A 57,671-nucleotide genomic window follows, 5' to 3' on the forward strand; every position below is an offset into this window, starting at 1 on the left:
ACTCCTTTTGGATACGGTTATCCAAACATCACCCCAAGCTCTTCTACTGGTGGATCAAAACGATCGTATTATTTATTCAAACAGTAGTGCCAAGCAACTTCTTAACAATGGAAGGCCAATACAAGGACTACTATTACAGAAGCTTTTATCCAAGAGTCCCAAAGAAATTGCCAGCGCCATTAACAGTTGGAAGAATGGACTGTTTAATTATGCCGACATCAATGGTCCCCACTCCATGCATATCGGAAACAGTACTTTTGTTTTAAACACACAAAAACACCGACTAATCGTTTTACGCGAAATGACCCGTGAGCTAACTCGTGCAGAAGTAGAAGTTTGGAAAAAAGTTATCCGTTTGATCAGCCATGAGCTGAATAACTCTCTAGCCCCAATTTCATCACTCGCGCATTCTGGAAAAATGCTGGTAACAAAACCTGGAAAAGAACAGGCCTTGGAGAAGGTTTTCGATATTATTGCAGACCGCTGTAAACACCTGACAGAGTTCACTCAGGGATACGCCTCTTTTGCCAAACTTCCCGCTCCAAGCTGTGAGACTATTAGCTGGCAGGAGCTAGTCAATCGCATAATGCCAATTCAAGCTTTTTCCCTTAAGGGAAGCCTGCCAGATGAACCCGGCTACTTTGACCCCATCCAAATAGAGCAAGCCCTACTAAATCTAATTAAGAATTCACGAGAAGCTGGTAGCGATAGCAAAGATATTGAACTTGAAGTTAGCACCGACAGTTTTGGACAGAAGCTAGTACTTTCCGACCGAGGCTGCGGGATGAGTGAGAAAGTACTTGAGCAGGCACTACTCCCCTTCTTCTCAACAAAAGAGCAAGGCGTAGGCTTGGGATTAGCTCTATGTAGAGAAATCATTGATGCGCATGATGGACATATTCAGCTTTTAAACCGCCCTAATGGAGGCTTACAGATTTGCCTTTGGATGCCCTGGAAAACCAAAACACATAAGTGAGCAACACCTTACATTATCAACCCCCTGTTATTGATAAGCTAATGAGTTTTTACTTTTAAAAAACACTATAAAATCACGTAAAAGTAATACTAAGGTGTAAAATTACTCCGCCCCCCACAAAAATATTGCGGCCAACTCCTACAAAAACGTCATTCCTTTGTAGCTGACAATAAAAAAACCAAGCTACCAAAGTTCGAAATCTGGCTACTATAAAAAATTCTATTTGGGTCAGGTTTCGATACTAGCTTTAATTTATCTTGAAACGCACAAGAAGGGACTATGTTAAAAATAAATAGTTTGCTCTCCGCCAGCACACTTGCACTGAGCCTGATGGCAGCCAATGCCCAGGCGATTAATTCACATCAAAAAGGTGGTGATCAAGTTGACTTGGTCATTGCCAATGAAGCCAAATTAATTGATATGCTCAAGCGCTCTGGGCGCATCAGCCAAGATGCCTCTATTGCAGAAGCTGAACGCACTTTAAGAACTTACTTAAAAGAGCGGGCCACCCATAGCATTAATGGGGCTCAAGATCTTTCCAGCGATACCGTAACGATGATGCGCGATGCCCGTGGAAAACATCACCCCCGGCTTAAAAGGGGCAAAGGTTCCCTTCACCGCAACCATGGCAGCCGCCACCCTAGAAACATTCAACTAGAGAGCTACGACGGTGAAGCCCAAACTGCACAGGTTCTCGCTATTTTGATGGAGTTCCCCGATTTTCCCCATAACAGCATCGAGCCCGGGGAAAGTGATATGTACTACGCGGATTACGCCGCTGAACATTACGCTGACTTACTTTTCTCCCAAAACGGCTTTGAAGGCCCCAGTGGGGAAAACATGCTATCCATGCAACAGTTTTACTGGCAGCAATCCGGTAACAGCTACTCTGTTGAAGGCTCTGTAGCAGGTTGGTATATGGCCAGCCAACCAGCAGCTTTTTACGGCAATAACACTGATGGTGATGCTCGCTCCCTAATTCGTGAGGCCCTGGAAGCTGCAGCTGCCGACCCCACAGTAAACCTGTCAGATTTTGATATTGAAGACCGTTACGACTTGGATGGTGATGGCGATTTTTGGGAAGCAGATGGTTTGGTAGACCACATCATGATCTTCCACTCCTCGGTTGGTGAAGAAGCAGGTGGCGGGCAACTGGGTGAAGACGCCATTTGGTCTCACCGCTGGAACCTTGGCGGAGTCTATTCACTTGAAGGAACTACTGCGGAGGTAGATTACTGGGGCGGCACTATGGCTGCTTATGATTACACCATTCAGCCGGCGGACGCCGCTGCAGGGGTTGTCAGCCATGAATACGGCCATGACCTGGGCTTGCCCGATGAATACGATACCGATGGTAGCGGTCGCGGTGAACCCGTCTCCTCCTGGTCCATTATGTCCAGTGGTAGCTGGGCCGGTATTATTCCGGGTTCAGAGCCCACCGGCTTCTCTGCCTATGCCAAGGAATACCTGCAACACAACCATGGTGGGAACTGGCTTCATGGTGAAACTATTGCACTAGATGAAATTCCTCGCCGCGGTATCGAGTTGCTACTCGATGAAGCGGTTAATAAGGGGACCAATAACGATGCAGTCCGAATTGACCTACCAGCAAAACAAGAAATAGTTACCGAACCCAGCAGTGGAGAATACGCCTACTTCAGCGGTAGCGGCAACAACCTGCAAAACTCTATGACAATATCTGTTGATCTGAGCAATGCAGAAACAGCAAGCCTCTCTTTCAAAGCTTGGTACGACATTGAGCTGGATTGGGATTACGCCGCGATCATGGTAGATTCCGGTGATGGCTTTGTCTCCATTCCTGGTTCAGTAACTACAGATACCAACCCCAACGGCACCAACCCAGGTAATGGTATTACTGGTAGCTCCGAGGGCTGGATTGACGTTGCATTCGATCTAAGCGCTTACGCCGGGCAAGAAATTAGCCTTTCACTTACCTATATTACTGATGGCGCCGTAGCGAATTCAGGTCTTTTTGCCGATGACATCAGCATCGAAATTGATGACACAACATTCCTTTTCGATGATGCTGAAACTGATGGCAACTTTAGCCTTGCAGGCTTTAGCCGAAACCCAGGCTATCTTGAGCACGATCACTACTACTTACTCGAATGGCGTACTCATCGCGGCGTTGATGCCGGATTGGCACATGTGAATGTAGCCGGCGAGATGCTCACTTTCACAGAAGGCCTCTTGGTTTGGTACGTAGATTCCAGCTACGATAATAACTGGGTTGGCGTACACCCAGGAAATGGCTTCCTCGGAGTTGTTGATGCCGACCAAAATGTATTGAGATGGAGTGATGATTCCGTTGCCAGTACCCGCTATCAGGTTCACGATGCCACATTTAACATCGAAAGAGCCGACGACATGGTTCTGGATTTACTCGAGGACTACGGCATACTCTTAAGTGACACTCACAACCGCCGCTACCCACTGTTTAATGACACCCGGAGCTATAGCAGCGAAGAAATACCAGATGCCGGCCGCGCTATCACACCTTACGGCTTAAAGGTTCGGGTCGTATCTCGCAGCGGAGATAAATCTGTAGCTAAAATACGCGTAACCAAGTAAAGAAGTAAAAACAGACGGCGCCTACATGGCGCCGTCTCCAATTTAACAAATAGAATAAGATTACAGCTTAAAACAAAGCCTTTAATTTGAGCAAAACTCCCTTCTCCAGCTAACCTGAATGCCAGAAACTTATTTTCATCATTCAGGCGTTCATTTATGGAAAAGCCTCTAGACAACTCCCGTCGCCACTTTCTTAAGCTTTCAGGAACATCGCTACTTTTAATTCCTGCCACATTTATTTCAACACCCTCAGCTCAGGCCCAAATCAAAGCGCAAAAAGACAAGGTAAATTACCAGGATACTCCCAAGGATGGGAAAAAGTGCGTGGACTGTCAGCTGTTTGAGCCCCCCAATGCCTGCCTGGTTGTGGAGGGCGATATCAGTCCCGAAGGGTGGTGTAGCTTATTTGTTTTGAAGCAGGGCAACCCAGTTTCAAATTAAGCTGGGACCCGCTGTTCACCGCGCAATTTAATCACGTCCGCGCGGGGCGGAAGACCAAACATACGGCTGTATTCACGACTGAAATGAGAGGGGCTCTCATAGCCAACCCGATAGCTGGCGGAAGCCGCTTCCAGTCCCTCAGTCAACATTAGGCGTCGCGCCTCATGTAAACGCAGCTTTTTCTGGAACTGCAACGGGGACATGCGCGTGATCTGCTTAAAGCTGTGATACAGGGATGACTCACTCATATTGGCCTGGTCGGCCAAGTCACTGATACGCAGCGGTTCTGAGAAACGGTCTTTTAGCACCTCAATCACGCGGGATACCCGGTTCGCCTGGCTATCTACCATGGCAAACTTGCGCATCCGCGCGCCAATCTCCCCCATCAGGGCGCGATAGATAATCTCACGCCGGGCTAATGGCGCCAGTATCGGGACATCTTTAGGGCTATCCAGCAAGGAGACCAGCCGGTTTAGCGCATCAAGCATACCGTAATCCATTTTGGTCAGGCACAGGCCGCAGCTGACTTCGGGGCAGTCGTAGCCAGCCTCCACACCCGGCGCCTTATCACCCAGCTCCATAACCAGGTCTGCCACCTCTTGCGGATCGATCGTTATCTTTACGCCGAGAAACGGAGTATCCAGGGAAGCGTCTTCAACACGCCCCAGGATCGGCAAGTGCACTGAGGTTGCCACATAGCTCAGCGGCATATAGGAGATTTCCCGGTCTCCCAGCTCCAAGGTCTTGCGGCCTTGAATAATAAAATTCAGGGACGGTGTATACACCGATGCCGCACAGGCTCCCGGCTCATTGCAGCGAATCAGGGAGAGACCACCCAGTACCGTTTCATTTAATCCCTGTTCCGGTGCCTGACGCATCAGGGAGGCAATCAGCTTCTGCCGTATCGACTCCATATCCATGGCGACAGAGTTAAATTCCGCTCTTTTTTCAATGCTCATATGCTCCCCTTGTGCCCGCTAACAATTCCACGACTCAACACGAAGTGGCACAGAGTATACGGAGTTTTAGGCAATTTCCGTGTAGTTTTGCAGGATTGGGCAATCACTGTGCAGTAATAGGTAACTATAACCGATTAATAGCCCTACAGTCGCTGTAATATCTTAATCACTTTTTGCGATAACTAGTTATATATCCAGTTCTTTACACATCCAATAGAATGTGATCCTTCCAACCCAAAAGCACGTCTTAAGTAGAAATAGGCAATCAATTAACAGTTCCCGGATACCGCAACCAACTTGGCCAGCGCTAGAGTTACGCCCTTACTGGGAGAAGCACCCAATAGCCCTTCCCCCTCCGTAGCAAAGGGAGTACACGCGTAATGGTAAGAAAATTAACGACGGTTTTATTCGGCGTATCTGCACTGGTACTCGCCGGCTGCAACAGTGACGCACCCAGCGGTCAACAACCGCCTCCCCCAGCTGTGGAGGTCGCCCAGGTATCTGCAGGAAATACGACATTGTGGCGCAGCTTTACCGGCCGTGTGGCAGCCCCAGAAACCGTTGAACTGCGCCCGCGGGTTAGCGGTTATATCGACAAGGTTTCATTTGCCGAGGGAACTCTGGTCAAACAGGGCGATGTCCTGTTCACCATTGACCCCCGCCCTTATCAGGCCCGCGAACGCGCCGCCCGCGCAGACCTGGCTCGGGTTCGCAGCGACCTCTCCTATAGCGAGAAGCAAGCCGGCCGGGCAAAACAGCTACTCAACAGCAAAGCCATCTCCCGCGAGGAATACGACCGGCGTATCGCTTCGCGAGATTCGGCCCGAGCGGCTCTCAGCGCCGCCGAAGCAGCACTGGAAAATGCCCAGTTGGACCTTCAATACACTGAAGTTAAAGCACCAATAAGTGGCCGAGTAAGCCGCGCCCTGGTTACTCAAGGCAATCTCGCCAATGCCGACAGCACCCTGCTGACAACGCTGGTCTCTGTCGACCCAATGTACGTGTATTTCGAAAGTGACGAACAGACTTTTGCTAAGGGCCGCGACTTACTTAATAGCGGGCAAAAACCTGCTGTGCGCGTAGGTCTCGCCGGTGAGCAGGGCTATCCACACAGTGGAGAGTTGGACTTTATTGATAACCGCTTGAACAGCCATACCGGCACTATTCAGTTCCGCGCTGTGGTTAACAACAGGGACGGCTTTTTCAGACCGGGGCAATTTGCCCGGGTGGAAATGCCAATTGAAGAGGTTTCACAGGCAGTTTTAATCAATAGCAAAGCGGTTCTTACCGATCAGGACCGCCGCTATGTCTACATCGTCAACGACAGTAATGTCACCGAAAAGCGCCCCGTGGTCGCTGGCCAACGCCAAGGTGACCTTGTGGTTATCCGCAGCGGCCTGGAGCCCGGCGAGAAAATTGTGGTGAATGGCCTGCAAAAGATTTTCTTCCCGGGCATGCCCGTCGCACCGGAAATGGTGGCCATGCAGGAGCAGGTAAAGGCGACCCAAGTCGCTGGCCACTAAACAAAGAGCAAGGGGCTTGCCGAAGTGAGCCCATACATTCAGCTAATCCTATCAATGGAATCCGAGCGGCTGACTGAGTCGCTCTCGGAGTAGCAGTATATGAATTTTTCCCGTTTCTTTGTCGACAGACCGATATTTGCATCCGTGTTGTCGATCATTATTTTCGTCGTCGGCCTGATCAGTATTCCCTCACTGCCGGTCAGCGAATATCCCGAAGTTGTACCCCCCAGCGTGCAAGTGAGTGCTCGCTATCCTGGCGCTAACCCTAAGACGATCTCAGAAACTGTAGCCACGCCGCTGGAAGAAGCGATTAACGGCGTGGAAAATATGATCTACATGAAGTCAGTGGCTGGCAGTGATGGCACCCTGACTTTGAACGTGACCTTTGAGTTGGGCACCGACCCGGACCAAGCCCAGGTACAGGTGCAAAACCGGGTGTCCCAGGCCCTGCCGCGCCTGCCTGAAGATGTCCGCCTGCAAGGTGTTACTACCCAGAAGCAGTCGCCAAACCTGATGATGGCGGTGCACCTGATTTCACCGGACGATAGCCTCGACGCTACCTATATTCGCAACTACGCCGTACTGCATATTCGCGATGAGCTATCGCGCATTCCCGGCGTGGGTCTTGCCGCCGTATTCGGTTCCGGTGACTACGCCATGCGCTTGTGGGTGGACCCGCAGAAAGCCGCCGCCGTAGGCATTACTGCTGCCGATATTGTCAGTGCCGTGCGTGAGCAGAACGTACAGGTTTCCGCCGGCCAGATCGGCGCCTCCCCCATGCCGAACGGCTCCGACTTCCTGATTTCCATTAACGCCAAAGGCCGCCTGGAAAGTGAAGAGGAGTTTGGCGATGTTGTACTCAAGACCGGCAATAATGGTGAGATCACCCGCCTGAGAGATGTGGCCCGTGTAGAGCTGGCCTCTTCCCAGGACTCCCTGCGCGCCCTGCTCAACGGCCGCCAGGCTGTCGCCATCCCTATTTTCCAATCCCCCGGCTCCAACTCACTGGAGGTTTCTGCGGCGGTACGGGAGAAAATGGCTGAACTGGATGATCAGTTCCCGGAAGGCCTCAAGTGGGAAGTCGCTTACGACCCCACGGTTTTTGTTAGCACCTCCATCAGCTCAGTGATCAAGACCCTACTGGAAGCCGTGCTGCTCGTGGTTCTGGTAGTTATCCTGTTCCTGCAAACCTGGCGCGCCTCATTGATCCCACTGTTGGCCGTGCCGGTATCTATTGTCGGCACCTTTGCGGTGCTGTTGATGTTGGGCTTCTCAATCAACACCCTGACCTTGTTCGCTATGGTGCTGGCCATCGGTATTGTGGTGGATGACGCCATTGTGGTGGTGGAAAACGTCGAGCGGAATATCGAGGAGGGACTGACACCTTTAGCCGCTGCCCACCAGGCCATGCGAGAGGTGAGCGGTCCAATTGTCGCGATCAGCCTGGTGCTCTGCGCGGTGTTTGTGCCCATGGCATTCCTGGACGGCATCACCGGCCAGTTCTACCGCCAGTTTGCCACCACTATTGCCATCGCCACCATTATCTCCGCGATCAACTCTCTGACTCTATCTCCGGCTCTGGCGGCAACTCTGTTGAAGCCTCACGGCGCCAAACCGGATATGCCCGCGCGGATTATTGAGCGTTTGTTCGGCTGGATATTCCGCCCGTTCAACCGCTTCTTCCAGCGCAATTCCGAGCGTTACCAGCGGATCGTTGGTGGTAGCCTCAAGCGTCGCGGTATCGTATTTGGTGTTTACCTGATATTGCTCGGCGGTACTTTCGCCCTGTTCCAACAGGTCCCCGGCGGCTTTATTCCGGTTCAGGATAAGACTTACCTGGTGGGTAGTATCCGCCTGCCGGAAGGTGCCTCCCTGGATCGCACCGAGGAAGTTGCTCGCCGCGTGAGTGAATTGGCCCTGGAAACAGAAGGTGTTGCCAACGCCGCGGCCTTTGTCGGCTTCAATGCCCTGCAAGGTACCAACACTCCCAACGTGGGCACGGTATTTATCCTGTTCGACGATTTCGATGAACGTGAGCGCAGTGCCCAGGAAATCGCTGCGGAGCTAAATGGCAAGATCTCACAGATCAAGGAAGGCTTTGCCATGACCTTTATGCCGCCGCCCATCTTCGGACTGGGTGCCGGTTCCGGCTACTCCCTCTATGTTCAGGACCGTCGCGGTGCTGGCTACGGTGAGTTGCAAAACGCCACCAATATGTTGGCTGGCGCCCTGAGCCAAGCCAGCGGCCTCAGCTACCCCTTCAGCTCCTACCAGGCCAATGTGCCGCAGATGGACGCGGAAGTGGATCGACTACAGGCCAAGGCTCAAGGTGTGCGCATGGACGACTTGTTCGGCACCCTGCAGCTCTACTTCGGCTCTATGTATATCAACGACTTCAACCTTTTCGGCCGCACCTACCAGGTCGTTGCCCAGGCTGATGCACCCTTCCGCGATGAAGTGCAGGATCTCGATAATCTCTACACCCGCAATATGAATGGGGAGATGGTGCCCATCAGCACCATGGTGACCCTGCGCCAGAGTTACGGACCAGACCCGGTGATCCGATACAACGGCTATCCGGCAGCCGACCTGATGGGGCAGTCCGATCCCAGCATGTTGTCCTCTTCCGAGGCACTGGCAGCGGTTGAGCAGGTTGCCAGCCAAGCCCTGCCACCGGGCATGCAAATCCAGTGGACCGACCTCAGCTTCCAGCAGGTCAACCAGGGCAATTCCGCCATGGTGGTTTTCCCTCTCGCAGTACTACTGGTATTCCTGGTGTTGGCCGCCCTCTATGAAAGCTGGGTAATGCCACTGGCGGTGATCCTGATCGTGCCCATGTGTCTGCTGGCTGCACTATTCGGTGTCTGGGCTACTGGCGGCGACAACAATGTATTTGTTCAAGTCGGGCTGGTTGTACTGATGGGGCTGGCTTGTAAGAACGCTATTTTAATCGTGGAATTTGCTCGCGAACTGGAAATGGAAGGCAAAGGCACTGTCGAGGCTGCACTGGAAGCCTGCCGCCTGCGTCTGCGCCCGATCATTATGACTTCAGTCGCCTTTATTGCCGGTGTTGTTCCACTGGTATTGGCCGGCGGCGCTGGCGCTGAGGTGCGCAATGCCATGGGCATTACCGTATTTACCGGCATGATCGGTGTAACCCTGTTTGGCCTGTTCCTCACTCCGGTATTTTATGTTGCCCTGCGCAAGATTGCCGGCGGCAAACTATCAGCTGCCCGTCACGCAGATAGTCAAGAAAGCAATTTACCCTTAGAGCACGCGACTAATACTTAACCCCGCTTATCCCGGGCGCACCAACACTATGCGCCCGGGCTTTTTCTACTTGCGCTTCTCCTTTTTCCAGCGGGCTCCAGGAAAAACAATCACATACAAGCGGATCAACAAGCCCATTGGCACACAAATCAAAATCACAATAACTCCTAAAACAGCACGCATATAATCACTGCCTTCTTCGTGTTTCTCAGCGTGATCCCACAGGTAGGATTGGTAACAGTGATCGGGCCCATCAATCGGCTTCAGGGTATAGTTAATTACCCGCTCCAGAAACCTCCAGTAACGCCGAAAACGTGTTTCTGTCACCCTTGAGAAATAGCCACAGCGCGCAGATATAGTTGCATCAGGATTGCCGCCAGCAATGGCATTGCCCAATTGATCCACCGCAACAATAACATTCCAAAGCCAGCTTTTATTGGCACCTTTCATTACCAGCCTATTTATTGACGGATAACCCTCCTCCCTAATACCCCCAGCCCTAGGGTTTGGCATCCACAGTAAAACAATCACCAATGAAAGAATAATCCATAAAAACACGAGCGTGCACACAAACGCTTTTTCGTAAGAAAATCAAGTTCCGCCGAACTTCAGTGGCAAAAGCCGCGTTCGTCTAGACTTTCTCCGAACGGCAATAAATCCATGCCGTTAAAAAATACTTCAGATTATCGAGATCTCTTCCTAAAAGATGTTGCATGTCGCCACGATTGCCACCCACTCGGAAAGGATGCTTCCTGTCCTGCTGGAATCCGCCAACCGCAACGGCGTGTCATTATCTATCCTTGGGCACAATTATCCTTGGAAAGATTTCTCTTCCAAAATAGACATCTTAATGCCTTTCTTTAGATCCCTACCGGAAGAGGATATCGTCTGCTACCTGGATGGTTTCGATTCACTAATACTGCCATCAATCAAACACTTAGAAAAAAAATTTCTCACCTTTGGCAAGGAAATTATTTTTTCCAATGATTACGAACATAGCGGTATACAAGGATTTTTTGAAAGAAAATTTTTCCCCAGCGAGTGTGTTTTTTCTACAGGTGTCTTTATAGGCAAAAATATAGCGCTACAAAACCTTTTCCAGACCGCTCGTAAGATGTACCCCAATTACTCTGATGACCAAAAAATTCTTAGGCACTATTATGCACACCAAAACTGCACACAAATAGGTATCGACGGCGAAAGCCAACTTTTTTTTAACTTTGATGCCGCCAATCCAAGTTTCAATCTACTAAGCCAAGTAAGCAAAATTCACAACGAAGAAATATACCTACACAATGGAGAAACTCCGAGTATTATTTCATTCCCTTGCAGCTGGTTTGCTATTGGCATCAAGAAAAAACTCAATGTGCTTCTGGAAAAACTCGGGTACGAATACAACCCAGGAATTAACATCAAAGGTACTTTCCATGGCCTGAAGTACTATATTGGCACCTCGATTAAAGAGAGTATCAAAACACTATTAAAATAGCCCCAAATCACCCAGCCAATACTCCCTTCAATCGCAGATAACCTTTATATCGATCAATAAAAGCTATAACTTAATTCAAACGGTGAATAAGGCCCTTCACACCAATCACCGGTATCCAATTGATAGCAGTGCACACCCTCGGCAATACAGTTATCGAGACTTCCCATATAGGGATCGCCGGCCAGGCAAAAACGCGGGAATGCAGTAAGTTCATCCGGTGGCACCGGAGTGGTTTTGTAGGTGTAGTAAGTTGCCGTGCCGGTTAAGTCATAACCGAAACCGTCAGCCACGCAGCCCGCCAGGGACTGCGCTACAAGAATAAGAATAAAAACAACGCTAATTTTCATAGGAAATACAACGCCTTCCACCGGAAATGTCAAAACAACGGGCACTGGGTGGGCAAATAGAACCCGGCGCCAGCTCCTCAGAATCCCCCGGGCAGCTTGTTGGAGATGCAGGCGCATCTGGCACATGGGAGGAATGAGAAGAGTGAGAAGAGGGATAACCCCGGTATTCCGCATGGCGGGGAATTGGCGGGCTTACGGGATAAACCACTTGATTGCGCGTATCGGGGGTTCCACAACCCTCAAGGAATACACCCATCGACAATGCAGAAATAAATATCGCAAACTTTTGCATGGTAGCGCTCCGTATCAGCACCGCGCGGACAGAGTCCACGCACTTTTAGATCCGGCTATTTCGCAACAGCTCCACACTGGGCTCGGCTACTATCGTTAGTAAACCCGCAATATAGGGAAAAACCAGGCCATGGAGTCCTGCAAGCTATCTACGCAATCCGCCGCCTCGCATTCGCTTTTGGCGGTAAGGGGTTGTGGGTATTTTGTGTGGTTACTGCCGACTTCCACAAAGCTGGCGCTTTGTCCGGCAGCCTCTGCCTCATAAAAGAAAGGGTCTTCACCCTCCACTTCGTCCGCAGGCAAAAACAAGCAGCCCTGCATCGCAAATACCGCCACAAGCGGCAACGCGAATTTCCTTGTAGGTCCCATAATTCGACACCTCACATTTTCAGTGCTGCGATGATAGTAGCCTCTCTGTGAGTCTAGCTGCCGAGGCATTAGCAGCCAGCAACCCAGAATCGATTTGCGCGTAAATCATCTTATTGTTGTTTTACGCGGCGAATATTTCATTTCCACTTAAAGGCTCCTTAGTCCTGACTATAAAAAAAGCGGCCGATTGGCCGCTTTTTTTACTGGCTTTAACTCGCTGGCAATTACAGCAACAGTCTGCGCACATCCGCCAGCACGCTGACCAAGTAAGTCATAAAGCGTCCGGCATCTCCGCCATTTACCGCGCGGTGATCGTAGGAGAGCGCCAAGGGCAACATCTGCCTAGGCTCAAAGTCCTTACCGTTCCACACCGGCTTCATCGCCAGCTTGGAAACACCGAGGATACCAACTTCCGGAGAATTGACGATCGGGGTGAATCCGGTGCCGCCGATAGCCCCCAAACTGGAAATGGTAAAGCAGGCACCCTGCATCTCGTTGGGCTTCAGCTTGCCATCGCGGGCTTTCAGGGCCATTTCAGTGGCCTCTGCCGCCAGCTCGTACAGGCCTTTCTTATCCACATCGCGGATAACCGGCACCATTAAGCCTTTTGGAGTATCTACTGCCATACCCACATGCACATAGTCCTTGCGCACAATGTGCTCGCCATCGTTGTGCAGGGACACATTAAAGCTCGGCTCTGCACGCAGGGCTGCGGCTACCGCTTTCAGCAGGAAAGGCACTGGGGTGAGCTTCACTCCGCGCTTCTCCGCCTCGGCCTTCATGGACTTGCGGAAGGTTTCCAGCTCTGTGATATCCGCATCGTCAAACTGGGTGACGTGAGGCACGTTGAGCCAGTTGCGCGACATGTTGGCTGCGGTAATCTTGTGGATCTTGCTCATCGGCTCCACATTCACCGGGCCAAACTGGCTGAAGTCGATATCCGGCATCTTGGCGATACCGATTCCACCGCCGACACCAACCGCGCCGCTCTCAGCTTTCTTCACCTGCTCGCGGATGTAATTATGCAGATCGTCCTTGGAGACCCGGTTGCGCGGACCGGTGGGCTTCACCTTATTCAAGGTAACGCCCAACTCGCGGGCCAGTTTGCGCACGGCGGGGCCGGCGTAAACCTGGGCTGCTGCGGTGAGGTTGCGCTCCAACTGATAGTCTTTCTGCGGCACTGCCGGGGGCTCAACAGAAGCAGGTGCCTGCTGCTGCGCGCTCTCGACAGGCGCTGTCGCAGCAGGGACTGCAGCTGGAGTAGCGGGCTCGGCGGCGCCTGCAGCAACCACTTTCAACACGCCCAGGGTGTCACCCGTGGAAACCTTGTCGCCTTCTTTAACGGCGATAGAAACCACGGTACCGGCGCTGGGGGAAGGCACATCCATAGAGGCTTTATCGCCTTCCACTACAATCAGGGAGTCCCCCTCTTCAACCACATCACCGGGCTGTACACTGATCTCGATCACATCAACCGCATCAGCACCGCCCAGATCCGGGATCTGGATCGTTTCCTCTTTCGGCTCGCCGCTCGCCGCTGCCACAGGGGCTTCAGCCACAGGCTCCACGACAGGTGCAGCTTCTTGCTTGGCGGGGGCCGCAGCGGGCTCCTCTGCCGGCGCTTCCGCCACATCGGTTTCGATTTCCCCAATCACGTCGCCTTCAGAGACCTTATCGCCCTCTTTCACGCTAATGCTGAGGATTTTGCCAGCCACTGGGGCTGGCACATCCATGGAGGCTTTATCGCCCTCCACCACAATCAGTGAGTCCTCTTGCGCGACGGTATCGCCGACAGCAACAGAAATTTCAATCACATCCACCTGATCGGCACCACCGAGATCAGGCACTTTAATGACTTGTTTTGCCATAGGAGTTCTGCCTTCTCTTAGCTGATGCGCGGGTTAACTTTTTCGGCGTCGATATTGAGCTTCACGATTGCTTCCGCAACCTCTTTCGCATCAATAACGCCCTGCTTGGCCAAGCCATTCAGTGCGGCAATTACCACGTAGTTGCGATCCACTTCGAAGAAGCGACGCAGCTGCTCGCGGCTGTCACTGCGGCCGAAACCATCGGTACCCAGGGTGGTCAGTTCACCGTCGATAAATTCGCGCAGTGGCTCCACATAGGAACGGATGTAGTCGGTGGAGGCGATAACCGGAGAGGTATTACCTTCGAACTGCTCGGTGATCCAGGCTTTGCGCGGCTCGGCTTCCGGGTGCAGCATATTCCAGCGCGCCACATCCTGGCCTTCACGGGCCGATTCCACAGCGGAGGTGAGGCTCCAGACATCGGAGGTCACACCGAACTGGTCGGCGAGGATATCCGCCGCTGCCAGTACTTCGCGCAAAATAGTACCGCCACCAATCAGCTGTACATGTTTCTTCGCCGCTTTGCCCTTGGCGCCTTTCTTGACGTTGGACTGCAGCTTGTAGATACCACGAATAATGCCCTCTTCCACGCCCTGAGGCATTTCCGGCTGCAGGTAGTTTTCGTTCTCGATAGTGATGTAGTAGAAGAGGTTCTTCTGCTCTTCGTACATCTCTTTCAAGCCGCGCTGCATAACCACCGCCAGCTCATAACCGTAAGCCGGGTCGTAGCTGCGGCAGTTGGGGATAGTGGAGGACAGTACGTGGCTGTGGCCATCCTGGTGCTGCAGACCCTCACCGTTTAAGGTTGTACGGCCAGCAGTGGCACCGATCAGGAAGCCGCGCGCCTGCATATCGCCAGCGGCCCAGGCCAGGTCGCCGATACGCTGGAAGCCGAACATGGAGTAGTAGATATAGAAAGGCACCATCGGCACGCCGTGGTTGCTGTAGGCAGTAGCCAACGCCATCCAGGTGGACATAGCACCGGCTTCGTTGATGCCCTCTTCCAGCACCTGGCCTTTCTTATCTTCCTTGTAATACATGATCTGGCCGTGATCCACCGGGGTGTAGCGCTGCCCCTGGGAGGAATAGATACCCAGCTGGCGGAACAGGCCTTCCATACCAAAGGTACGGGCTTCATCGGGAACGATCGGCGCGATGTTCTTGCCGATATTCTTGTCTTTTACCAAGGCCGCGATAGCGCGGACAAATGCCATGGTGGTGGAGATTTCGCGCTCACCAGAGCCTTTGGTCAGTGCGCTGAAGGCATCGAGGCCAGGGACTTCCAGTTTCGGGCACTCAACTGGGCGACGGGGAACCGGGCCGCCCAGGGCCTTGCGGCGCTCCGCCATATATTTCATTTCCGGGCTGTCCGGAGATGGGCGGTAGTAAGGAACTTCTTCCAGCTCTTTATCGGTGAGCGGAATGGCAAAGCGATCGCGGAAACGCTTGAGGGAATCCAGGTCCAGCTTCTTCACAGAATGGGTATCCATCGCCGCTTCACCAGCGGAGCCCAAGCCGTAACCTTTAACGGTCTGGGCCAGGATCACGGTGGGCTGGCCTTTGTGGGCCATCGCCGCTGCGTAAGCCGCGTATACCTTGTAAGGATCGTGGCCGCCACGATTGAGCTTCATAATCTCATCGTCGGACATATCCTTAACCAGCTCCAGCAACTCCGGGTACTTGCCGAAGAAGTGTTCGCGGGTATAAGCGCCGCCGTTGGCCTTGAAGTTCTGCATCTCGCCATCGACCACTTCGTCCATGACTTTCTGCAACAGGCCTTTGTCATCTTTCTCCAGCAGCGGATCCCATAAGCGACCCCAGAGTACTTTGACAACATTCCAACCGGCACCGCGGAATACGCCTTCCAGCTCCTGCACGATCTTACCATTGCCGCGTACCGGGCCGTCCAGACGCTGCAGGTTACAGTTAACCACGAACACCAGATTTTCCAGTTGCTCGCGGCCGGCCAGGGAAATTGCGCCCAGGGTTTCCGGCTCGTCACATTCACCGTCACCAAGGAAGGCCCACACCTTGCGATCGCCGCGCGGGGACAGGCCGCGGGCAGACAGGTAGCGCATAATGTGCGCTTGGTAAATCGCCTGGATCGGCCCCAATCCCATGGAAACCGTGGGGAACTGCCAGTACTCCGGCATCAGCCAGGGGTGCGGGTAGGAGGACAGGCCATTGCCGTTCACTTCGCGGCGGAAGTTGTCCAGCTGCTCTTCATCGAAGCGCCCTTCCAGGTAGGAACGGGCATAAATACCCGGTGCGCTGTGGCCCTGGAAGAAAATCAGGTCGCCGCGCTCTTCACCTTCATTGCCACGGAAGAAGTAGTTGAAGCCCACATCGTAGAGTGTGGCCGCAGAGGAGAAACTGGAGATATGGCCGCCGAGGCCATCGTCATTCTGGTTGGCACGTACCACCATCGCCAGGGCATTCCAGCGAATCAGGGAGCGAATCCGGCGCTCCATAAATAAGTCGCCAGGCATACGCTTTTCCGCATTGGGCGGAATGGAGTTGCGATAGGGAGTGGTGATTGCCGCAGGCAATTGTACGCCTACATCGGTAGCGCGGTCAGACAGCTGCTTCAGGAGGAAGGCTGCGCGTTCTTTGCCGCTATAGCGGATAACCGCTTGCAGCGCGTCCAGCCACTCCTGCGTTTCGAGGTTATCGGTATCTTCGTGCATCAAGTGCTCCTCGGCGAATTAGGCGACGTCGAGTCGGTCTATTTCTCAAAAATCGGTACGCGGGCAAACTACAGCGCGAGCAAAAAAAAGCTTCCTTTTTTTCTTGGTTCCGCCAATTCACCAACTTTGTTGGCGTAAATGCAAAGTTTGTGAATCTTTACTCGAATATGACGGTGAGGAAAGCGGCGCAATTAATTGCCGCAAGTGCCTAGTTTGACTGTGATTATTTGTTCCGGGGCCCGCGCAGACTGGCGGACAAAACCCCATCCCCGGTTGTTAGCGGAGGGAATTGTAGTATTACTACAAAAAATTTTCCAGATAGGACGGTTAGTAACAAATAAAACAAAAGAGCAAAACAATTATTTGCCGTTTGGCCGTTTCACCGGAACATTTAATGGAATTTTTGAGAAAATGAACTACAAAATCGAGTCTCAAACAAAGACATCAGTCACAGCTGAACCAGCTCCCCACCGGGTTGATATTCAGCGTAGACCAAGTAACGCAGCGGGCCACCAGCCGCCAGGGCATTAAAGGGGTAACAAGTCACCAGCAATAAACCCCGCTCGGCAAAGATCGGCAAACGCTCTCTCTCACTGTCCACAATTCGCATTTCCGCAACCCGATAAGTATGCCAGCGTCCGCGTTTATCCTGCAGGTAAATGGAGGTACCCCGCCTGACACGCTCTAATCCCGCAAAGTGAGTATCCCGGTGTGCGGCAATAACCGTGGTGCGAGGCTCACCAGGGTTGCCGGACCCAGCTAAGAGACCAGGGCCGAAAGCCAACGCCTGGCCACTACCGCCGCTGAGAACAATTAATGGCGACTGCCCTTCCAACTTTAACTTGGCCACAGGCCAGGTGTCCGCCCAGGGCCAGGGCTTTTGCAGAGCCCCGCCCTGTAGCTGTTCTTCCCAAGCACTATTGATCAACACTTGGGCCAATTCTGCCTTGGCCAGGAGCCAGCTGGCTGAACCCAACTGCCACAAGCCCGTTCCCAAGCAAAGCATAAAGAGCAGTGAGCGAGCCACGCTTACACACCTCCCCGTTGCAGAGGATTAGCGCCGCTGGGTTGACGGGGGTCTGGTAAAACCCTGCGCAGGAAGGAGCGCAGGGCTCGGGTCAAGTTGCTGCGCAAGGCCCGACCGCGTTGGAAGATCGCCGCAAACATCAACAGTACCGCCGCTGCCAATAACTGCCCGTAGAGACCTGTAGCAGTTTGCGGATAGGCCTGGCGCTGTAGCACTTGCCCTTTAGCCACCATATTGGTGACCGGGCTGCGAGATAACTTCTCTTCAGCGCTGCGTACAACTTCCTCTTCGACTGCAACAAAACTGGTGTAGGGGCTGGCAAGTTGATGCCTCAGGGCAATCTGTAAAATCTGTTCGCGCAGAGCAAGGCCCGCATCCGACTGCTCTCCAGACTGAAGCTGCCGATCCCGCAGAGAATCTATCTTGCTGCGAGCCCAAACACTGCCGATGCCTGAAGAATCGCTACCACTCTCTACTTTCAGAGCGAGTTTGCGCACAAACTGTTTACCTGCCATTCGGCCACGCAGCTGGATATCTCCCTGCAAGAGATCACCCTGCACCTTGGCCACCAACTGCATAGGCTCACCGTTATAGAGATCCGGGATACGCTTGGGGTAGGCATCCGCGACGACGCCCTGGGGCCAACTGAGTTGCAGGTCTGTAGCCATAGGGTTTTCCAACTTGGCGAACAGAGCCTGCATACGCTCGCGAACTTCGGAAATATCACCGATGGTGACGAAAGTACCGCGCCCAAACTGAGCAGCTTTGCGCATAAAGTGGCTATTGGGAGCCGAACCAATACCCACAGTAAACAGCCGGGCCTTATGCAGGGATTGGCTAATTAACTCGAACAGGGCCCGCTCATTGCCCACCGCACCATCTGTAATAAATACGACTTGCTGAACGGTACTGGTGTCGTCCTGCATTTGCTGACCGAATGCCATTCGCAAGGCCGGCGCCATTTCTGTACCTCCCTCTGCATTCAGGTTTTCGATTTCCTGACGCGCGCGGCGAATATTCTCCGCGCTCGCGGCTATCGGGCGCGGGAAAAATGCACGGGTTGTACTGTTAAATTCAATAACGTTAAAGCGATCATTACTGTGCAGGCGAGACAGTGCCAGGGTAAGGCTCTCCTTCGCCTGGCGAATAGAGTTGCCAGACATGGAACCGGAAGTATCGATCACATAAATCACTTCCCTCGGTAAATGCTGCGCGGAAGTACCGTCGCTGGGAGGCAGTAGCATGACCTGTAGATAAGCACCAGCCTGCTCTTCTGTTCCCTCTTGCGCTGTGATTTTCTCGCTAAACAACGCCGCCCGCGGCATAGCAGAAGCGCGCGGTTGCCAATTCAATAAGAAATCCCGATCCATAGCAGCTGTTTCATCGCGCAACTGAATCCGGTAGCGACCATCACCTCGGTTATCAATATCGATTTGGTGATAGGGGCTATTGATATTTGCTAGCGGCAGTCCGCCATGCAGATCCACCTCGATAGAAATATTATGGCTACCCCGTGCCTGTAGCTCCTGCGCTGGCTGCATAAACGGAGTTATCGCCGCAGCATCCGGTACCTGGTCAGTGGGCAGTGCCCAGCCACTACTCTCTGCCACCAACTCCTGTTCATCGCCGTTCAATGCCTGGGAGGGTATTGGCTTGCCAGGGATATAGCGCGGGGTCAATGTCGTGGGCAGGCGCAGTGAAAAAACGCCGCCGTCATAATTAACCGGCTGCAAAAAGCGGATAATAATTTGCACCATCTCATCGGGGGCAATATTGGCCACTTTATTGGTAAACAGGTTCGGGCGCTGCTGCTCTAGAAGAGCTGCGCGCTTACCCGCCGCACGAGCAGCCTTATAAATCTTGGAGGCCTCTTTCCGCTCGCGCACTTTACCGACTATGCGGCGCTCACCCACTTGAATTTCAAGCCCCGCCACCGCAGCTTGCTCAGGCAGTGGTAATGCATAAACCGCTTCCTGCCAGCCGTCAGTGGTATTCTTGAACTGCTGCTGAAGCTCTACTTCCGCTACCAGACCCCGCACGGAAATACTGACCTGACTTTTCAGGTGCACCGCTGGAATATACTTTCCGGACTCATTGCCAGTAAAAAGTAAATCCCCTCCCTTTACATCATCCAGGGTAACTGTCTCGGTGAACTCCTGCTGGATCGCATCACTCACAGCGGGAAGTTCCTGGGCATTGACCTCTGCCCCGATTGCAGCAATGACTACCGCCAATACCACCACAATAAATAACAACCAGCGCCCGGCACCACCGGTCTTCTGGCGACGACGATAGTATTCCTCTGTCGGCAACATCAGATCGTCTTTATGGAACCGCTGCCCGAATAACATCACCCTGTTCACTCACTTTTCTCCATTTTTCATTGGATATTGAAGTCATTAAACAGGGGGAAGCGGGCGAAAGGCGGCAGGAATACGAGCACAAAACAGGAGGAATTGTGGCGAATTATGGCAGGCATAAAAAAACCGGCGAAAACGCCGGTTTTTTGCAGTTCGATCCAGGTTAGTCGACCAGACCGTAATCCTTGCGGAGAACTTCGAGCAATTCCGCTTTGGGATTATCAGATATATCAAGATTCGCACCAATAATCTTCTCAGCAATACCAATATAAGTATTAGAGAGATCCATCAGCATAGATTCTGGCAGCTCGTTATCACGAGCTAAAGCCGAGCGCTCATCCATGCGATCTTTGTTCAACAGGATATCGGCATCGGGGAAGTAGTTGAGCAGCGCCTGGCGAAAACCCTCTTTGGATTTCTCCACAACCTTGCCTGCACGATACTGTTCGCCGTCCCAGATACGGGAGGAGTCCGGGGTACCCACCTCATCCATATAAATCAGCTTCTCTTCACCATTGGCATCGGTGACATAGCCGAATTCAAACTTGGTATCGACAAAGACCTGGTCGAGCTTTTCCAGCTCTGCGGAAATCAAATCGAAACCTTCTTTCAGTAACTTCTCATACAGGTCGATATCGCCTGCCTTTCGGAAGCCGAAGGCTTCGAAATTGTCTTCGATGTTCTTGCGGGTAACATTGACATCGTCCGCTTCCGGCACGCCGGGGATGCCCTTGAGAATGCCTTTGCTGGAGGGAGTAATGAGCAGTTCAGGCAGCTTCTGGTCTTTCTGCAAGCCATCGGCAATCTCGATACCACAGAACTCCCGCTCACCCTTCTCATAGGAACGCCACATGGAGCCGGTGATGTACTGACGGGCGATCGCTTCGATCATAACCGGGCGCGCCTTCTGTACGATCCACACCAGCGGGTGCGGGATATCCAGAATGTGGCTATCGGCGAGGCCCTGCTCTTTAAACAGTTTGAACCAGTGGTTGGAAATAGCATTTAGTGCTGCGCCCTTGCCTGGTACGCCACGCATGCCGCCTTCGCCAGTCCAGATACAGTCGAACGCGGAGATACGGTCGGAAATCACCATTACCGCAAGTGGAGTGTCAGGAGAAACCGGGTAGCCCTTCTCCTCAATCAGGCGGCGGCTGTCTTTCTCGCTCAGCCAGTATACGGAACGGACCTTGCCACTGTGGATAGGCTTGTCGGTGCGGATTGGCAGGTCATTATTGACCGCTAGAACTTTGTCAGCCAGGCTCATGGGCTCTCACCTATTTGAAGGGACCAAATAAAAGAAAGCGCGGCATTCTAGCAAATGCCGCGGCCTACAGACAAAGAAAGATATCGGGCAATTACTCCGAGCTACGCCGGGCCTCCCATTCCACCTGGTGCTCATGGGTGGGCCAGGCACTCATAATGGCCTTGAGCAAGGTCGCCAGGGGAATTGCAAAGAAGACGCCCCAGAAACCCCAGATGCCGCCAAAGAACAGCACTGCGAGGATTATAGCAACCGGGTGCAGATTAACTGCCTCGGAGAACAGCAGTGGTACCAGTACATTGCCATCGAGCAGTTGGATGATGCCGTATGTCATCATCAGGTATAAAAATTCATTACTCCACCCCCACTGGAAAAGCCCAATAGCCGCAACGGGGATAGTGACAACCGCTGCACCGATATAAGGAATCAGCACACTGAAACCCACGGCTACCGCCAGCAACAGGGCGTAGTTCACCCCCAGTAACAGAAAGGCGGCATAACTGACAGCAGCCACAATGCCAATTTCTATCACCTTACCGCGCACATAATTGGCCACCTGATCATTCATCTCATGCCAAATCTGGTGGAGCATAGGACGTTCTTTCGGCAGGAAAGAGGTGCACCAGCGGATCAGCTGTTCCGCATCCTTAAGGAAGAAGAACACCAGGATCGGCACCACTACAACGTAAATCAGCAAGCCGGCAAAAATGGGTAGGTTGGTAAGGGAGAAGGCCAGCAGTGTCTGCCCCAGGCCGCCCAATTCGCTGCCAAGGGTATTGAAGATTTCATCGATCTGTCCGGCCGAAATTAAGCGCGGGTAGCGCTCAGGAAGCAACAATAAAAGCTCCTGTCCGCGCTGCACCATATTGGGCAACTCTGCCCCAAGCCGCACCAACTGACGCCAGATAATAGGTAGCACCACAAATAACAGAGCCACAATAGTACCCACCAACACCAAGCAAGACAGGGTAACCGCCAGCCAGTGTGGCACACGCCAAGACTTCAGCTTTTGCACCATACCCTGCATCAGGAAGGCGATCACCAGCGCGGTGAATACCGGGGCTAGCACAGCGCCCAGAGTCGCCAGGACCACCAGGGCCAGGGTCAATATTAAAACCAGAAGCACCACTTCTTCCTGACTGAAGTAGCGGTTCACCCAGCCTTTTACAATCGATAACATAGACTCTCGGGATTTATCTTTATTCATTTGCCAGCGTACAGCCAATATTGAAAGGTATTATTACGTCGCTCAGCGCGGAGCAGGGACCGGCCACTTAAAGATGCAAAACTGTGGAAGTCTCGCCAGGACCCTTCATCAGTGGCCAGCACACAAAGCAGCGTTCCCTCTGGGTATTCCCGCAATGCCCGGCGCATGGCCAGTAACGGTTGTGGGCAGGGCAGATTTCTTGCATCCACAATAGTGGCCGCGTCCCAGTTCGGTATCTGGGTATCGGGCTGATTGGTAGAAGAAGTTACTGACATTGCCTTTTTAGTCACAAACCAGAATTGCCGGGGATTATAGCGCGAACCAGACGCCATAACCCGCGCAGGCTTTACGCTTTTTAACTTTCCGCCTGGCGCAAGTGTGAACCTTTTATGGTCCACTAAGTCCAAACCTCGACAGTCCAACGGGGTAGCGTATAGAGTTGGACTATAGATCCTTCATGGACAGACCGAGCAGTAATCAAGATGACTGATTCCAAAAACAGCCTGCTTCACCGAACGCGCCCCCCAGCTATCCTCCATCGACTTCGCGCAGGACTGCGAAGCCTGGGTATGGGGTTGTTACTCGGCGCAGTCCCGTTTGCTGCCATCGCGGACAGCGATGAAATCCGCCTCCCCGAACTGGGCGATAGGACCAGCGGGGTCGTCTCCCACACCCAGGAAAAAGAACTGGGGCAAATGTGGCTGCGTATTTTTCGCAGTCAGGTTCGCACCTCCAGTGATGCCCTGATCCAGCAATTTGTCGAGGGCATGGTCAAGGAATTGGCCGAGTACAGCCCACTGGAAGACAAAGAAATTGATGTTGTTGTAGTAAACAACAAAACCATGAACGCCTTTGCAGTCCCCGGTGGAGTCATGGGGGTCCATACCGGCCTGTTTCTGTTTGCTGAGCGTGAAGACCAGTTTGCATCGGTAGTTGCCCACGAATTGGGCCACCTCAGCCAGCGGCACTACGCCCGCTCCCTGGAAGCACAGCGTAACAGCACAATTCCCACCCTGGCCGGTATGCTCGGTGCCCTGGTTCTGGCGGCTACCGCCGGTGGCGAAGCCGGGATCGCGGCCATGAGTGTGACCCAGGCTGCAGCCCTGGACAACCAGCTGCGATTCAGCCGCAAGAATGAGCAAGAGGCAGATAGGGTCGGTATCGATACCCTGGCCAAATCCGGTCGCGATCCAGAGGCCGCCGGTGAAATGTTCGAGCAAATGCTCAAGGCCACACGTTACTACCAGCGCCCGCCAGAATTTCTCCTGACCCACCCCGTTACAGAAAAGCGTATTGCCGATGCCAAGTTGCGCGCTCAGCGTATGGAAAAAGTGGCTCCCAGCGAGGATCTGGATTATCACCTGATGCGCGCCCGAGTGCGGCTCGCCACAGAACCAACGCCGCAGCAAGCAGTAAAACGCTTTAGCGCGGAGCTGAATGGTATTAATGACAATGAGGATGCCGCCCGTTACGGCCTCGCCCTGGCCCAAGTAGCCGCAGGCAGGCCCGACTCAGCGCTGGACACCCTACAGCCCCTGTTAGACAAGACCCCCTCAAAAGCAGCCTATGTGCTGGCCCGAGCGGATATCGATCTGTTGCGAGAAGACTACAGCAGTGCCACCAAGCGCCTGCAGTGGGCCCTCGATCGCAATCCGGGAGACCACGCCTTAATCATGGGCCTTGCCAATGCCCACTTTAAAGCCGGCAACTACCTGGCCGCAGAGCGCCTGCTGGCGAAATATAGCCGTACGCGGAAGAAAGACCCGGCAGTTTGGTACCTATTGGCGGAGACCCACGGATTGGCCGGAGATATTGTTGGCGTGCACGAGGCCCGGGCTGAGTATTACATTCTCAACGGCATATTCGACAAGGCTATTCAGCACCTGCGCCATGGAATTCGCATGTCAAAAGACGATTACCAGGTCAATGCCATCCTGGAACAGCGCCTCAAAGATGTGTTGAAAATGCAGGAAAGAATCGAGGAGCTGTAACTCCCCCCAACGAAAAAGAGCGGCCATTGGCCGCTCTTTTTGTTTGCTCACCGCCGCTCCCTCAAGAGCTAACCTTTGCGGAAATCCAACATCCGCTGCAGCGGGATCATCGCCTTGCGCCCCAGTTCCGGGTCCACAAAGATCTCATTATCCCCGCGCTCCAGTACACCGCAGAGGTTCTCCAGAGAGTTCATCGCCATCCAGGGGCAATTAGCACAGCTGCGGCAAGTGGCTCCAGCGCCGGCGGTTGGCGCCACCATTAGCTCTTTGTCTGGGCACTCCTGCTGCATCTTGTAAAAAATGCCCTGGTCGGTAGCCACAATAAAGCGCTTCTCTGGGCGGGTCTTGGCAGCATTAATAATCTGCGAGGTAGAACCCACAACGTCGGCCAGGGCTACCACAGAGGCGGGAGATTCAGGATGCACTAGAACCACAGCATCCGGATAGAGGGCCTTTAAGTCCTCAACCCCCTTGGCCTTAAACTCTTCATGCACAATACAGGAACCGTCCCATAACAGTACGTCTGCGCCGGTTTCCCGCTGGACATAGCCGCCGAGGTGCTTGTCAGGTGCCCAAAGGATTTTTTCGCCATTGGCATCCAGGTGATCCACTACATCCAGCGCAATACTCGAAGTCACCACCCAGTCCGCCCTGGCTTTTACCGCAGCAGAAGTATTGGCGTAAACCACCACTGTGCGGTCCGGGTGCTGATCGCAAAAGTCAGAGAATTCTTGCGGGGGACAGCCGAGATCCAGGGAGCAGGTTGCCTCAAGGGTCGGCATCAGTACTTTCTTGTTCGGGGTAAGGATCTTGGCGGTCTCACCCATAAACTTTACCCCGGCCACTACCAGAGTATCGGCGGAGTGCTGAGCGCCAAAACGGGCCATTTCCAATGAGTCAGAAACGCAGCCGCCGGTTTCCTCCGCGAGGGCCTGAATCAAAGGGTCGGTATAGTAGTGTGCGACCAATACTGCATTCTGTTCTTTCAACAAGCGCTTAATGCGCTCGCGCCATTCTTGCAGCTCTTCTTCGCTATATTGAGACATTACCGGCTCCGCCAGGTGCGCTTGCACCAAAGAGCGAGAATCTACCTTGTCTGCGGCAATGGACTTATGAGTCATGACTAACTTCCAGTCGCGGAAAAGCGCGCATTATAGCGCAATGAAACGACACCACCACGCACCCTTTCGACAGCAATTTTAGCTTGGCGTTACAGGCAAAATATGCCGAGGGAATTCAGCCTGTTCGCTCTAGAAGATGCGCATTTCAACAATAGGACCTCTATGGAGATATTGGATACAGTGATAGTCGGGGCAGGCATATTGGGGCTTGCCTGCGCCTACCAGATGAGCCGGGCTGGCCACAAAGTGATTGTGCTGGAACAACACAATGCCATTGGAACCGAAACCAGCGCTCGCAGTAGTGAGGTCATTCACGCAGGCCTCTACTATCCAACGGACAGCTTGAAAGCCCGCGCCTGTGTAAACGGTAAATCCATACTGTATCAATTCTGCCAAGAATACGCGGTGCCCCATAAGCAGCTCGGCAAACTGGTAGTCGCCACCGATAAAGCACAGCTTGCGCAATTGAGAGATCTCAAAAATCAGGGGGATACTAATAACGCTGACGGACTTCGATTACTAAGCGCCTCTGAAGCCCGATCTATGGAGCCGGAATTACAATGTGCCGGTGCCATTTACTCTCCGACAACCGGCATTATCGATAGCCACAGCCTGATGCTAGCCCTTGAGGGTGCCATGGAAGCCAGGGGAGGAGAAATTATACTTGCGAGCAAAGTTGCGCGAATTGAAATATCCAGCGGCACTTGCCAACTCGTGATGGAGGATGGCTACAAACTGAAAACCTGCAATCTAATTGTGGCCGCAGGCCTCCACACAAGCTCGCTAGTGGGGACGATAAATAGCGAAGTTATAAAACGAGAAATTCCCACCACGTATTTTGCTAAGGGCAGTTACTTTACCCAGTCAAGTAAGGTGCCTTTTTCACACTTAATTTACCCTCTACCTGAAAGTGCCGGTCTGGGTATTCACCTCACTCTGGATTTGGCCGGAGGAGCGCGCTTCGGTCCAGATGTGGAATGGGTCGAGTCCATTAACTACCAAGTGGATCCGAGTAAACTAAATACATTTTATGACAACATCCGTCGCTACTGGCCTGGAATATCAAAGAATACTTTACGGCCTGGCTATGCGGGCATTCGCTCCAAAATTGTACGCAGGGGCCACCCCGCTGGTGATTTCCAGATTTATCACAAAAGCCTATCGGATAAATCTCAGTTAGTGGCATTTTTTGGAATTGAATCCCCCGGACTGACCTCTTCACTATACCTCGGAGAAGTAATCGTAAAAATGATTTTCTAATTATTTACCCACTGGAAGATAAATTCTGTTTAACTCAAACAATCACAACGAAAGCAGAAAGAATACGCTATTGAAGTGATAAAGTAGAAATAGTATTTATCTACCAATCACCTACATCAGGTTCAATATAAACCCCAGGGTAATCTTTCCCCTTAGCTTTTACGGTCCGAATTACTGAATAATCATACCCATATTCCCCGTACCCAGCTGTGTTGCCAGTGCGGTTTGGAAATCATTCACTTGAGTGGTGGTATGAGTATTTAAAGTACCTGTTTGAGAGGTGGTACTGGCGCTACTGAAAACCCCAGCTTGGCTGACATCAACCGTATTCATATTTCCATCTTGGGTAATGGTGATATTGGATGATGTGACATCCGTTTGTAATACCATCAGAAAATTTGATGTACCAGTTTGCAAAGTAGTCACACTACTCAGGTCAACCAATGTATCTTGCTCAACATCAGCGGTATTATCCGTTCCCGATTGGGTGATATCAATCACACTATTACTAATAAGGCCGTCTTGTTCCGCAGTCACCATATTAGTGGAACCACCTTGATCCACCGCTATCGTACTCAATGAAATAGGTCCATCTATTTGCATCAACTGGGCGTTATTATTGTCTCCGATTTGAGTCACTGTTGCTGTTGTAAAGTCTAAAAAATTACTCTGATTAATATCTACTTCATTCATATTTCCGCTTTGTATAACAGTCGCAACTGTTGAGGAAATATCCCCCTCTTGATCCACACCGATGGAGTTATTATCTCCAGATTGACTTACAGTGATAAAACTCAGGGAAACCTGATCTTCTTGATCTACAAACAATCCATTGTCAGTACCATCTTGGGTGACACTAGCAGAACTACCTGTAACCCCATTTTCCTGATCTACATCCGCCTGATTGCTTATACCTGATTGAACTATGCTTGCAGTAGTCGAATTAACAGCCGAAACTTGGATTATATCGCCATCATTTGAGGATCCCAGCTGTGTAATAGTCGCAGTGGATGAAGTGATATTGCTAAACTGATCGACATCCAAAACATTATCATCGCCAACTTGATTGACAATAATGGTACTGCCCGAAATCACTGTCGACTGTTGTGCATCTGCATCGTTCATATCTCCATTTTGACTACCACTAATAGAACTGTTATCAACGATATCTTCCTGCTCCAATTCGGTTACATTTGAGGAGCCTATCTGGATTGATGTTACAATACTCAAGCTAATCTGGTTATCCTGCCTGGACTCAAATTCATTATCAGTTCCCGACTGGGTCGCAACCACAGAGCTATTATCCACGATATCTCCTTGTGGAACTTCCGCATCATTCATATCTCCCATCTGATTAATTAGTACCAAGCTCTGGGTAACTCCCTGCTCCTGACTGAGATCTGTACTGTTAGAATTACCAAATTGGTTGGTCGTTAAACTTGAAGATTCAACCGTATTTTCCTGTGTGGACTCAGCCTGATTCAGATCTCCCTGCTGATTAATCGTATTATTAGCAGCATTAATATTCATCTCCTGCGTCGATGTCGCTTCATTGTTATCACCAACTTGTATATGGGCAATCAAACTATTGATCGTATTGTCCAGTTGCATCGCGTTCGAAATATTTCCCGCCCCCTCCTGGATAACCACAATCTGGTTATCCATAACAGTAGGATCTACCTGGCTTGAGGCAGCCATATTGAGGGAGCCTTGTTGGGCGACCTCTGTGACATTATTGTCAGCAGCTGCTCCACAGTGAGCTACTGCCAACACCGCAGCAGCCAATAGCTTCATAAATCTCATCGAAAGTCCCTTTCAAAGACAAACTGAATCCAAGAACTTGAGCCATAGCCAATATTCTTGGAAAATAAATACTTCTACCTGAAACCCACCACAGCTACTGAATAATATTTCCCTGGTTACCGGTTCCGACCTGAGAAGCCATAGCCACCTGCCCATCATTTGTTTGTGTCGTGACATGAATATTGGAAGAACCTATCTGGGAGACAGTGGCCAATCCAGTACTTAGTCCCAACTGAGAGACTTCTACATAATTCATATCACCACTCTGGAAGGTGGTAATAGAGGAGAAAAGAGCAAAGCCCTGCCCTACCAATGCCTCGTTGAGAGTTCCATCTTGCTCGACGCTGATAAAGCTTGACTCAGTTAGGTCCCCCTGAAATAACTCGGCACTATTTTCACTCCCAAGTTGATTAATTAGCCCAGTGCTATTAAGCGCAAAATCCTCATGGATTGCTTGTGCAAAGTTCATTGTCCCAGTCTGAGTAACAGCAACAGTTCCCTGTATCCCCCCAACATCCACCTGGGCAGCAATACCCTCATTATTTGAACCGGACTGGATAACAGAGGCACTACCTGCAACAACAAAGTCATCCTGAACCACCCAACCCAAGTTGCCATCGCCAGATTGACTAATTAGAGCCGTACTTTCTGAGACTTCTGCAATTTGCTCCAGAATCGCCTCATTCATCAAACCCGATTGCTCTACCGTGCCCGTGTTCAAATCTGTAAGGGCACCTTGTAAAACCGATGCCTGGTGGGAATCCCCTGTTTGAGTTATCGAGACGGTATTATTGGTACTGGTCGGATTAGACTGGTCCACTGTTGCCAGATGCCCAACACCGTCCTGATCAATATCTGTCGTATTATTGCCGCCCATAGAATGGCCACTGAAAGTGAGCGCAGCTATTGCAGTAACTGAAGTCCAAATTCTCATTTAACTAATCCCTTGTACATAAATTCCACCCCTTCTGTTTAAAGTCCAGGCGTAGCAAAGCATCCCAGAAAATAATCTAAGCCAATTTAAATTAGAGTTAAAAGCCAAACCAGACAGGAGAGAGTCAATAGGAAGAGAACATGCAACTCCCTAAAAAATCGCTCATATCTCAAATATAGGACTGAATAAAACACAAAAGAAAAACTGGGACTTTGCAGATACACGACAACTGCCGGTATTCATACTGATATCGCAAAGCCCCAATGAAATCTATTGAAAAATAAATCCAATATTGGAAGTACCATTTTGCGTTGCGATTGCAGTTTGTGAATCTAGCATTTGCGATGTTGTATGTTGATTCAAATCACCGATTTGAGTAGTTGTCGCCACACTGAGCATATTTCCCTGTTGGAGAACACCGGCAATATTACTGGTGCCATTTTGAAATATGGAGCCCGTAACTGAGGTGGCAGTGATTTGCCCCAACGTCGCATCATTCATTGACCCTAACTGAGTAACAGTTGCAGAGGCAAAAGAAGTTCCCCCAGCTTGCTGGGTAACGCCCATATTCGCAGTACCAGATTGGCTCACTATACCAACACTGGCATCTATACCAGTATCCTGAACGCCGCCACCAAAGTTTCCATCCCCTACTTGAGTCACACTTACAGTACTATTGGCAACACCATTCTGCTGTAGTGCCCCACCAAAGTTGCTGGTACCGGTTTGGGCAATAAGGACCGTACTTGAAGTAACTCCATTTTCCTGATCGGACTCGATGTCATTCATATCGCCTGACTGAATAGCAGTAACGGTAGAGTTAAAAACCCCCATTAATTGCTCACTATCAAAGTTATTCTGGTTGCCAAGCTGATCTGCTGACACAGAGCTAAACTCAACAACACTCTGCTGGGAAATCTGGGCCATATTGTCATCGCCAATTTGATTTAGGATGACATCACTTCCCAAAATATCGAAGACCTGCCCCATTATGATCGCATCATTCATATCCCCAGTTTGATTCACCGCGATACTGGATGCTTCAGTATCAGTCTGGGTGATGGTCATAAAGTTCATTTCCCCAGCTTGATTTAGTTCCTGAGTAGAACCAAGTGACTCAAGTTGCTCCGCTGTCGTATCGTTATTATTCCCAATCTGATTAATTTCCAACGAACTTGACTCAGTCATAAACTGCTGGAAAGACTCAGCCATATTGCCATCACCCTCTTGGTAGTGGGTCATGGTGTTACTTATGGCATCGCTCGCCTGGGTCGATGACGAAGAATTACCATCGCCAATCTGGGTGACATCTATCAGGTTCCCTATAGCCGTAGGGTCAACCTGATTGGCATTCGCTGTATTACCCACTCCCTGCTGATCTATTAACGTCGTATTATTACTGGCCATCGCGATTCCACTCGCTGTGGTCAAAATAACTAACGCAACAGGCTTCAACTTCCTCATAATTCAATCCTTCATTAACTATTCAAGCTTTTCTTGGGACTCAAACTAGAGGGCCTCATCAACAACATCGATACCAATAGGCATGTCGGCGTAAGGCATGCGCAAAATCCAATTTAGCGCCATCCCTACTCCAAACAGCAGTATCCACCAAAGAAGTGTTAAAGCTCGCCAAACCCGAGCGCTGAGGCAATAAAATTGACACAGGCAATTATGCGAACAACAAATCCCAAGAGGAATTGACATGCACTGGCACAAGGTCACTTGCGATAATGAACGACTGAATATTTAGAAACTATTCTCAAATCGCTGATCATGGGCCGACCAACTACTGGGTAAGAGTTAACGATAAGCGGCGATACAGCTATAAGAAGGAAGTGGGGAAAAACTAGGAACAAAGTTTGGGATTAAATTTCTGTGCCACACAGATCAGAACCTAGCAGCACAGAAATCAAAGAACTGACTGCTACTGTAAAATTGTGCCGGTATTACTTACTCCAGACTGTGTCGCTATTGCCGTCTCGGCGGTACCCGCTTGAGAGGTAACATGCATATTCAATGTACCCGTTTGGGATATTGTGGCAACACCCGTAGTGATATTGTTCTGATCAATATTTACATCATTGGAGTCGCCGGTTTGCAACACTGTAGCTCTGGTAAAGAAGGCATTTCCTTGATCCAGCGTAGACATATTCATATCACCAAACTGGTCGACAATCATAGTTGAATTTTCAACCGTAAACACCTGTTCCAGGAGCGCCATATTGTCATTAGCCATTTGCAACAGCTCCATCACAAGAAAGCTAACCGAACCTAGCTGATCCAGGGCTGCGACATTTCCTATGCCATCCTGAGCACCAACTATCAAACTTGAGCTGACGCCTAAGTTTTGATTAACGTCCATTTGATTCATTTGGCCAATTTGTGTGGCCAGCAAAGTAGAATCGACCGTCTGCTGCTATAGAGAAAAACTCGGGCCGACAATTAGAAATATCTCTTACAAAAACCAACTCCTTTACCTACACAGATCGAACCGCACTACTTAGGGAGCCTCTGAATAACTCCGTGATACCTCTGGCATGCATAGCGGTTCACAATCAAGGCGCGGCTTCGCAGGAATGTCTAGACCTTTCAAGAGGTCGCAACGCGGAGTGTGAATCGCTCTGCAAGCCCCGAAGGGCGGGCCTTGAAGGCCACAGCTGCTGCGTTGCAGCTCTTGCAAAGGGCTACGCTATTCGCGGCGAGCTGCGCCTAACATCTGCAACCTTCAAGACCCGCAGAGGCATTACGGAGTTATTCAGAGGCTCCTTAGAAACTAAATCCGCAACATCAAGGTAAGCAGTATCCACCATAATTGGTGGCACGAAATGCTTGAGGAGGTAGCAACGCCAAAGACTGCATCCTTATTTCTCTGAAACTAGATTCATAGCATTAACTGGCTTCAAATTCCTACCAATGCGTCAGAAGACAAGTTGATGGCTCATTCAATACTACAAATATAATCTAAGCCATCCATGGGAATAAAGTACCCAATAACTAGGTATAAAGTTTTACAAAGAATAGAAGTGGCAGGTTTAGTGCATTCAGGGAAGAACCAAGAAAACCAGACATTGAGAACTATAAGAAAGGAATTTTTGGTCGCACTTGGCTTCATACCTTGAGCAACCGATTAAAAGTCGAGATATAAAGCTTATACTAGCCTTGTTTTGGAAATATCTCACTAAACCAACCATAACTTTGCATAACGACTCACCACTCTATCCAAAACAGGTTCGACAAGCCTCTATTTACTGCCACTAAAACTCGACTCCTCCAATATCAATTAGTATGGAAATATTTTGTCTGCCAAGAACAATATACGAATGTGGAATTGGGTAACCAGCCACCAAAAATCATCCAGCAGAATCATGCCAAACCTATCAGCAGATTTTTTACTAGAGATCGAGGTTGCCAACGGCAATGGTATTTTTACCATAGAAAGCAACTCCCAGCCCTTGATAACTCTCAATAAGTAGAGCAGAATGCGCCTCAAATTATCACTTCGCAAGTACCAGCTTTGTCAATCTGCTACTTTACCAAAACCAAACAATCACGAGGCGCACGAAACCTACTGCCTCGTATAGCGTTGTTTTTATTTTTGGTACAAGCGTTGATTCCCACTGGGTACATGCCAGCCTCGATCGCTACTGATGGTACAGCTATCAAACTCTGTCCTAGTGGCGTCTCACCAGAAGTAATGGCGATTATTCATCAGGGACATAATCAAAAGCCATTAAGCAGCGGTACAAAGAGCGAGCAGAATCACCACTCCCATCATCAACATATACACCATGAGATGGCGAGTATGTCAGCCGATAAAGTTGCTGAGAGTACAGATCATGATCACCATGCCGAAGGTAATTGGCAGCTGGACTGCAAGTTTGGTATTGCAAAGCCAAATTCCGAAGTAACATTTTTATCTACCCCTTATCTATCTAGCCTGTCAAAAACACGCTATATCCAGCAGCGACACTTGGCTGAGGAAGTAATCGCCAGCCTACATCGCAAACAGCAGCAGCGCGCTCCTCCCTTCTTCACCTCTTTGTCCACAATTTAAGTCTTTGCTCTTCACTTTTTGGGCTCGTTTACGCCTGCCCAAATCATGAAGCCAGTAAGGCATTCGATATAAGCAAATCAGCTTGCTCGTAGATACTACCAATCTAGTATCAGAGCACCTGTGCCTGCCGCTATATCGTCTGCGTTACAGCATCTAATTTATTTTATCGGCACGCTACATAGCGTTCCGACAGGATACCTATACATGAAAATTACTCGAAAGCTGCTCATCTCCTTAGCACTTATTGCTATCAGTAGCGCGCCTCAAGCTAAAGGCCAAGATCATCAATCCCAGTCAATTGAGGAGGTTGTAGTTACAGCTGATATCGATAATTCACTATCTGCACACTCTGCAAGTGAAGCAATTCATAACCTTCAGCGTGTTCCAGGGGGAGTTGACTTGGTTCGTGCCGAAGACTATTTAGTTGAGTTTACGCAGAGTATTGGTGACGCGCTGAAGTTCACACCCGGCGTTTACGCAGACACTTCAGCGCAGCGTGACAATCGAATTTCTATTCGGGGATCCGCTGCGAATGCTACTTATGAACGCCGAGGAATTACTGTATTGCGTGATGGAGTACCGATTTCACGTGCCAGTGGCAGCACCGAGTATCAAGAAATAGATCCACTATCTATTGACTATATCGAGATCTATAAAGGATCAAACGGCCTTCGTTATGGTGCAGCTTCACTGGGAGGTGCAATCAATGTGGTAACACCGACGGGAGCTACGTCAAAAGCTGGAAGTAATATAAGGTTGGAAAGCGGGTCATTCGATACATACCGAACCAGTATTAACACTAAAGGAAGAAATGACGCTTTTGATTATTACGGTGCGGTAACCAAACTAAATAGCAGTGGATTTAGAGAACATTCCGAAGTCGACAGTATTTATAGCTTTGGTAATGTTGGCTACAAATTTAGTGACAACTTAGAAACTCGCTTTTTCCTAACCGCATTGCAAGACAATTTTGAGCTGGCTGGCTCTTTGACACACGACCAAGCACTAAGCAATCCTGACATGTCGCCAGAATCAAATATTGAACGCGACATGGATCGAAACCTTGATGTATTTCGCTTATCAAATCGAACAGTTTTTGCACTGGATTCGCTCACTATTGAAGCCGGGGCTTGGCTAGCAACAAGATATTTGGATCACGCTATAACACCATATGCCGGCATCATTGAGCAAAGCGGAATGGAGTTTGGTATATCTACTGATATTACTGGTGATTTCCAACTGGATATCACTGATATTTCCTGGGTTATAGGTATAACCCATGCTGAAAGTAACAATGAGTCAGAACTGTTTGCGTACTCTGAGGGCCCTTTTAGCCCAACACCAACTGCCAAGAAGGGGGATTTATCAAGTAAAGATGATCGGAATGCGACGAATACTGTCATCTATGGACAGCTAGACTTTTCCCTAAGCGAGTCACTTAACCTAATCGCAGGAGCTCAATATATTAGTAGCGTCAGAGAAAACTAAAATATCTTTAACTCTGACCCCGCTCAGGATACGGGTGGACCGGAAGATGACACCGGTAAGTTGAGCTTCGAAAAATTCAATGGGCGTCTTGGTGTTATTTATACCCTACAAGATGAAAATCAGCTATACGCTAATGTGAGTGAAGGTTATGAGCCACCAGGAATAACTGATCTAACTTCGGGTGGAGCGGATCCATTTACAATTCTTGATGCACAAGAGTCATTGACTTTTGAGGTTGGCTCTCGCGGGCAGAAAGGTATTGTAAGCTGGGACGCATCTATTTATCACAGTGAAATTAGCAACGAATTTGTAGACGTTGGGCAGTCCGGGTTTAGCGGCGAAACAACAAGTACAGAAAACGCAAGAGGTAACACACTACACAAAGGTGTCGAGCTTGGTCTCGATATACAAATAAATAAGAATATTCTCTGGCGGAACATCTATAACTATAACGACTTTTGCTTTGATAATGATCCGGATAGAGGGGATAACAAGTTACCTGGAATACCTCAATCAATCTACGCCAGCGAATTGAAATACTCGAGCAATGGCAGGTGGTATGCAGGCATTAACTTGCGACATATTGCCAACGGAGCCTACGTTGACTACGCCAACACTGAAAGAACTGCGGGATATGAATTAATTGGCATTATTGCCGGTATCTCGATAAACGAAGCGATCGACTTATTTGCATCTGCGGAAAACCTAACCGACGAAAAATATATCTCAAATGTGTCAACAGTATCAGATCTTAGTATGGCTTCCAGTAATTCAGTTTTTACTCCAGGTCAAGGTCGCGCCTTCTATGTTGGTGTCAGCACTAACTTTTAATAGCCCCTCACAGTAGGAAATACATAAGCGAGGTAGCTTGATGAAACTGCAATTCATTAGATGGCACAGATTCCTAACCTGGATAGCTTTTTTTGGTGTTGTAACTTGGTCTTTGTCTGGAATATTCCATCCAATAATGGCTTGGTTTGGTCCGCAAGCCAAAAATACAATGCCACCCACGTTTCAAGCCAATGCAGAGACCTTATATAAACTTGAAAAAATTGTTGACAAGCTGCCTATTGAAAGGGTGGCTATCGCTAAAGTTGTTCCTTCAAGTGAGGGTAATCTACTGCAGATTACAGAAGCTGATAACAGTCCAAGGCGTTATTTCAACCTTGAAACTGGAAGTGAGTTGTTTGATCATGATATAGCACAAGCAAAGTGGCTCACATCTCATTACTTGGACTTACCACAAGAAAATATTATTGATGTTAAATTCAAGGAGAGCTTTAGCACTGATTACCCGCGAGTTAATCGCCTGCTGCCAGTTTATGAGGTGACCATTGCCGCCGACGATAATTTACTCAAAGCTTTTATCTACACCGAAACAGGTGCCTTAGCTGCTTTAAACAATAGTTTTAAAGCCAAAACTCAACTATTTTTCAGAGCGCTACATACCTGGAGCTGGCTAGATACTACCGGCCATGGGCGTGTGCTCACTGTTGCACTATTTATGTTGACGCTTGTAGTGATAGCTTCAACGGGACTCTATCTGATTTTTGCACTCCCCAGCCGCAAAATTCCGAAGTCTAATCGACGCTGGCATCGCCGCCTCGGCTACCTACTTTGGCTGCCATTACTTGGCTGGTCAGCAAGCGGGTTTTATCATTTATTACAGGCAGAATACATACAACCCATTTCAGGCTTGCGACTGCTTGAACCTGTGCAACTGGAAAACTTTGCAGTTGCGGAAAGCGAGATGGCTCAGTGGCGGCATAGCATAGGGAGTAGCATTCCTAAGAAAGCGCATTTAAATGCTATTTCGCTCAATCAGTCCATCGATAAAAAACCACTTTATCGACTTGGAATTAGCGTTCCGATTGAAGAGTCAATGTCCAATTACCAACAGCGTAAAGCACGCTTTGGCGGACTGCCTCTGGAAAGATCATCAGCTTTAATCAACGCTCAAACAGGGGAGAAAGAGTCGGTTAAGGATCAGGACTTGGCCAAAGAACTAGCTCTACAATTCATCCAATCTAATAGCAATACAATCGACAATAGTAAAATTGATGAAATCAAGCTGGTTACACACTTTGGCCCAAACTATGACTTCCGCAATAAACGATTACCAGTTTGGCAGGTCGACTTGAACGACCCAGCCGGTAGCAGGTATTTTGTTGACCCAGTAACAGGTATTTTAGTTGACCAAAATCGAAAGATTGACCGATTGGAATCACTTTCATTTTCACTGCTTCACAAGTGGAATTTTTTACGCCCATTAATAGGAGCTGAAAAGCGTGACATATTGATTGTAATTACATTACTCGCCTTAATTGCAATGTCCTGCTTTGGATTGGCTATTTATTTAGCACGCAGAAAGCCAAGAGCTAGGAGGGTTGGTTCCAGCCTACCCCCACAGGAAGCGTCTGGCTACATTAAAGCCTCGAATTAGAACTAGCTTTTTCTCAAGCAAAACTCTCGGTCAAGAGCAGCCCCTGCGCCCAGGATCTACCCTTGACTGAGAGACTTATAGGGCAGAATAACCCAAAGGCTATACACGCCCCCTTTTAAGCTCAAGTATTAACCACAATTATCGATAAAGGTGTTTTTACTGTCTCGAACTGACTTTTATCTTAGCTAAAAGTTTCTACAACAGCTTATTTTCCACATGCAACCTTGACACCAACGAGCACTAAATCGTGTTCATTGCCGATCTGGCGAGACTCTCTAACTCGGCAAAAGCCGCCGTCAAGACCAACATAAGGCCCTCTAAAGTAAATAGCGGCTATTGAGCCCAGGGTTAAGCACACACAACTTAAAGCACACCCTGGCGAGCACATCTGCGCAGTCGGCGAGCCTTTACGATGCGGAAAACTCTGATAGATCACCATACATGTAATATCCACCATTCAGAATCGAAAACGAAAGGAGCTGATTAACACAGCAAATAAGCACGGTAATAGAAAGTCTGAAACTAGCCCACGTGTACGATGGTAATGTAGAGAAACTGGTTAATTGATAGTGGGGAAAAAGGAGAGATGGTGGGTCGTGCTGGATTCGAACCAGCGACCAATTGGTTAAAAGCCAACTGCTCTACCAACTGAGCTAACGACCCCCAGGATGGTTGGACTAACTTGGTAATGGTCCAACTTGGGTTGTTTTTACCTTCGCGCAGAAGTGTAAAAACTGGATGGGTTGCCTTGGGCATCCCTGTCGAAAATGGTGGGTCGTGCTGGATTCGAACCAGCGACCAATTGGTTAAAAGCCAACTGCTCTACCGACTGAGCTAACGACCCTTTTCGATGCCTCGTTGTGAGGAGCTGCGTATCTTACGGATCTATTTCGAAAAGACAATACCTAACTCGAAAAAAAATCTAACAAATTTAAGGAGTTAGGTATTTGTTCAAAAAATTGGCGCCAACGGCCAATTAAGGTGCGTAGACCGTGGGGTCCTCCAGGCCGGCCTCTGTGAAGCCGGCAGCCCTCAGGCGGCAACTGTCGCAGCGACGGCAGGCAGCGCCATCTGGCAAGGCTTGGTAGCAGGACACAGTTAAACTGTAGTCCACCCCTAAGCGGGTTCCTTCGGTAACAATATCCGCCTTGCTCATGTCCATCAGCGGCGCACGTATAGACAGCTTGTTGCCCTCGACACCGGCCCTGGTAGCCAGGTTGGCCATCTTCTCGTAGGCCTCAATATATTCCGGGCGGCAATCCGGATAGCCGGAGTAGTCCACGGCGTTCACACCCACAAAAATATCCTGGGCGCCCAGCACCTCTGCCCAGCCCAGGGCAATAGACAGGAATACCGTGTTTCGCGCCGGCACATAGGTCACCGGAATACCGGAGGTTTCCTCTTCGGGTACTTCGATAGAGTCATCGGTCAACGCCGATCCGCCGATTGAGCGCAGGTCGAGCTTAACCACCTTGTGCTCAACGGCCCCCAAGTCCTTCGCCACCTTCTGCGCAGCCAATAGTTCTGCCTCGTGACGCTGGCCATAATCGAAGCCCAAGGCGTAACACTCGTAGCCCTCAGCGCGAGCCATGGCCAGTACGGTGGCTGAGTCCAGGCCACCGGATAGCAAGATTACTGCTTTCTTTGCTGTCATTTTTTCCTCTTTTCTTGATGTGGCGCAGCGGCGCTTTATACGCCGGGGATGTCGCCCCACAACAGCTTGTGCATTTGCATCTGCATACGCACCGGTAACCCATCTTCCAGTATCCATTCAGCTAGCTGGCGCGGCTGCAGCTGCTCGTAACTGGGGGAGAAAAGCACTTCTCCAACCCGCTCAGGTATGCGGTACTGATCCAGGGTGAATCGAGCCCAGTCGTAATCCCCGCGATCACAGATCACAAACTTGATCTGGTCCTGGCGAGTGAGTACTTGCATATTCTCCATACGGTTGCGGTGCTGCTCCCCGGAGGCCGGCGTTTTCAGGTCGACTACTCTCGATACCCGCTCATCCACTTTATCCACAGGCATTGCGCCACTGGTCTCGAGGGACACCGCATAGCCCGCATCGCAAAGCGCCTTCATCAGGGGGAAACAATTGGGCTGGGCCAGGGGCTCACCACCGGTAACGCACACATGACGAGCGGAATGGCTTTGCACCTGCTGCAAAATCTGCTCCAGCGTCATGCGCTCGCCACCGTAAAAGGCGTACTCGGAGTCGCAATAGGTACAGCGTAACGGGCAGCCCGTCAGGCGCACAAACACCGTAGGAAGGCCACTCTCTCGCGCCTCTCCCTGAAGGGAGTAGAAAATTTCACTGATTCTGAGTGATTCTTTGGAAAGATCGGTCATACACACCCAACACAAAAACGCCCGAGTGGCACATGCCACCCGGGCGCGGGATCATAGGCTTTTTCTGCTCAAAAAACCAGCGATGGCAGTCAGTAGCGGCTGAAGGCTACTGGAAGTTCTCCTGCAGATACTTCTTCGCCAAGTTCGATGCTCTGGCATCACTGGCTGCCACCTGCTCCAGCAGGTTGCGGGCTTTTTGCTGGTCACCCAGCTGGTGATAAACAGTACCCAGCTTGTAGCGGCCATCCCAGACTTTACTGGAATTCGGGTAACCGTCGAGGAGGGCTACGAACCACTCCCGAGCCTCTTCCAGGTTGCCTTGAACCAGTGCAATCTCACCCAGCCAGTAATTCGCATTCGGGGCGTACTGACCATTGGGGAAGTCCTGCAACAGGCTTTTGAACTCTTCACTGGCTCCGCCGTAATCGCCATTGCGGGCCAAGCCAAAGCTGGCCTGGTAGCGGTCGCGTTCGCTCTTGCCGTCTTTCGGGCCCTGGGGTTTAGGCGGCATTGCTGAGCCCCCCTGCCCTTGCATGGACGAAGCACCGCCTTCAGCGGTAGACGGCGGCTGAGCCGCTGGCTCTGTACCACTCAGGCGCGCAATACGCCGGTCCAGATCCATATAATCTTCGGTGCGCTGCTGTTTGAGACGCTTGATCTCATGGCGCAACTCTTCAACTGTGCCACGCAACTCCCGCACTTCCTGCTGCAAAACCTGCATTTGATAGTAGGCTTCGGCCTGGGGATTGCCCTGGGCTCGGGGTGGTGACATACCGGCGCGGGCGAGCTGTGTCGGAGCACTGCTTTCCACTTCATCGGTATAAGTAATGGTCGACTGGTCCTGGCTTTTAGAAGACAGGTCTACAATCGGGGCCTGGGAAAATACCGGCGATGCCGCAGTCATTACTGCTGCGGCGATCGCTAGTTTTCTAATCGTTAAAGCCATTGGCATCCATTTTTACGATTAGTTAATAACAACGCGACGGTTCATCGCACGGGCAGATTCGTTAGAACCCATTTGAGCCGGACGCTCTTCACCGTAGCTGATTACTTCCAGGTTAGCTGCGTCTACGCCTTGCAGTACCAAAAAGTCGCGAACGGCATTGGCACGACGCTCACCCAGAGCCAGGTTGTACTCGCGAGTACCCAGTTCGTCAGCGTGGCCTTCCAGGCGAACAGAACCGGCAGCAGCGCGCATACGGTCAGCGTGACGGATCAGCAGCTCACGGGTTTCGGGCTTCAGCAGGGACTGGTCGAAATCGAAGTAAACTACGTTTTCAAGAGGTGCAACTGTCTCGGTTGGCGTGGTATCAAAATCGGTGGTTTCAACCGCAGTTTGATCTGCCTGGTCCAGGGTCTCCTGGCTGCCTTCGGTGGTGTCAGTGCTGCTACAACCAGCCATAACTGCCAATACACAGGCTAACCCAAGGCCTGTTTTTACTGATTTCAACATAAGCTACTCCGCTTTATATATAGTGTTATCGAAAATCCTGAAAGATTTCTACTTGCTCTAATTCACACCCTTCGCTTAAGCGCGTCGGGCACCCCCGCCTTATTCAAAGTACGGCGACCAGGCCGGTTCACGGACATCACCCCTCTGAGAGGGCAGGTTGTACTTCACCCCGGCATCCAGCGACACCGCTGCCAGAATACCTTTATCCCCACGTTTGGTAGCGTACATCAACATGGCCCCATTCGGTGCGATACTAGGGGATTCGTCCAGCGTAGTCTCCGTAAGGACACGCACTCTGCCCGAGTTGATATCCATCGTAGCGATGGTAAATACGCCCCTATTACGATGCACCATCACCAGTGTCTTTCCATCGGGAGAAACACGGGGCCGCGCATTGTAATCGCCATCGAAGGTTAAGCGGTCGACTTGACCAGTGGCAAGAGTCAATTGGTAAATTTGTGGCTTCCCTCCCCTATCGGAGGTGAAAACCAGTGATTTACCATCTGGCATCCAGTTCGGCTCGGTATCAATGGAAAAGTGCCTTGTCATTCTTGTCAGCTTATTACTGACCAGATCCAGCACGTAGATCTCCGGGTTGCCGTCCTTGGAGAGCACCATCGCCAATTTGGTTCCATCCGGGGACCAGGTCGGCGAACTGTTGATGCCCTTGAAGTTAGTTAATTGCTTGCGCGCACCCGTGCGCAGGTTCTCGCGAAAAATTGCCGGGCGCCCGGTTTCGAAGGAGACGTAGGCGAGCTCCTGGCCATTGGGGGACCACATGGGAGACATCACCGGCGCGCTAAAGCGGCGGATCTGCTTGGCGCGAGCACCATCGATATCCGCACGCATCAGCAGATAGCTGGGCTTGCCGCCACGAGTCTCTTCCTGCACGTATACCATTTCGGTGGAGAAGGCACCGCGAATACCGGTGATAGCTTCAAAGATCTCATCGGCGGCGCGGTGGGCGATATCCCGCAGCTGGGTCTGGCCGCCACGCACTTGCTTGGTGAACATCTTGTGCTGGCCGAAAACATTGACCAGATCAAAAGTGAGCAGGTAACCGGTGGCCTGCGGCTCAATGCGGCCGGTCACAATATACTCGGTGCCGAGGATACGCCAGTCGCGGAATACCACGTCTTCCGGGGCCTTGGGGAAAGACAGCATGTCTTCCTTGGGCACAGGGGAGAAAAGGCCACTGCGGCGAAGGTCTGAGGAAATAATCCCAGAAACATCTTCTGCCAGTACCCCGCCACCAGACCAGCTAAATGGGGACACGGCAATCGGTGTGGGGTCATCGATACCACTGGTGATATCCACCACCAGCTGGGCACGGACACCCAGGCTCACCGAGGCGATTGCAATAATGACGACTGTCTTGAGTAAACTCTTGATCATTGGCGCAGATCTTCGACTTTAAAGTTCAAAATGGTTGTGCGGACTTCCCGCTCGAATATCACCGGTTCCTTTTGGGCCAGCTCGGCCACTTCGGGAAATACCTCCACCTTTTTAATGGCGGTCAGTACCGAGCGATCGAGGGCAGCGTTACCACTGCCCTCGACGATATTAGTTGCCACCACCCGGCCAGTGGGGACAAAGTTTATTTTTACCTTGGTAAGCATACCGTTTCGGGCACTGGGTGGGCGACTCCATACCGCCTCAATTTGCTGCTGAATTGCCTGCCCCACTGACATTACTGCCACCTCGGCCTCATTCGCATCCAGTAGCTCCTCTTCATCCTGAAGAGCTTCATCAAAGGAACTCTGGCGCTCTTGGGCCAGCTTCTCCTTCAGCTCTTTTTCTTTGCGCGCCTTTTCTTGCTGCTCTTTCTCGCGACGGGCTTTCTCTGCCTGTGCCTTGCGATCAGCTTCGACTTTCGCTTTGCGTTTCTTTTCCGCCTCGAGCTTTTTCTTCTGCTCCAGGGCTGCGCGGCGCTTACGTTCGACCTCAGCCTTACGTTTTTGCTCCGCCTCGCGCTCAGCACGCTGTTTTATTTTATCGACCTTTTTCGGCAGTTTCTTCTTCGGTGTTGCCGCCTCAATCGTCACCAGCTTAGCCTGCACAAACTTTGGCATCGGTTTTCGCTCGGGCATACTGCTGGCTTCCCAGCCGTAGGTCATGGCAGCTATCAACGCCCCGTGTAACACGAGGCTGATGATGATCGCCAATGCATAAAAGCCTTTATTCACCGGCACCCTACCCCTGAGGTGGCTCTGTCACCAGGCCGACGCTGGGCGCTCCCGCCTGCTGCAGTTCGGTCATGGCATTGACGATCAGGCCGTAGCGGGCCTCGGTGTCACCCCACACCAAAACCGGGGTTCCCGGCTTTTGGCGCAATACCTTAGCGACCGTTTGTTTAATTTCTGCGAGCGGCTTGGCGCTCTTCTCGTCAGTCCCCAGATTTAGGTAATAGGTGCCATCGGAGCGCACAGAAATAATCAGCGGCTCCTCATCGGTTTCCTCCATCGGCGCCGAGGGCGCGTTTGGAAGGTCGACTTTGACCCCCTGCATCAACAGTGGTGCCGTGACCATGAAGACAATTAGCAGCACCAGCATTACGTCAATGTAGGGCACCACATTGATCTCGGAGACCAGCTTCTTTTTGGTTCCCTTGCGAAACACACTCATAGGGTTCGCCTATTCACTACTCAGCCGGAATGCACTTTGCGGTGCAGGATAGAGGAAAACTCCTCGGCGAAAGTTTCGTAGCTGGACAACAGCGACTCCGCCTTGGCGGAATAGCGGTTAAAAGCCATCACCGCAGGAATTGCTGCAAACAGGCCCATAGCCGTAGCCACCAACGCTTCACTGATACCGGGTGCGACCGTGGCAATAGTGGCCTGGTGCATAGTGGCGAGACCACGGAAAGAATTCATAATCCCCCACACAGTGCCAAACAGGCCGATATAGGGACTGACAGAGCCTACGGTTGCCAGGAACGGCAGGTTCATTTCCACCTTTTCCTGCTCCCGGGACATAGCCACACGCATGGCCCGCTCAGTGCCTTCCATCACCGCTTCAGGGCCGCTGCTGCCCTGTTGGCGCAGGCGGGTAAACTCGGTAAAACCGGCGCGGAAAAGGGACTCAACACCATCGGTTCGGCCTTTTTCCGCTCGCTCGTTACCTTCGCGGAAGAGTTTGTTCAGGTCGGCACCGGACCAAAAGCGGCGTTCGAAATTGTTCAGGGAGCGCTTGGCCTGGGACAGGTAAAGCCCACGCTGGATAATCATCACCCAGGACACCACAGAGGCCAGTAACAGCAGCAGCATAACTAACTGTACCAACAGGCTGGCGTTCTGGATTAGCCCCCAAAGAGAAAGTTGTTCACCGGCGTTCATCTTCTTAAATAACTGCCTTTAATGCTGAATAAATAGGTTCCGGCAGGGCACAGGGCCTGCGGCTGTCGTCAGCGACACAAGCAACTTTGACCACACCTTCGCAAATTAGCTCATCGCCGCGCCAGATTTTTTGCTCAAAAGTCACTGCGGCCCGCCCCAGTTTGCCAATCGAGGCCGTAGCGCGCAATGCATCATCAAGAAGTGCGGACTTTCGATACTGGATCTCGGCGGAGTGCACCACCAGTAACAGACCCTGTTCTGGCATCGCCGGCTTATCATACCCGAGGGAGCGCAGCAGTTCTGTGCGCGCGCGCTCCATATACTTCAAATAATTGACGTAATAAACGATACCACCTGCGTCGGTATCCTCGATATAAACCCGCAGCGGAATACTGAAAACTTCCTTCACCCCATCCTCTCTCTACTTATTATCTGGCTTCGGCAAGCCGAAGTGCTCGTAGGCCAGGCCGGTTGCCACTCGCCCTCGCGGTGTGCGGGCGATATAACCCTGCTGAATCAAGTAGGGCTCCAACACATCTTCCAGAGTATCCCGCTCTTCACTGACTGCTGCAGCGAGACTGTCCACCCCCACAGGTCCACCATCGAACTTCTCAATCATGGCCAGTAGCATACGGCGATCCAGCTGGTCGAAACCACGGGAATCCACATTGAGCATATTAAGAGCGGCATCGGCAATACCGGAATCCACGGCACCATCACCTTTAACTTCGGCGTAATCACGCACGCGGCGCAGCAGGCGGTTGGCTATTCGGGGGGTACCCCGAGCTCGACGGGCAACTCCGAGAGCACCACCTTCATCCATCTCCACTCCCATCAGGCCAGCGGAGCGACGGACAATACTGGTGAGATCCTCAACGTTATAGAACTCAAGCCGCTGGACGATGCCGAAGCGATCCCGCAGTGGCGAGGTAAGCAGGCCTGCCCTTGTGGTGGCTCCCACCAATGTGAAGGGTGGCAGGTCGAGCTTGATGGAACGCGCCGCAGGCCCTTCGCCAATCATAATATCCAGCTGGTAGTCTTCCATCGCCGGATACAGTACCTCTTCCACATGGGGGCTGAGGCGGTGGATCTCATCGATAAAAAGCACATCCCCCGGCTCCAGGTTGGTCATCAACGCAGCCAGATCGCCAGCCTTCTCCAGTACCGGGCCCGAGGTGGTCTTAATGGCCACCCCCATTTCGGCGGCGATGATATTTGCCAGCGTGGTTTTACCCAGCCCCGGTGGGCCGAATACCAGGGTGTGATCCAGGGCCTCTTTGCGCAGCTTGGCAGCCTGAATAAAGATCTCCATTTGCTCCCGCACCACTGGCTGACCCACATAATCATCCAGGGTTTTGGGGCGCACGGCGCGGTCGTACTGCTCTTCCTGGCCCGAGGGGCCCACGGGCTCCGGTGCCACCAAACGGTCGGCTTCGATCATTGCAACAACTCCAGGGCCTCAGATTAAGCGGGGGCCATTCCCTTAAGGGCCAGGCGAATCAAAGTCGCGCTATCGGCATCCGGCTGCTCCTTGCTGGCGCGGGCCACCATTTTGCTGGCTTCAGCGGGCTTGTAACCCAGAGCCGCCAGGGCGCTCTCCGCTTCACCGGTGTGATCCACCTTGGGCTCGGCAGCAGCGGCCATCAAGGGGATATCGTTGGCGTCGCCAAAATCCGGGGTCAATTTATCCCGCAGCTCCACAATCAGGCGCTCGGCGGTCTTTTTACCGACGCCAGGGACTTTGACCAGCGCCGCTACATTATCCTCCGACACACAGCGGGCCAAGGCAGCGCCGTCCAGCCCGGATAAAATAGCCAGGGCCATCTTGGGGCCCACTCCACTCACCTTGATCAGGGTGCGAAACAATTTGCGGTCCCCATCGCGAATAAAGCCATATAACTGCTGGGCCGTTTCGGATACCGCTAAATGAGTGTGCAGCTGTACCGGCTGCCCCAGTGCGGGCAGTTCAAAAATCGTGGTCATGGGTGCGAGCACTTCATAGCCCACCCCTTGTACATCCACCAACAACAGGGGCGGCTGCACTGCGGCCAGGGTACCGCTCAATCTTCCAATCATGTGTTATTCCAGGTTTATATTGTCTGCGCCCTTTACGGGGCCAATTCTACCAGCCGATCACACGCTCAGGCGGCCGCGACGAAAACGACTGCGCGCACCGCCAGCGGTAAATACCAGGGTTTGCTCGGTATGCATATGACACAGAGCCACGGCCAGCGCATCGGCGGCATCCTCCTGTGGCGACGCAGGTAGGGACAGCAGGGTTTTCACCATGTGCTGGACCTGCAATTTATCCGCTCCTCCGTTGCCGACCACTGCCTGCTTCACTTTGCGAGCTTCATATTCGGCTACTGCCAGACCGCTATTTGCCCCTGCCACAATAGCTGCCCCCCGGGCCTGTCCCAACTTCAGGGCGGAGCCGGCGCTCTTGGACATAAAAACATTTTCAATTGCCATCTGAGCAGGCTGGTATTGCTGGGCGATCTGGCTCACTGCATCAAAAATCAGTTTGAGACGCTCAGGAAGGGGACCTTCGGGAATACGAATCACCCCGCTGGCCACATAGCGAGCCTTGCCCCGCTCCACATCGATAATTCCATAGCCCGTTTTTCGCGAGCCGGGGTCAATACCCAGGATTCGGGTCAAAAGGCAGCTCCCCAAATATCTGTATGTTTATATAGTGGTGGGAGTGTCCCAAGGTGAACAGGAAGCGTCAAGGGAGGGGGAGTAAGAAGGGCTTGAAAAGATAAAAAACCAGAGGCGGGACAGTAGCCGCCCCCAGTTACGGAACCGGCTTTAGCCCAGTTCCTCCATCACCTCTGCCGGAATATCCGCATTGGTGTAAACGTTTTGCACATCATCCAGGTCTTCCAGCATCTCGATCAGAGCGAGTACTTTTTCAGCACCGTCTTTATCCAGCGGAATGGTGGTGGACGGAATCATGGCAATTTCGGCACTGTCAGGAGTAAAACCGGCTGCAACCAGGGCGTCCTTAACCGTCAGGTAGTCCTGAAATTCAGTGGTAACTTCAACACTGCCGTCATCGTTGGATTCGATATCCTCAGCCCCGGCTTCGAGAGCTGCGTCCATCAACGCATCTTCATCCACTCCGGTCTCGTAGAACATCTGACCTTTGCGGGTAAACAGGTAGCTAACGGAACCGTCGGTACCCAGGTTGCCACCGCGCTTGGTGAAGGCGTGACGCACTTCAGCCACAGTGCGGTTGCGGTTGTCAGTCAGGCACTCCACCAGGACCGCTACACCACCAACGCCGTAGCCCTCGTAAACTACGGCTTCGTAGTTTTCACCATCCGCATTGCCGGCGCCACGGGCGATAGCTTTATCGATGGTGTCGCGCTTCATGTTGGCGCCCAAAGCCTTATCGATAGTGGCGCGCAGCGCCGGGTTATCGTCCGGGTTTGGACCCGATTTGGCGGCTACCGTCAACTCGCGAATGATCTTGGTAAAGACCTTGCCCCGCTTGGCATCCTGAGCTGCTTTGCGGTGCTTAATATTGGCCCATTTACTATGTCCGGCCATTTTCCGTCTCTCTTCAGTCAGTGCGTAGGATGAGCCAAAGAGCGAAGCGAATCGCCCATCACTACGATTGGATGGGCCCGCTTCGCTCGGCCCATCGGGGAAAAATCAGCTGATTTTCTCTTCTTTTTGTCGCAGGCGAATACTCAGCTCACGCAGTTGTTTCGCATCTACAGCACCCGGGGCATCTGTCATCACACAGGCGGCGCTCTGGGTTTTCGGGAAAGCGATAACATCGCGAATAGAGTCACTGCCGGTCATCAACATCACCAGACGATCCAGGCCAAAGGCCAAGCCACCGTGGGGCGGCGCACCGTATTTGAGTGCATCCAGCAGGAAGCCGAACTTCTCGCGCTGCTCTTCAGCATCGATACCCAGGATGCGGAATACCGCTTCCTGCATCAACTGGTCGTGGATACGAACAGAACCACCGCCCAGCTCGGTGCCGTTAAGCACCATATCGTAAGCGCGGGAAAGTGCTTCAAGCGGATTCTTTTCCAGCTCTTCCGGGGTACAGGAAGGCGCAGTGAAGGGGTGGTGCAACGCAGTCAGGCTGCCGTCGTCATTTTCTTCAAACATTGGGAAGGCGACAACCCACAAAGGCGCCCACTCGCTGGTGTACAGATCCAAGTCTTCACCCAGCTTGCAGCGCAATGCACCCAGGGCTTCGGAGACAATCTTAGCCTTGTCCGAGCCGAAGAAAAGAACGTCACCATCTTCTGCTTGCAGGCGATCGAGGATAGCTGCACGGGTTTCAAGCGGCAGGAATTTGACGATTGGCGACTGCAGACCATTTTCCAGGTCAGAGCGATCGTTAACCTTGATGTACGCCAAGCCCTTGGCGCCATAAATACCGACAAATTTGCCGTAATCGTCCAGCTGCTTGCGGGTCAGTTTCTTACAACCGCCAGGTACTTTAATCGCAGCAACACGTCCCTTCGGATCATTGGCCGGCCCAGAGAATACCTTGAAGTCCACCTCGGTCATCAGGTCCTTGATCTCCACCATCTCCAGCGGAATACGCAGGTCCGGCTTATCGGAACCGTAGCGCAGCATCGCCTGGTAGTGGGTCATGCGCGGGAATTCACCCAGATCAACACCCTTAAGCTCTTTAAACAGCTTGCGAACCATATTCTCGGTGATCGACATGATTTCCTCTTCGTCGAGGAAGGAGGTCTCAATATCAATCTGGGTAAATTCAGGCTGGCGATCAGCGCGCAAATCCTCATCGCGGAAACACTTGGCGATTTGGTAGTAGCGATCGAAACCGGAAACCATCAGCAACTGCTTAAACAGCTGTGGTGACTGTGGCAGGGCGAAGAACTTGCCCTCGTGAGTGCGGCTCGGCACCAGATAATCCCGGGCACCTTCTGGGGTGGCGCGGGTCAGGATTGGGGTCTCGATATCGAGGAAGCCGTGCTCATCCAGGTAATTGCGGATTGCGGTAGTCAGCTTGGAACGGAAATACAGGTTGTTCTGCATTTCGTTGCGGCGCAGATCCAGATAGCGGTATTTCAAGCGGATATCTTCACCCACCTCGGTGTGCTCATCCAGCTGGAAAGGCACTGTCTCAGCAGTATTGAGGATCTCCAGCTCTGTGCCGTAAACCTCAACTTCACCGGTCACCATATTGGGATTCACGGCCTCTGGGGCACGAGCGCGGACACGACCTGTCACTTTAAGCACATATTCGCTGCGCACGCGATCGGCCATCTCGAAGTGTTCGGCCGCATCGGGGTCGAACACCACCTGTACAATTCCCTCGCGGTCGCGCAGGTCGATAAAAATCACTCCGCCGTGATCGCGGCGGCGGTCGACCCAGCCACAGAGGGTTACTACGCGGTCAATGTCCGCAGAACGAAGGACGCCACAGTAATCGCTGCGCATGGATGAAAATTCCCGTTATCGATAGGTGAAAAGATTAGTTAGAGGGTACACCGCACGGACAGCCCCGCACAGCTCGCCTAGGCCGTCTTTGCCGCCGCTGTGCCAGACTTGTCGCTTTTGGCCTTACCACTGTTGGCAGAGTCACCGCCAGCGAGGTTTTTCTTGCTACCAGTTTTAAAATCAGTCTCATACCAACCGGCGCCCTTCAGGCGAAATCCAGCCGCTGAGATTTTCTTGCGCAGCTCGGCCTTCTCGCAAGCTGGGCAGTCTTTGAGCGGGTCATCGCTCATCCGCTGCAAAGCTTCCATTTCATGGCCGCAGGCATTGCACTGGTATTCATATATCGGCATTACACAGTACCTGGTGCTTAAAAAAAGGGGGAGAGAGTATACATGAGGCCTACAGAGGTAAGAAGCTGCACGGGTCTTTTCCCTGGGTAAAGCGTCCCATAAAGGCGACGTGAGGCTAAAAAATGTAAAAAAAGCACTATTTTTCTAGTATTTCTTCGTGCGGCCGAACAAAAACTATATATACTTCCCCCATCACCCGCTGAGACACCCGTAACGGATGCAGCGCAGCGGGAGAAAAAACACACTTTTACCGGATATATACCGAACAACAAAGAAGGAAGTAAGCCATGGCTGTCTCCAAGAAAGCTGCTACTAAAAAGGCCCCGGCAAAGAAAGCTGCGGCCAAAGCTGCACCGGCCAAGAAAGTAAAAGCAATCAAGGAAAAGTACACTAAGACTCAAGTACTTAATCAGATTGCAGAAAGCACTGAGCTGTCCCGCAAGCAGGTTCAATCTGTTCTGGACGAGCTGAACGATATCATCGAAGGCCACATCAAGAAGCGCGCAGTTGGCGAATTCACCCTGCCGGGCCTGATGAAAATCACCACCGTGAAAAAGCCGGCTAAGAAAGCTCGCAAGGGTATCAACCCGTTCACCGGTGAAGAGACTACCTTCAAGGCGAAGCCTGCCAGCATCCAGGTTAAAGTTCGCCCACTGAAGAAGCTGAAGGAAATGGCAGAGAACTAATACACTCTGTAAAGCCTCAGCTTAAAAACCCCGCTTATGCGGGGTTTTTTATTCACTCCCATTCCAAGCCAGTGCCCAGGCACCTGCTAAATAGATACCCCGGTATAGCAAAAGGCAATCCGCATTGAGGCAATACTGCCACCAGGCAATATTTATTGCCCAGCGAATAGCGTAAAATAGCCAGCTTACCCGTAATAGAATCCATATAATTCCTATGCGCGCATCTCGTTATCTCATCGCAACCCAAAAAGAAACTCCCAACGACGCAGTGGTGATCAGCCATCAGCTGATGCTGCGTGCCGGCATGATCCGCCGTCTGTCTTCAGGTCTCTACACCTGGCTGCCCACCGGGTTGCGGGTGTTGCGCAAAGTCGAGCGCATTGTTCGCGAAGAGATGGACCGCGCTGGCTCCCTGGAAGTACTGATGCCGGTCGTGCAGCCGGCAGAGCTTTGGGAAGAATCCGGCCGCTGGCAGCAGTACGGCCCCGAACTCCTGCGTATCAAGGATCGCCACAACAATGACTTCTGCCTGGGCCCGACCCACGAGGAAGTCATCACCGACCTGATCCGCGGCGAAATCAATAGCTATAAGCAGTTGCCCGCCAACTTCTACCAGGTGCAGACTAAATTCCGCGATGAAATCCGTCCGCGCTTTGGCGTAATGCGCGCGCGCGAATTCACCATGAAGGATGCTTACTCCTTCCACGTGAACGAGGATTCCCTGCAGGAAACCTACGATATTATGCACGGCGCCTACTGCCAGATTTTTGAGCGCATTGGCCTGGACTACCGTCCGGTGCTGGCAGACACCGGTTCAATCGGTGGCTCCAGCTCTCACGAATTCCACGTGCTGGCGCAGAGCGGCGAAGACGATATCGCCTTCTCCACAGAATCCCGCTACGCCGCCAATGTCGAATTGGCAGAAGCGGTTGCCCCAGCTGGCAAGCGCCCTGCTCCGTCGCAGGAAATGCAGGAAGTTCATACGCCGAACCAAAAAACCATCGCCGATGTCAGCGAGTTTTTGAAAAGTGATCCCGCCCACTCAGTAAAAACCCTGATTGTTCTGGGCGAGTGCGAAGAGGGTGAAACCGCTCCATTAATTGCCCTGGTACTGCGTGGCGATCACGAGCTGAACGAATTAAAAGCAGAGAAGCTGGCTGGAATCGCCAGCCCTATTCAGTTCGCCTCGGAAGAGCGCATCGCCGAAGAACTCAGTTGCAACATTGGCTCCCTGGGCCCGGTGGGCATAAAGATCGAGACTGTTGTGGATCGCTCTGCAGCGCACTTGGCAGACTTTATCTGCGGCGCCAATCGCGATGACTACCACTTAACCGGTGTGAACTGGGGTCGCGATGTGGAGATGGGCCGCGTCGAAGACCTGCGAAATGTAGTGGCAGGCGACGCCAGCCCCGATGGCCAGGGCACCCTGGAAATCAAACGGGGTATCGAGGTCGGCCACATTTTCCAGTTAGGCGACAAGTACAGCCGCGCTATGAATGCCACAGTACTGGATGAAAACGGTAAAGAGCAGGTTATGTCCATGGGCTGCTATGGCATCGGCGTTTCCCGAATCGTCGCTGCGGCGATCGAGCAGAACCACGACGACTCAGGGATTATCTGGCCCACTGCGATTGCACCCTTCCAGCTGGCGATTGTGCCAATCAATATGCACAAGAGCGATGTGGTAAGGGAGAAGTGCGAGCATCTGTATGAGTCCCTGCGCAGCAAGGGTATTGATGTATTGCTAATGGACGAAGCCAAAGCGCGACTGGGTGCTATGCTCGCCGATGTGGAGCTGATCGGCATTCCCCACCGCATTGTTATCGGCGATCGCGGCCTGGAAAAAGGTGTGGTGGAATATAAAGGTCGCGGAGATGCGGAAAGCCAGGAGTTTGCCGTATCCCAGCTCGAAGAAGTGTTATTGGAAAAATTTAATCAATAATTGTCGAGCCGCCCGGTCTGCCCCTAAGCAGGCCGGGAACTCTTACAGCAAAAGTGCTTTTTATCGGCGGCGTCACAAAATCACGCTGCCCATTTTGCCGGGCTTTTCGTAGAATCACCCCATGATAAAAAAAGCCACCGCCCTCTTGTTGCTCTGCCTTACCTGCTGTGCCACCCAGGCTCAAAGCAGTAGAGCCGAGATCGACCCGGAGTTGCGCCTCGCCCTGCAGGACGCAGTTACCCAGGCCGACAGCTTTGTGGACCGCTTCGATGCGGAAGTGTGGCTAATGTCTAAATCCCAGCCTCTGTCCCGCTATATCAAAGATCCCAAGCGGCGGATGCACGTACTGAAAGCCGTCCACCGGGAGGCAACTCGGGCCGGGCTGCGCCCGGAAATTGTATTGGCGGTTATCCAGATTGAGAGTGCTTTTGACCCCTATGCGATATCCCGCGTTGGCGCTCTGGGTATGATGCAGGTAATGCCATTCTGGAAAAATGAAATCGGTCGACCCGACGATAACCTGATCGATATGGACACCAACCTAAGGTATGGATGTACCATTCTTAAACACTACATCAAAAAAGCCAAAGGCAATCTAGCCAACGCCCTCGCCTATTACAATGGTAGCTACGGCCGCCATACTTATAGCAGCAAGGTCCTGGATGCCTGGGCCGAGCGCTGGAGATAAACGATGACCGCCGGCTACTTATTTTTCTCCGGCGGTGCATGCGCTCTTCTTTTATTGGCGGCAACCAAGGTTGCTATACATCACTACCGGCTTGTTGCCGGGCGCTGCTTACTGGCCCTGCTGATAGCCGTGATCTGCTATTTACTCTGGCCCATCCTGCCACAATTGAGTGGACCTACTGCGCTCTTGCTTAACCTGCCAATTACTCTGATTCCCGCAATTTTTTGGCTGTTTACTCACCTGTTATGCCGCGAGGAAGAGCCTTTTCCCCTGTGGGGCTGGATTCCGATTGGTATTACCCTGGTCATCGGCATAGTCGCCTACCACGCACCATTGCCATTGACGTCAGATCAGCAATCCCCACTATTTACCCTTTCGCAGCTACTCAAACTCGGTTTAATCAGCCTCGGCCTACTGACACTACAACGACAGTTTCACCTGGACTTGGTCGCAGAGCGCCGACGCCTGCGCACAACCCTACTTATCGCCGTCGGCGCCTATATGCTGGTGGTAATTGGCGCAGAATCTATCTTTGCTTACCGCCCGCTTCCCAACGGTGTACCGACACTGCACGCACTATTTGCCAGCCTGTTGTCACTGGTTGCCTGCCTATGGTTGCTGGCCCTTTCCCCCAGCGCTCTGGGAGAATCCCTGCCGCGCCCGAAGAGGAGCGAGCCAGAGGAGGAAGAACAGCCTTTAGCTCCGCCACCTGAACTGGATGAACAACAGCAAACCCAGCTGCAAAAATTACAGGAACATATGCACAACGGTGGTTATCGCCACACCGGACTCACCATCAGGGAGCTCGCGGAGCAGTTGGATATTCGCGAACATGTGCTGCGTGTGCTGATTAATCGCCACCTGGGTTATCGCAATTTTAACGAATACCTAAATCAGTTTCGTATTGATGAAGCCAGCAACCGGTTGGCAGATCCGGAGCAGGCCCATTTGCCAGTACTCACCATTGCTCTGGACATCGGCTATCGCTCCTTGAGCCCATTTAACGCTGCTTTCAAGCGCCGTCATAGCCAAACCCCCACTGAGTACCGCCGGGAAAAGCTGCCCGCCTGAATCTCCTCTCCTGAAAGAATCCGTCAGCATTTTTTCATATTCCGTAAGCCCGCAAAGTAAAAGGCTCCCAGACTGGGAGCGCGGTGAAAGCGATTTTCCCGATGCGTGCCCGGCTCACCGAGACCCGATTTAACACCGGTGAGTCTCCCTTCAATAGAAGAATAATGATGGTGAGAATATGGATTTTTTAGTCGACATATCCCAGGACGGAGCCAAACATTTCCAGTTGAGTTTATTTCGCTATGTGCTGGCCGCTTCAGTAATGAGTATTTTGGCCGGCTGGCTATTTCGCTCCTGGATGAACCGGCGCCGTATCCAAAAGCGTCGTGCCGAGTGGAAAGATATTCGGCGGGAGGTGAGTTATTCACTATTAACGGTGTGTATCTTTACCCTGGTAGGGGTTATTACCACCATGATGCACGATCTGGGACTGACCAAATTTTACTGGCAGTGGAGCGATTATCCACTCTGGTGGAGTATTGCCAGCCTGCCAGTGGTGATTTTGATCCACGACGCTTATTTTTACTGGACCCACCGAGGTATGCACCATCCCAAGGTGTTTAAACACTTCCACCGCCTACACCATCAATCCAGAACACCCACGCCCTGGACGGCATACAGTTTTTCCGTAGGTGAAGCGGTCCTGATGGGCGCTTTCTCTCCCCTAATTGCGCTGATACTGCCGCTTAATCCAACTATTTGGTTCACCTTTTTATTTATCAGCATCTTCCGCAACGCCATGCTGCACACTGGCCGCGAGTTCCACCCCCGCAGCTGGGTCGACGGCCCTATGGACAGGCTCACCACCACGACTCACCACGACTTGCACCACCAGCGCTTCCAGGGTAACTACGGCTTTTACTTCACTTGGTGGGATCGCTGGATGGGCACAGAATTTAAGGACTACAAGCAAGTCTTCCGGCAAGCAGTGGATGGGCAATTACACGGGGGAGAAAAAGAGGTGGAAATAGACAACAGCGCAGCAGAAGGCGCAAAAGCTCACGCTTAACCCACTCAAATTACTTAAATGGGTGCCGGGGTTCCCCCGGCTCCTTTCTACTAGCCGTAACAACCGTGTTAATGGCCATGCTGCAAAGGCAACCAACGGGATTCTCGGTAACAGTAAAGTCCCCAGATCACAAAGATGACTTCGATAGCAAAAAGCACTAAATTGCGCTGGTCAAAACCACTGATAAATAACATTCCGTAGAGGCGCCCAAGAGCGAAGCCGATATAGGCGATAGACAGCGCAGCGTAAGCAACCCTGCGGTGCGGGCGCATAGCCAAGGCCACCAGTAGAATCACCGCGATGGCCAACATAAACCCGCCATAAGTGGCCATAAACTCGGGCATGGCTTCGGGGGTATCAAATGAGAAATCCACTTCATTCGCAAGGCTCTGCGGTTTAAACAGGGCCCAGAGGCCAATAGAAGCAAAAACCAATAGATTGAGTGTCAAATAGACTCTTCCCAAATATTTCAATCGATTCTCCCCTCTAATTTCTGTTACTCACCCCTATACAAGGGGAACACCGCTTTGGAGTACTGTCACAGTATATATGAGCCACACCCCGCCATACGCCGGAACAATTCACCAATTTGGTACAAAGCGATGGATTTATCAATATTTTCTTACTGGCAAACTGAGAATGTCTTTCCATAATTAGAATCCACAGCGCAACTCCGACCCACTCCAAAATAAGGGCCGCGCTTTTGAATACCACCACCTTCCTCAAGTCATTGGCGAAAGAGCCCCTGCTGTATTTTATTGCGATCGCCCTAATCCTATTGGGATTGGGAGAAATCCTGGAACCGCCAGCACAAGAGATTGTTATCAGCGAGGGGCGCGTCGAACATCTACGTTCGGTGTTTGAGCGCAAGTGGCACAGGTACCCCACTGATAGCGAGCTGGAGCAACTTATTGAGAATTACCTAAGAGAGGAAATACTTTACAGGGAAGCGCTTGCCCTGGGATTAGCCGAGAACGACACAGTAATCCGCCGCCGCCTGCGAATGAAAATGGAACTTACAGCGCGTAATTTCGCTGACACTCAAGACCCAGGCGATCGAGTATTGGAGAAATTCCTTCAAGGCCAGGCCGATAAATACCAGCTTCCCCCCACCCTATCTTTCCAACAACGATTTTTCTCAGTGGATCTGGCCTCATCAGATTCACGTGATTTTAACGACTTACTCATGCAGCTAAACAGCGGTCAGGCTTCGCCAATGATTGGGGATTCAACCCTACTGCCAGCTGCTTTTATCGACACTTCAGAGCCACGAATAGACAGGCAATTTGGGCTGGGATTTTCCGCTCAATTGTCCAAGCTGCCTGTTGGCAAGTGGAGTGGTCCAGTCCGCTCGACCTTCGGCGATCACCTGATCCTCCTTGAGGAAATCAAGTCCACCCAGCTACCGGCATTGGCTGAAATACGCAGCCGCGTACTAAATGATTGGCAATTCCAGGCGCAAAAGAAGATTCTGCAGGAGCAGTATCTCCAGTACCGTAAAAACTACGAGGTCACTGTCCACAAGCCGGATAACTTCTCAGCCGAGGTTGCCGTCAAATGATGCACATCCGGCCACTCCTGT

Annotated in this window: 53 protein-coding genes and 2 tRNA genes (2 of these 55 only partly in view); 20 read left to right on the plus strand and 35 right to left on the minus strand. The window is 51.6% G+C overall.

Annotation, left to right across the window (positions count from 1 at the left end; translation table 11 throughout):
* From ACJJIR_RS17945 to ACJJIR_RS17955, 3 genes are all read left to right on the plus strand, one after another.
* Positions 1-976: the 3' portion of a sensor histidine kinase gene (locus ACJJIR_RS17945; protein ID WP_444906374.1), read on the plus strand. Its footprint begins 353 nt before the window's first position; 976 of the gene's 1,329 nt are visible here — the last part of the coding sequence; its start codon lies off the left edge, out of view; it ends in the stop codon at positions 974-976.
* Between the two features lie 279 nt (positions 977-1,255).
* On the plus strand, positions 1,256-3,568 hold the full coding sequence (locus tag ACJJIR_RS17950; protein ID WP_444906375.1) for an immune inhibitor A domain-containing protein: 2,313 nt from the start codon (positions 1,256-1,258) through the stop codon (positions 3,566-3,568).
* 156 nt (positions 3,569-3,724) lie between these two features.
* On the plus strand, positions 3,725-4,009 hold the full coding sequence (locus tag ACJJIR_RS17955; RefSeq protein ID WP_444895145.1) for a hypothetical protein: 285 nt from the start codon (positions 3,725-3,727) through the stop codon (positions 4,007-4,009).
* On the opposite strand, the gene ACJJIR_RS17960 is transcribed toward ACJJIR_RS17955, so the two are convergent.
* Positions 4,006-4,968 carry an AraC family transcriptional regulator gene (locus tag ACJJIR_RS17960; protein WP_282934202.1) on the minus strand — a complete coding sequence of 321 codons (963 nt, stop codon included), beginning with the start codon at positions 4,966-4,968 and terminating at the stop codon, positions 4,006-4,008. The genes ACJJIR_RS17955 and ACJJIR_RS17960 overlap by 4 nt on opposite strands.
* Before the next feature lie 380 nt (positions 4,969-5,348).
* On the opposite strand from ACJJIR_RS17960, the gene ACJJIR_RS17965 reads away from it, so the two are divergent.
* Both ACJJIR_RS17965 and ACJJIR_RS17970 read left to right on the plus strand, forming a co-directional pair.
* A complete protein-coding gene (locus tag ACJJIR_RS17965) occupies positions 5,349-6,491 on the plus strand; it encodes an efflux RND transporter periplasmic adaptor subunit (RefSeq protein WP_282934203.1) in 1,143 nt (380 codons plus the stop codon).
* A 99-nt stretch (positions 6,492-6,590) separates the two neighbouring features.
* Entirely contained in the window at positions 6,591-9,782 is a 3,192-nt protein-coding gene (locus ACJJIR_RS17970; protein ID WP_444906376.1) for an efflux RND transporter permease subunit, read from the plus strand.
* A gap of 45 nt (positions 9,783-9,827) precedes the next feature.
* On the opposite strand, the gene ACJJIR_RS17975 is transcribed toward ACJJIR_RS17970, so the two are convergent.
* A complete protein-coding gene (locus ACJJIR_RS17975; protein ID WP_444895148.1) occupies positions 9,828-10,211 on the minus strand; it encodes a hypothetical protein in 384 nt (127 codons plus the stop codon).
* Positions 10,212-10,467: 256 nt separating this feature from the next.
* On the opposite strand from ACJJIR_RS17975, the gene ACJJIR_RS17980 reads away from it, so the two are divergent.
* Complete coding sequence (locus ACJJIR_RS17980) at positions 10,468-11,250, plus strand: glycosyltransferase domain-containing protein (protein WP_444895149.1); 783 nt, start codon at positions 10,468-10,470, stop codon at positions 11,248-11,250.
* 53 nt (positions 11,251-11,303) lie between these two features.
* Here ACJJIR_RS17980 and ACJJIR_RS17985 read toward each other — a convergent pair whose 3' ends face one another.
* From ACJJIR_RS17985 to ACJJIR_RS18015, 7 genes are all read right to left on the minus strand, one after another.
* Complete coding sequence (locus ACJJIR_RS17985; RefSeq protein ID WP_444906377.1) at positions 11,304-11,597, minus strand: hypothetical protein; 294 nt, start codon at positions 11,595-11,597, stop codon at positions 11,304-11,306.
* Positions 11,587-11,889, minus strand: coding sequence for a hypothetical protein (locus tag ACJJIR_RS17990; RefSeq protein ID WP_282934207.1), 303 nt, complete (start codon positions 11,887-11,889; stop codon positions 11,587-11,589). Before ACJJIR_RS17990 ends, ACJJIR_RS17985 begins: the two co-directional genes overlap by 11 nt.
* Positions 11,890-11,984: 95 nt before the next feature.
* Positions 11,985-12,257: a hypothetical protein gene (locus ACJJIR_RS17995; protein WP_282934208.1), complete on the minus strand. Its 273-nt coding sequence runs from the start codon at positions 12,255-12,257 to the stop codon at positions 11,985-11,987.
* A gap of 224 nt (positions 12,258-12,481) precedes the next feature.
* Positions 12,482-14,125: a dihydrolipoyllysine-residue acetyltransferase gene (aceF, locus tag ACJJIR_RS18000; RefSeq protein ID WP_444906378.1), complete on the minus strand. Its 1,644-nt coding sequence runs from the start codon at positions 14,123-14,125 to the stop codon at positions 12,482-12,484.
* 17 nt (positions 14,126-14,142) lie between these two features.
* A complete protein-coding gene (gene aceE / locus ACJJIR_RS18005) occupies positions 14,143-16,812 on the minus strand; it encodes a pyruvate dehydrogenase (acetyl-transferring), homodimeric type (RefSeq protein ID WP_413664434.1) in 2,670 nt (889 codons plus the stop codon).
* Positions 16,813-17,260: 448 nt separating this feature from the next.
* Complete coding sequence (locus ACJJIR_RS18010; protein WP_444895154.1) at positions 17,261-17,839, minus strand: class GN sortase; 579 nt, start codon at positions 17,837-17,839, stop codon at positions 17,261-17,263.
* A 2-nt stretch (positions 17,840-17,841) separates the two neighbouring features.
* Complete coding sequence (locus tag ACJJIR_RS18015; protein WP_444906379.1) at positions 17,842-20,202, minus strand: marine proteobacterial sortase target protein; 2,361 nt, start codon at positions 20,200-20,202, stop codon at positions 17,842-17,844.
* A 20-nt stretch (positions 20,203-20,222) separates the two neighbouring features.
* Here ACJJIR_RS18015 and ACJJIR_RS18020 point away from each other — a divergent pair, with 20 nt between their 5' ends.
* Positions 20,223-20,366 (plus strand): hypothetical protein, encoded by a 144-nt coding sequence (locus ACJJIR_RS18020; protein ID WP_444906380.1) that lies wholly within the window; start codon positions 20,223-20,225, stop codon positions 20,364-20,366.
* Here the strand turns inward: ACJJIR_RS18020 and ACJJIR_RS18025 are convergent.
* From ACJJIR_RS18025 to ACJJIR_RS18035, 3 genes are all read right to left on the minus strand, one after another.
* Entirely contained in the window at positions 20,363-21,466 is a 1,104-nt protein-coding gene (locus tag ACJJIR_RS18025) for a phosphoribosylaminoimidazolesuccinocarboxamide synthase (protein ID WP_444906381.1), read from the minus strand. The two genes, ACJJIR_RS18020 and ACJJIR_RS18025, sit on opposite strands and share 4 nt — an antisense overlap.
* Before the next feature lie 91 nt (positions 21,467-21,557).
* Complete coding sequence (locus ACJJIR_RS18030) at positions 21,558-22,643, minus strand: AI-2E family transporter (RefSeq protein WP_282934585.1); 1,086 nt, start codon at positions 22,641-22,643, stop codon at positions 21,558-21,560.
* 23 nt (positions 22,644-22,666) lie between these two features.
* Entirely contained in the window at positions 22,667-22,945 is a 279-nt protein-coding gene (locus tag ACJJIR_RS18035; protein ID WP_444906382.1) for a sulfurtransferase TusA family protein, read from the minus strand.
* 207 nt (positions 22,946-23,152) lie between these two features.
* On the opposite strand from ACJJIR_RS18035, the gene ACJJIR_RS18040 reads away from it, so the two are divergent.
* Positions 23,153-24,661, plus strand: coding sequence for a M48 family metalloprotease (locus tag ACJJIR_RS18040; protein WP_444895158.1), 1,509 nt, complete (start codon positions 23,153-23,155; stop codon positions 24,659-24,661).
* 68 nt (positions 24,662-24,729) lie between these two features.
* Here the strand turns inward: ACJJIR_RS18040 and nadA are convergent, their stop codons facing one another.
* Entirely contained in the window at positions 24,730-25,782 is a 1,053-nt protein-coding gene (gene nadA, locus ACJJIR_RS18045) for a quinolinate synthase NadA (protein ID WP_444895159.1), read from the minus strand.
* Positions 25,783-25,884: 102 nt separating this feature from the next.
* Here nadA and ACJJIR_RS18050 point away from each other — a divergent pair, with 102 nt between their 5' ends.
* Positions 25,885-27,042 carry an NAD(P)/FAD-dependent oxidoreductase gene (locus ACJJIR_RS18050; RefSeq protein ID WP_444906383.1) on the plus strand — a complete coding sequence of 386 codons (1,158 nt, stop codon included), beginning with the start codon at positions 25,885-25,887 and terminating at the stop codon, positions 27,040-27,042.
* Positions 27,043-27,213: 171 nt separating this feature from the next.
* Here ACJJIR_RS18050 and ACJJIR_RS18055 read toward each other — a convergent pair whose 3' ends face one another.
* The 4 genes from ACJJIR_RS18055 to ACJJIR_RS18070 all read right to left on the minus strand — a co-directional run bounded on the left by ACJJIR_RS18055 (position 27,214) and on the right by ACJJIR_RS18070 (position 32,144).
* Positions 27,214-28,845 (minus strand): hypothetical protein, encoded by a 1,632-nt coding sequence (locus ACJJIR_RS18055; protein ID WP_444906384.1) that lies wholly within the window; start codon positions 28,843-28,845, stop codon positions 27,214-27,216.
* A 94-nt stretch (positions 28,846-28,939) separates the two neighbouring features.
* Positions 28,940-29,779, minus strand: coding sequence for a hypothetical protein (locus tag ACJJIR_RS18060; protein ID WP_444906385.1), 840 nt, complete (start codon positions 29,777-29,779; stop codon positions 28,940-28,942).
* A gap of 270 nt (positions 29,780-30,049) precedes the next feature.
* On the minus strand, positions 30,050-31,243 hold the full coding sequence (locus ACJJIR_RS18065; RefSeq protein WP_444906386.1) for a hypothetical protein: 1,194 nt from the start codon (positions 31,241-31,243) through the stop codon (positions 30,050-30,052).
* Between the two features lie 463 nt (positions 31,244-31,706).
* Complete coding sequence (locus tag ACJJIR_RS18070) at positions 31,707-32,144, minus strand: hypothetical protein (protein WP_413664422.1); 438 nt, start codon at positions 32,142-32,144, stop codon at positions 31,707-31,709.
* 1,440 nt (positions 32,145-33,584) lie between these two features.
* Between ACJJIR_RS18070 and ACJJIR_RS18075 the strand changes: the two genes are divergently transcribed.
* From ACJJIR_RS18075 to ACJJIR_RS18090, 4 genes are all read left to right on the plus strand, one after another.
* Positions 33,585-33,836 (plus strand): hypothetical protein, encoded by a 252-nt coding sequence (locus ACJJIR_RS18075; protein WP_444906387.1) that lies wholly within the window; start codon positions 33,585-33,587, stop codon positions 33,834-33,836.
* A gap of 204 nt (positions 33,837-34,040) precedes the next feature.
* Positions 34,041-35,324, plus strand: a complete 1,284-nt coding sequence (locus tag ACJJIR_RS18080; RefSeq protein WP_444906388.1) for a TonB-dependent receptor plug domain-containing protein — start codon at positions 34,041-34,043, stop codon at positions 35,322-35,324.
* Between the two features lie 60 nt (positions 35,325-35,384).
* The gene (locus ACJJIR_RS18085) at positions 35,385-36,155 is read left to right on the plus strand and encodes a TonB-dependent receptor domain-containing protein (RefSeq protein WP_444906389.1); all 771 of its coding nucleotides are present in this window, start codon (positions 35,385-35,387) and stop codon (positions 36,153-36,155) included.
* A gap of 40 nt (positions 36,156-36,195) precedes the next feature.
* Positions 36,196-37,767 carry a PepSY domain-containing protein gene (locus tag ACJJIR_RS18090; protein WP_444906390.1) on the plus strand — a complete coding sequence of 524 codons (1,572 nt, stop codon included), beginning with the start codon at positions 36,196-36,198 and terminating at the stop codon, positions 37,765-37,767.
* Positions 37,768-38,354: 587 nt separating this feature from the next.
* Here ACJJIR_RS18090 and ACJJIR_RS18095 read toward each other — a convergent pair.
* From ACJJIR_RS18095 to ACJJIR_RS18175, 17 genes are all read right to left on the minus strand, one after another.
* A tRNA-Lys gene (locus ACJJIR_RS18095) sits at positions 38,355-38,430 on the minus strand.
* Positions 38,431-38,535: 105 nt separating this feature from the next.
* Positions 38,536-38,611, minus strand: a tRNA-Lys gene (locus ACJJIR_RS18100).
* Between the two features lie 132 nt (positions 38,612-38,743).
* A complete protein-coding gene (queC, locus tag ACJJIR_RS18105; RefSeq protein ID WP_282934224.1) occupies positions 38,744-39,421 on the minus strand; it encodes a 7-cyano-7-deazaguanine synthase QueC in 678 nt (225 codons plus the stop codon).
* Between the two features lie 35 nt (positions 39,422-39,456).
* The gene (gene queE / locus ACJJIR_RS18110; protein ID WP_444906391.1) at positions 39,457-40,116 is read right to left on the minus strand and encodes a 7-carboxy-7-deazaguanine synthase QueE; all 660 of its coding nucleotides are present in this window, start codon (positions 40,114-40,116) and stop codon (positions 39,457-39,459) included.
* A 106-nt stretch (positions 40,117-40,222) separates the two neighbouring features.
* Positions 40,223-41,062, minus strand: a complete 840-nt coding sequence (gene ybgF / locus ACJJIR_RS18115; RefSeq protein ID WP_413664416.1) for a tol-pal system protein YbgF — start codon at positions 41,060-41,062, stop codon at positions 40,223-40,225.
* A gap of 18 nt (positions 41,063-41,080) precedes the next feature.
* Positions 41,081-41,569: an OmpA family protein gene (locus ACJJIR_RS18120; RefSeq protein WP_282934229.1), complete on the minus strand. Its 489-nt coding sequence runs from the start codon at positions 41,567-41,569 to the stop codon at positions 41,081-41,083.
* Between the two features lie 99 nt (positions 41,570-41,668).
* Positions 41,669-42,964 (minus strand): Tol-Pal system beta propeller repeat protein TolB, encoded by a 1,296-nt coding sequence (gene tolB / locus ACJJIR_RS18125; RefSeq protein WP_444906392.1) that lies wholly within the window; start codon positions 42,962-42,964, stop codon positions 41,669-41,671.
* On the minus strand, positions 42,961-43,755 hold the full coding sequence (tolA, locus tag ACJJIR_RS18130; protein WP_444906393.1) for a cell envelope integrity protein TolA: 795 nt from the start codon (positions 43,753-43,755) through the stop codon (positions 42,961-42,963). The genes tolB and tolA overlap by 4 nt, the downstream gene beginning before the upstream one ends.
* 7 nt (positions 43,756-43,762) lie before the next feature.
* Positions 43,763-44,194, minus strand: a complete 432-nt coding sequence (tolR, locus tag ACJJIR_RS18135; RefSeq protein WP_282934232.1) for a protein TolR — start codon at positions 44,192-44,194, stop codon at positions 43,763-43,765.
* 20 nt (positions 44,195-44,214) lie between these two features.
* Positions 44,215-44,904, minus strand: coding sequence for a protein TolQ (gene tolQ, locus ACJJIR_RS18140; protein ID WP_108731827.1), 690 nt, complete (start codon positions 44,902-44,904; stop codon positions 44,215-44,217).
* 4 nt (positions 44,905-44,908) lie between these two features.
* The gene (gene ybgC, locus ACJJIR_RS18145) at positions 44,909-45,313 is read right to left on the minus strand and encodes a tol-pal system-associated acyl-CoA thioesterase (protein WP_282934233.1); all 405 of its coding nucleotides are present in this window, start codon (positions 45,311-45,313) and stop codon (positions 44,909-44,911) included.
* 12 nt (positions 45,314-45,325) lie between these two features.
* Positions 45,326-46,345, minus strand: coding sequence for a Holliday junction branch migration DNA helicase RuvB (ruvB, locus tag ACJJIR_RS18150; RefSeq protein ID WP_444906394.1), 1,020 nt, complete (start codon positions 46,343-46,345; stop codon positions 45,326-45,328).
* 23 nt (positions 46,346-46,368) lie between these two features.
* Positions 46,369-46,980 (minus strand): Holliday junction branch migration protein RuvA, encoded by a 612-nt coding sequence (ruvA, locus tag ACJJIR_RS18155; protein WP_444906395.1) that lies wholly within the window; start codon positions 46,978-46,980, stop codon positions 46,369-46,371.
* 57 nt (positions 46,981-47,037) lie between these two features.
* A complete protein-coding gene (ruvC, locus tag ACJJIR_RS18160) occupies positions 47,038-47,565 on the minus strand; it encodes a crossover junction endodeoxyribonuclease RuvC (protein WP_413664410.1) in 528 nt (175 codons plus the stop codon).
* Positions 47,566-47,715: 150 nt separating this feature from the next.
* Positions 47,716-48,459 (minus strand): YebC/PmpR family DNA-binding transcriptional regulator, encoded by a 744-nt coding sequence (locus ACJJIR_RS18165; RefSeq protein WP_282934236.1) that lies wholly within the window; start codon positions 48,457-48,459, stop codon positions 47,716-47,718.
* A 105-nt stretch (positions 48,460-48,564) separates the two neighbouring features.
* A complete protein-coding gene (gene aspS / locus ACJJIR_RS18170) occupies positions 48,565-50,343 on the minus strand; it encodes an aspartate--tRNA ligase (protein WP_282934237.1) in 1,779 nt (592 codons plus the stop codon).
* 77 nt (positions 50,344-50,420) lie between these two features.
* Positions 50,421-50,693, minus strand: a complete 273-nt coding sequence (locus ACJJIR_RS18175; RefSeq protein WP_282934238.1) for an FmdB family zinc ribbon protein — start codon at positions 50,691-50,693, stop codon at positions 50,421-50,423.
* A 287-nt stretch (positions 50,694-50,980) separates the two neighbouring features.
* On the opposite strand from ACJJIR_RS18175, the gene ACJJIR_RS18180 reads away from it, so the two are divergent.
* From ACJJIR_RS18180 to ACJJIR_RS18200, 5 genes are all read left to right on the plus strand, one after another.
* Entirely contained in the window at positions 50,981-51,379 is a 399-nt protein-coding gene (locus ACJJIR_RS18180; protein WP_282934239.1) for an HU family DNA-binding protein, read from the plus strand.
* Positions 51,380-51,593: 214 nt separating this feature from the next.
* The gene (locus ACJJIR_RS18185; RefSeq protein WP_444906396.1) at positions 51,594-53,321 is read left to right on the plus strand and encodes a proline--tRNA ligase; all 1,728 of its coding nucleotides are present in this window, start codon (positions 51,594-51,596) and stop codon (positions 53,319-53,321) included.
* A gap of 121 nt (positions 53,322-53,442) precedes the next feature.
* Positions 53,443-54,009, plus strand: coding sequence for a lytic transglycosylase domain-containing protein (locus ACJJIR_RS18190; RefSeq protein ID WP_444906397.1), 567 nt, complete (start codon positions 53,443-53,445; stop codon positions 54,007-54,009).
* Between the two features lie 3 nt (positions 54,010-54,012).
* Positions 54,013-55,080: a helix-turn-helix transcriptional regulator gene (locus ACJJIR_RS18195; protein WP_413664408.1), complete on the plus strand. Its 1,068-nt coding sequence runs from the start codon at positions 54,013-54,015 to the stop codon at positions 55,078-55,080.
* Positions 55,081-55,258: 178 nt separating this feature from the next.
* Positions 55,259-56,089, plus strand: coding sequence for a sterol desaturase family protein (locus tag ACJJIR_RS18200; RefSeq protein WP_444906398.1), 831 nt, complete (start codon positions 55,259-55,261; stop codon positions 56,087-56,089).
* A gap of 68 nt (positions 56,090-56,157) precedes the next feature.
* On the opposite strand, the gene ACJJIR_RS18205 is transcribed toward ACJJIR_RS18200, so the two are convergent.
* Positions 56,158-56,562, minus strand: coding sequence for a DUF4345 family protein (locus ACJJIR_RS18205; protein WP_444906399.1), 405 nt, complete (start codon positions 56,560-56,562; stop codon positions 56,158-56,160).
* A 230-nt stretch (positions 56,563-56,792) separates the two neighbouring features.
* Here ACJJIR_RS18205 and ACJJIR_RS18210 point away from each other — a divergent pair, with 230 nt between their 5' ends.
* Both ACJJIR_RS18210 and ACJJIR_RS18215 read left to right on the plus strand, forming a co-directional pair.
* The gene (locus tag ACJJIR_RS18210) at positions 56,793-57,650 is read left to right on the plus strand and encodes a peptidylprolyl isomerase (RefSeq protein WP_444906400.1); all 858 of its coding nucleotides are present in this window, start codon (positions 56,793-56,795) and stop codon (positions 57,648-57,650) included.
* Positions 57,647-57,671, plus strand: partial view of a HupE/UreJ family protein gene (locus tag ACJJIR_RS18215; RefSeq protein WP_444906401.1) — the beginning only. It continues 1,028 nt past the right edge of the window; 25 of the gene's 1,053 nt are visible here — the first part of the coding sequence; the start codon lies at positions 57,647-57,649; the stop codon falls past the right edge of the window. The genes ACJJIR_RS18210 and ACJJIR_RS18215 overlap by 4 nt, the downstream gene beginning before the upstream one ends.

This window comes from Microbulbifer maximicatervae (SeqCode) (assembly GCF_052467385.1).

Coding starts and splice junctions, on each gene's coding strand:
- ACJJIR_RS17960 (WP_282934202.1), bottom strand. CDS start 4,968: ATGAGCATTGAAAAAAGAGCGGAATTTAACTCTGTCGCCATGGATATG.
- ACJJIR_RS17955 (WP_444895145.1), top strand. CDS start 3,725: ATGGAAAAGCCTCTAGACAACTCCCGTCGCCACTTTCTTAAGCTTTCA.
- ybgF (WP_413664416.1), bottom strand. CDS start 41,062: ATGGCTTTAACGATTAGAAAACTAGCGATCGCCGCAGCAGTAATGACT.
- ACJJIR_RS17985 (WP_444906377.1), bottom strand. CDS start 11,597: ATGAAAATTAGCGTTGTTTTTATTCTTATTCTTGTAGCGCAGTCCCTG.
- queE (WP_444906391.1), bottom strand. CDS start 40,116: ATGACCGATCTTTCCAAAGAATCACTCAGAATCAGTGAAATTTTCTAC.
- ACJJIR_RS18030 (WP_282934585.1), bottom strand. CDS start 22,643: ATGTTATCGATTGTAAAAGGCTGGGTGAACCGCTACTTCAGTCAGGAA.
- ACJJIR_RS18075 (WP_444906387.1), top strand. CDS start 33,585: ATGTCAGCCGATAAAGTTGCTGAGAGTACAGATCATGATCACCATGCC.
- aspS (WP_282934237.1), bottom strand. CDS start 50,343: ATGCGCAGCGATTACTGTGGCGTCCTTCGTTCTGCGGACATTGACCGC.
- tolB (WP_444906392.1), bottom strand. CDS start 42,964: ATGATCAAGAGTTTACTCAAGACAGTCGTCATTATTGCAATCGCCTCG.
- tolR (WP_282934232.1), bottom strand. CDS start 44,194: ATGAGTGTGTTTCGCAAGGGAACCAAAAAGAAGCTGGTCTCCGAGATC.
- ACJJIR_RS17980 (WP_444895149.1), top strand. CDS start 10,468: ATGTTGCATGTCGCCACGATTGCCACCCACTCGGAAAGGATGCTTCCT.
- ACJJIR_RS18050 (WP_444906383.1), top strand. CDS start 25,885: ATGCCGAGGGAATTCAGCCTGTTCGCTCTAGAAGATGCGCATTTCAAC.
- ruvB (WP_444906394.1), bottom strand. CDS start 46,345: ATGATCGAAGCCGACCGTTTGGTGGCACCGGAGCCCGTGGGCCCCTCG.
- ACJJIR_RS17990 (WP_282934207.1), bottom strand. CDS start 11,889: ATGCAAAAGTTTGCGATATTTATTTCTGCATTGTCGATGGGTGTATTC.
- ACJJIR_RS17975 (WP_444895148.1), bottom strand. CDS start 10,211: ATGAAAGGTGCCAATAAAAGCTGGCTTTGGAATGTTATTGTTGCGGTG.
- ACJJIR_RS17965 (WP_282934203.1), top strand. CDS start 5,349: ATGGTAAGAAAATTAACGACGGTTTTATTCGGCGTATCTGCACTGGTA.
- ACJJIR_RS17950 (WP_444906375.1), top strand. CDS start 1,256: ATGTTAAAAATAAATAGTTTGCTCTCCGCCAGCACACTTGCACTGAGC.
- ACJJIR_RS18185 (WP_444906396.1), top strand. CDS start 51,594: ATGCGCGCATCTCGTTATCTCATCGCAACCCAAAAAGAAACTCCCAAC.
- ACJJIR_RS17970 (WP_444906376.1), top strand. CDS start 6,591: ATGAATTTTTCCCGTTTCTTTGTCGACAGACCGATATTTGCATCCGTG.
- ruvA (WP_444906395.1), bottom strand. CDS start 46,980: ATGATTGGAAGATTGAGCGGTACCCTGGCCGCAGTGCAGCCGCCCCTG.
- ACJJIR_RS18080 (WP_444906388.1), top strand. CDS start 34,041: ATGAAAATTACTCGAAAGCTGCTCATCTCCTTAGCACTTATTGCTATC.
- tolQ (WP_108731827.1), bottom strand. CDS start 44,904: ATGAACGCCGGTGAACAACTTTCTCTTTGGGGGCTAATCCAGAACGCC.
- ACJJIR_RS18180 (WP_282934239.1), top strand. CDS start 50,981: ATGGCTGTCTCCAAGAAAGCTGCTACTAAAAAGGCCCCGGCAAAGAAA.
- ACJJIR_RS18065 (WP_444906386.1), bottom strand. CDS start 31,243: ATGAGGAAGTTGAAGCCTGTTGCGTTAGTTATTTTGACCACAGCGAGT.
- ACJJIR_RS17995 (WP_282934208.1), bottom strand. CDS start 12,257: ATGGGACCTACAAGGAAATTCGCGTTGCCGCTTGTGGCGGTATTTGCG.
- ACJJIR_RS18120 (WP_282934229.1), bottom strand. CDS start 41,569: ATGTTGAAATCAGTAAAAACAGGCCTTGGGTTAGCCTGTGTATTGGCA.
- ACJJIR_RS18190 (WP_444906397.1), top strand. CDS start 53,443: ATGATAAAAAAAGCCACCGCCCTCTTGTTGCTCTGCCTTACCTGCTGT.
- aceF (WP_444906378.1), bottom strand. CDS start 14,125: ATGGCAAAACAAGTCATTAAAGTGCCTGATCTCGGTGGTGCCGATCAG.
- ACJJIR_RS18200 (WP_444906398.1), top strand. CDS start 55,259: ATGGATTTTTTAGTCGACATATCCCAGGACGGAGCCAAACATTTCCAG.
- ACJJIR_RS18195 (WP_413664408.1), top strand. CDS start 54,013: ATGACCGCCGGCTACTTATTTTTCTCCGGCGGTGCATGCGCTCTTCTT.
- ACJJIR_RS18090 (WP_444906390.1), top strand. CDS start 36,196: ATGAAACTGCAATTCATTAGATGGCACAGATTCCTAACCTGGATAGCT.
- nadA (WP_444895159.1), bottom strand. CDS start 25,782: ATGACTCATAAGTCCATTGCCGCAGACAAGGTAGATTCTCGCTCTTTG.
- ACJJIR_RS18060 (WP_444906385.1), bottom strand. CDS start 29,779: ATGAGAATTTGGACTTCAGTTACTGCAATAGCTGCGCTCACTTTCAGT.
- aceE (WP_413664434.1), bottom strand. CDS start 16,812: ATGCACGAAGATACCGATAACCTCGAAACGCAGGAGTGGCTGGACGCG.
- queC (WP_282934224.1), bottom strand. CDS start 39,421: ATGACAGCAAAGAAAGCAGTAATCTTGCTATCCGGTGGCCTGGACTCA.
- ACJJIR_RS18070 (WP_413664422.1), bottom strand. CDS start 32,144: ATGGACGTTAATCAAAACTTAGGCGTCAGCTCAAGTTTGATAGTTGGT.
- ACJJIR_RS18025 (WP_444906381.1), bottom strand. CDS start 21,466: ATGAGCCTGGCTGACAAAGTTCTAGCGGTCAATAATGACCTGCCAATC.
- ACJJIR_RS18165 (WP_282934236.1), bottom strand. CDS start 48,459: ATGGCCGGACATAGTAAATGGGCCAATATTAAGCACCGCAAAGCAGCT.
- ACJJIR_RS18055 (WP_444906384.1), bottom strand. CDS start 28,845: ATGAGATTTATGAAGCTATTGGCTGCTGCGGTGTTGGCAGTAGCTCAC.
- ACJJIR_RS18035 (WP_444906382.1), bottom strand. CDS start 22,945: ATGTCAGTAACTTCTTCTACCAATCAGCCCGATACCCAGATACCGAAC.
- ACJJIR_RS18175 (WP_282934238.1), bottom strand. CDS start 50,693: ATGCCGATATATGAATACCAGTGCAATGCCTGCGGCCATGAAATGGAA.
- ACJJIR_RS18040 (WP_444895158.1), top strand. CDS start 23,153: ATGACTGATTCCAAAAACAGCCTGCTTCACCGAACGCGCCCCCCAGCT.